Raw genomic sequence first — 57671 nt, 5'->3', positions numbered from 1 at the left:
CTCTTAAATGTTTCTTGAAGGAACGTACGTTACCAATTTTGTCTCTAACTTTTTCTTTGAACTCTTCATCACTATATTTATACAATCCTTCCCACTCCTTTCTTGACTTATAATAACTTTTAATAATGTTATTATAAGTTTAAATGATAGTTTGGTCAATAGCTTACTAGTCTGCTTTTTCATTCTATACCTTATTGTAATTAACCTTTTAGAAAAGGAGTAATTAAAATGCATAACCTAAATCTCATGAAATTCTTTGAAGGATACGTAAGAAATTATCACACTTTAAATCTAACTATTCATCACGGTAAACACTCTTTTACAATGTCTGAAATTGAATATTTTTCAAGATTAGGCTTAATGCTAGGCTATTGGTCTTACACTGAAGATACAACTAATGGAACATATAGACCTATGGATTTAACTTGGTAGGATAACTTTGACGGTCAGTATTGGCATAACTTTGTTCTACATTTAGAACGTGAAAACCTGTATGATAAAGATTTAGAAACAATTGAAAAACTCTTTACTGAAAGAGAAATTTCACCATATAATGTGATAGGTATTATGAATGTAAGAAATGAACAACGAATTAATGAGCTCATCGAAATTGCTAGTAAAATGAACACCATCGAAATTGCTTTACTAATATTTAGAACTAACTCATCAGATAATTCTAATAAGTATTTCAACATTGTTCATGCTTATCTGTTACATAAGTGCAAAGTAATAGATGTCAAATTGTCTTAATACTAAGTTAGAAACATTAAAAAGTGCCTAAAATTAGGCACTTTCTGATTTGACATATAAATACTAATAAAAAATCCTCATTTACTTATGATACGGTTCCCCCCGCACAATCCTAAACGCTCTATACACCTGCTCGACTAACACAAGCCTCATCAATTGATGTGGAAACGTCATTTTAGAAAAGGAAAGGGATTCATCCGCTCTTTTCATGACTTCATCAGCTAAGCCTAGTGATCCTCCAATGATAAAAGCGATCTTGCTTTTTCCGTACGTAGCGAGCTTGTCTATGTTGTCAGCAAGCTGCTCAGAAGTGAGCATACGTCCTTCGATGGCAAGGGCAATGACATGTGCGTCAGGGTGAACTTTGGCAAGGATCCGTTCTCCTTCTTTTTGTTTGATTTGCTGCATGTCGGCATCACTGAGATTCTCGGGGGCTTTTTCATCTGGGACTTCGATGATCTCTATTTTAGCGTACGCACTGAGTCGTTTTGTATATTCCTCAATGCCTTGTTTTAAGTATTTTTCTTTTAGTTTACCTACAGTGATAATTGAGATATTCACAGTGTTGATGACTCCTTTTTAAATAATTATCCACAACACTTATCCACATACCAACATGTGGATTGCTTCTTATGCTTTTATACTGTAAAGCGCTCCGTTTTCACAGAAGCTGCACTTTGTGGATAACATTTCTTTGTCTGTTATTTTATCAATGGTTGGTGCTAGCTCTTGTTCGTCGACAACAATGTCTAGCGCCAATTCGATATGTTCTTCGCAAGCATAATACATCATTTCAACGTCCTTTCTTAGTTCGTTTTTCATTATAACATACCCATTTTCCACCCTGTGGATAAGAATAAAATTTATAAAAAATAGAGCCTCCACTTGAGACTCTATTCTACATATTTATCTTTTTCTTATGTGCTTTCCTGCTCCGTTAATTGAGCAGTCACTGTTTCTCGTTGGCCTTCACGGTAAAGCGTGACTTTAATTTCATCACCAATTTCGTGCTCGGTATAAAGGTATTTACGCAGGTCGTGTCCGTCATTGATTTCTTGATCATCAATGGAAACAATCACATCGTATTCCTTAAGACCAGCTCGTTCTGCTGGGGACATTGGTGCAATACTTGTGATCACTACTCCCGCCTTTACATCCTGCGGTAATTTCAATGTTTCTTGCCAATGATGGCTTGGAATTTCACTTAGAGATCTAATCCCTACCCCTAATTGTGGACGTTGAACTTCCCCGAAACGTTCCAAGTCTTCGATAACAGGAATAGCAATTTGAGTTGGGATGGCAAAACCAATTCCTTCAACCGCGCTTTGCGCAATTTTCATCGAGTTAATTCCGATTATTTGTCCTTCAATATTAACAAGTGCCCCGCCACTATTTCCAGGGTTAATCGCTGCATCAGTTTGAAGTACTTCGGCATGCCAATCAACTGAACCATCACCATCTAAATCAACAGGTATACTACGTTTGGTTGCACTTATAATGCCTTGTGTCACTGAACTTGAAAACCGCAAGCCTAGTGGATTTCCAATCGCAATCGCTGGTTCACCAACACGCAATAAATCAGAGTTTCCGAATTCAGCAACGGTTTCGATATTGCTACCGTCAATTTCTAACACGGCAAGATCCGTAATGATATCTGTGCCAAGTAATTTTGCTGGTAAACGAGTCCCATCTGCTAAGCTTACCTCAATTTGATTGGCCCGATCGATCACATGATGATTTGTCACAACAAATGCTTTATCCCCGTCCTTCTTATAAATCACTCCAGAGCCCGTTCCTTCAGCACCTTCTTGAGAGAAGATATTCGACTGTTGCATGTTAATGACACCGACAACCGCATCCGATACGTTTTCAACAGCTTGAATGACATCAGAGTTTACATCTACATTAACCGTTTGGCTAAGTCCTTCCTGTGGTTCTGATTCAAAGATTCCTGACTCAACATTATTAGACGAATCATTATATGGTAAGAGTCCTAGGTTTGTTAGAACAGGTACTGAAAATAAGACGACCAATCCACCAATTAGTGCTCCTACAAACGCCGATAAGCCAGAGAAACGTTTAGATTCTTTTTGTCTTGTTTTTTGACTTTCATGTTCATCATAATAGCCCATGACGTTAACACCATCCTTTATTTAATTATTTATTAATCGTTGTTGCCACTTATTATAATCTCTTAACAATAAAATGCTATAAACTAGCTTACTTTTCATTTATTTTTGATACTTCTTTTATAATTCCCAACAACATTGACGTATAATCATGTAACAGATCCCAGGAGAAATGAACCAGTGTCATCAGCCCATAACAAGCGCTGGACGTTTCTCACTATCAAAAAACCTCAGCAAAATATAGCTGAGGTTAAGTCATTATGAGACAACAGCAAGTGCTGTTGGAGTATGAGGATCAGTATCGTATAGTTCAAATTGCTCTCCTATTGCCTGTCCTTCTTCCTTCAGAACTTGTTCAACAGAAAGACGAGCGAGTTCTTTCATATTATTATCAAGACTAAGGTGAGCTAAATAAATACGGCTTGTGTTATCACCAATGACTTCTGATAAGGCAAGAGCTGCATCTTCATTTGAGACATGTCCAACATCGCTCAAGATACGGCGTTTAACATTCCAAGGGTAGCGCCCCATACGCAGCATGTTTAAATCATGGTTTGATTCAAAAATAAACATATCAGCGCCTTTAATCGTACCTTTGATTCGTTCACTTACGTACCCCATATCAGTAGCCAGAACTAGCTTCTTTCCTTCATGATGAAAGGTGAAAAACATCGGTTCAGCAGCATCATGTGAAACACCAAATGACTCAACATCAAGATCGCCAAAGGTCTTCACTGCCCCAGTAGCAAAGACAAATTTCTGTTCTGTCGGTATTGTGCCAAGATGTCCGTCCATCGCTGCCCATGTCTTCTCGTTCGCATAAATGGGTAGCTTATGCTTTCTTGCAAAAACACCGACCCCCTTTATATGATCACTGTGCTCATGACTAACAAGAATGCCATCTAATTCTTTAGGATCACGGTTAATATAGGCAAACAACTCGTCCATTTTCTTTCCGCTTAAGCCAGCATCAATCAGCAACCGCTTCTGCCCTGTTTCGACGTAAATGGCATTGCCTGTACTGCCACTAGCAAGCACACTAAAGCGTAATGTCATCTAAACACCCTTTCTAACTTAGCTGTTGTACAGCCCCTTCAATCGCATTGACAAGAAAGGTTTCATTATCTACACTTACTCTCCACATCGGAGCAAAGACTTGAACATTTCCTTGTGGACTAAAAAAGCTGTAATATCCAAACTCAACATTTGTGATCGTATCATTCATACCAATTAATTGATCATTAAGTAACACTTCAATCGCTTTCAAGCTAGATAAAATTTCGCGTTCCCGTCCCTGCAGCTCTTCAAATTCAAAATAGCTTTGTTTATAGCTTATAATTTGTTGTTGATCGTCTAGCTGTAAAACTAGGGGCGGCTCATCATCTAATGTATAAGCTATTTTATCCTCAAACGTTTGATAGAGAAAAATTCGCCTCTCTAACTCATCATAATGGCCATAGCGATATTCCTCTCCTTCAAACACATACGTTGATAAAAAAGTCGACAACTGCACGAAAAAATTGTCCTGACTAATCTGAAATGGTTCATCTAGTACAACTTCAATAAACTGGTCATCATCAGAGGCTACTTCCTGAATTCCAAGGAAAGGTATAGCTTCATCTGTTAATGGTACGTTCTTTCCCATAATGTGCAAGCCTGTTACGTCCTCTTTAGGCAGTTCAACATCAATCGTAATATTATATTGGTTTAAAGTCTCTTGGGTGGTCGCCTCTGCAATCATACTTAGTTTATTAGCATTATTGGTTTCAATTAACTGCCAGGTCAAAAAAATATTTAGCATGAGAAATGTGACAATGAAGATTGTTTTCGTTCTACTCCAATCCATTAGAGCCTCCCCCTTCATTCGAATCAAACGTCACCTTTCGCCAACTGTTATCATAAAGGAAAAACCAATGAGGTTCCACTGTCACAAAGGACGGATTCGGCATAATCATTTCATATCCAACAGCAACCTTCTGTAACCGTTCAATATGAAAGAATTCAAGTTGCTTCAGTCGATTGAGTACATCCTCTCCAGATGGTAATTTGACTTCTTCTCTTGCATCTATTGGTTGATTGTCTAAATCAAAAAGCGGACGAAAGTATGTCTCAGTTTGATTCCCTGACCTACTCGTTTGTAAAACCATATGATCCTGCCCTTGAAAGCTCAGGACAGGAAGATCATTTACTTGAAGTCTATACTCAGCTTCATCACGCAAATCGTTTGAATTCCAATCAGAGAGGATGTATTTATCTGTCCAGCCCCCATGGCCATTAATAAACTCATAGCTACTCTGAACAACATGTTTACTGCTTCGTTCGTGAGTCCCTGAAAAAATAGGATTCCTGTATTCCATGAACAGCCCATTATTGCGGATATTTATCATTCTGTTTCCATCTGTAAAAGATTCTACACTACCAGACTGTCTATAATGTTTAACGGAGTCTGGGTCTGAGAAAAGAGCTTGTCTAAAGAATGTTCCAGGTATTGGCGAAGCCGTGAAAGAAAGTCTTTCAGCCGTAACGGGCCCCAGTGGAATATAAATATGTTCACTAAGCTCTCTAGTAGAAGAACGATTGTTAGCTTGGAATACTTCCACATATTCATTAAACGGTCTCAAGAAATTCCGTTCAAAATCTCCTACTGAAAAATTCGTTTCCACTTCAACCACTTGCGTATCTTTACTTGAAAGCATCTGCATATGAACCTGTTCATCTTGCGCATCTACATACATATACAAACGGTTAATTGTACTTAAAGGAAGATTAAATTCTTCCTGGTCTACTTGAAAAAGACTAAGAAAAATATCCACTGGAATCGAGGTTGGGAAGATTAATTCAATTCCGCCATTTTGAACCTGCTTAGGAAATGGTCCAACTGCTAACATATCACCTTCAACAAAGTTCGTTTTAAGGAGCTTTTGATAGAGTTGATCAAAACGCTCGTCATTTGTAGGAATCATCGTATGACGTCCTTGTTGATGAATGACGATTTGCTCTGGTCTGATAATTTCAGTGAGCTTCCGTTCCTCACTCATCGCTTCATTCGGGACATACCTGGCCGTATCATCAAGAAGTTCAATATTAGGCTGGAATGTCCAAAGCTGCCACGTTAAGATCATACTTAAACCAACTAAGCCTATTAACAACCCCGTTTTGATATGTTCGTAGTTCATACCTCTCCCCCCTTGAATGTGGAATAAGGTAAAGTGAAGTAGATTGTTGTTCCTTCTCCGTACTCACTTTGTACCCAAATCTCACCTCCATGTGCATGGACAAGCTCTTTTGCAATGGCAAGTCCCAAACCTGTTCCTCCAACGCTTCTTGCTCTTGCTTTATCAACACGATAAAAACGATCAAAGATTTTCGCTTGATTTTCCCGGGGAATACCCATCCCTTCGTCCGAAATACTAATGCGCACATTATGCCCTTGATGTAGCAATGTCACTATAACATTACCGCCTTCTGGTGAGTATTTCATCGCATTAGAAATAATATTATCGACTATCTGTGTCATCTTATCGCGATCAATTTCAACATACGTAGGGTGAGCTGTAATCTTTCTTGTAAATTCAATATTTTTGTCTTGAGCAATCATTTCAAATCGATCAATAATCTCATGAAGAAATTGTCCGAAATCGGCCCATTCAAATGATAGCTTATAATCGCGACTATCAATTTTAGATAATTGCAGCAAATCATTAACAAGACGAATCATTCGCTCTGTTTCATTTTGAGTGACGTTTAAGAAACGAGGGGCAATTTCAGGATCGGAAAGCGCACCATCTTCAAGCGCCTCTAGATAGCTTCTCATTGTCGTCAATGGCGTTCGTAGCTCATGTGAAACGTTTGCTACAAACTCTCTTCGGTCTTGTTCAATTTTCTCTTGTTCTGTGACATCATGAAGCACAGTTATCAGACCATTAATTGGACCGTCGTCTTCCTGAATAACAGAGAAATTAGCTTCAAGCATATACTCTCTTTCTTCTGTACTAAAATCGAGCAAGACGGAATCGGAATGATCATACAAATCATAGATTTCAAATGCTTCAGAAAGTCGAAGAACATCAGGGATTGCCTGACCAATGACTTGAGAGCTTGATACAGCCAGCAATTCTTCTGCACGCTTATTCATGAGAATAATTCGTCCTTGCGCATCTGTCGCGATCACACCATCTGTCATATGAGCTAAGACAGACTTCAGCTTCTTCTGCTCACGATCACGTGTCAATGTCGCATCCTGGAGCTTTTTCGTCAGTTCATTAAATGCCATCGCCAACTGACCTATTTCATCCGTACTATACACCGTTACCTGCCTCGAAAAGTCACCATGTCCCATTCGCATTGCTTGCTTACGCATATCAATAATTGGTGAGGTTATCGTTCTTGCAAGGAGAATAACTAGCACGGCCGAGATTACAAGAGCAATAAAAGTTCCACTCGCTAAAATACTATTAATTTGTTGCATTTGTTCATAGATTTCTTCCATTGATGCTTCAATATGCAAAGCACCGATCGTACCCTCATCTGTTCGAATAGGTATAAAAAGTACACGCATCCGATGCCCTGTAACACGATCGCGCATGACATCCCGATCTAAAGTACCAAGTAAGGCAAGAGCCACACGCGGCTCCGTACTTTGCTGACCTACAATATGTCTATTAGCCGTATTAGAGGTACTAATGACAACTCGATTAGCATCTATCACTCGAACTTCAGCATTATCAATAGAGAAAATTTCTCTTAATAGCGCATTAATATTAGTCGTTAATGTACTACGATCATCCGTCGTCTGCATTTCCTGTGAAACGTTATAAGCAAGTAAATTAGCACGTTCTTCTAGCAGCTCAAAATAGTTAGTCACTAGCTGTTCTTCTAGCTGCTTTGTAAAATAAACACCGATAATTTGCATCGCAATAAAAATAAGGAGCACATAAATAATAATTAACTTAAACTGAATCGACTTAAAGAAGCCAACTTTACGATCCATTTATCCTTGCTCCTGTTGTTCTGGTGCAGAAAGGTAGTAACCAACCCCACGTCTTGTAATAATCCAAGTTGGAAAGCTCGGGTTATCCTCTACCTTCTCTCTTAAACGCCGAACCGTTACGTCAACTGTTCTGACATCACCAAAATAATCATAGCCCCAAACTGCTTGCAAAAGGTGTTCTCTTGTCATCACTTGTCCAAGGTGTTTAGCTAAGTAATGAACCAACTCAAACTCTCTGTGCGTAAGTTCGATCGTTTCACCGCGTCTTTTAACCTGATACGCTTCTGGATAGATCGTTAAATCACCAACTGCGATTTCTTTTTGCGTATTTACTTCTTCGCCACTTACCTTATGTCTTCGTAAGTTCGCCTTTACTCTTGCTAATAATTCACGCGTACTAAATGGCTTTGTTACATAATCATCAGCACCTAATTCAAGTCCTAGTACTTTATCTATTTCTGAATCCTTTGCCGTTAACATAATAATAGGAATATCATAATTCTTGCGTACTTCTCGACAGACTTCCATGCCATCCTTATAAGGAAGCATAATATCAAGTAGAATTAAATCAGGCTGTTCTTTTTCAACTTGTTCAATTGCCTGTAAGCCATCATACGCACAAACAACGTCAAAGCCTTCCTTCTCAAGGTTAAACTTCAATATATCTGCAATCGGCCTTTCATCATCGACAACTAAAATACGTTTATCCATTACGCAGATCGCTCCCGTTCTCTATAGTCTCTTCTGACATTCTAACATATTAAACTATTTACGTTTTCAAGAACGGCGGTATGTTCCTGAAATTGTTATGTAATACATGATAAAAATCGTCCCTGCAAAAGCAGAGACGATTTATTTCCTGCTACAAGCAGGGCATTCATGGACACTTTCTTATCTATTAAAAAAATCGATAGAGTTTTTCAGTTGACCGTTTTGAGTTATCTCAAAATGAAGGTGGATACTTGTTGAGCCCATTATACCAATCTTTTGACCTTTTGCAACCGTTTGACCTACTCTAACATCAACCAAATCAATGAGCATACAATGTTTCCATTTTTATTGGTAATTGGCAAAGTTCAGCAACCTTTCCATTCTAGCATATTCTAATTTTCAAATACTTCATTCGTTTAAATTGATACTAGATTGTAATATATTTGTCATCGCCAGTCATAAATAGAATAGCCAGAAAATACAAACAATAGAACGACTACCTAACAAGAACCATGTCAGCAATTAAGCTTTACAATGCAGTAGTTCTTTCTATCCAATACAAAAAATCCACATGGAGAATCTCCAAGTGGATTTTAATAAGTGCCGGCCAGAGGACTTGAACCCCCAACCTACTGATTACAAGTCAGTTGCTCTACCAATTGAGCTAGGCCGGCATGTAAATGGTGGCTTGGGACGGAATCGAACCGCCGGCACATGGATTTTCAGTCCATTGCTCTACCGACTGAGCTACCAAGCCGTTATAAAGAAAATGGCGGTCCGGACGGGACTCGAACCCGCGACCTCCTGCGTGACAGGCAGGCATTCTAACCAACTGAACTACCGGACCAATTTCTTTTTGTTATAATGGTGACCCGTACGGGATTCGAACCCGTGTTACCGCCGTGAAAGGGCGGTGTCTTAACCGCTTGACCAACGGGCCACATTGATAAGTAATGATGAGCCATGAAGGACTCGAACCTTCGACCCTCTGATTAAAAGTCAGATGCTCTACCAACTGAGCTAATGGCTCTCGACGTTAATTCAAACTCATTTCTTTCTTGCTTAAACCATTGCCAGCTATTGTGGTAAAGGCACTGCATCTTTCATTCGCTTCATCTCTTAGCGACAAGATTTATAATATCATAAGACAAAACAGTAAGCAAGTCTCTTTTTTTAAAAAAATATTTTTTCTTTTACAAGACTATTTTCTACAGAATAACGAAAAAAGGTAAAGGATGCAAGTGCAAATTAATCTTGCATCCTTTAAATATTCTAGCGTAAGCAGCTTAATTAAGCAAAAACGCCACGAACTAAATTTGTTTGATTACGATCAGGTCCTACAGAGAAAATCGTTAAAGGAATACCTGTCAGCTGTGAAATTCGCTCAATATAATGACGAGCATTTTCAGGAAGCTCATCTAGCGACTTTACTCCTGTAATGTCTTCTTCCCAACCAGGAAGCTCCTCATATACTGGCTCACACTCTGCAAGCACCTTTAGGCTAGCAGGAAATTCTTCAATCACTTCACCACGATACTTGTAAGCTGTACAAATTTTCAACGTCTGAATACCAGTTAAAACATCAATTGAATTAAGTGATAAGTCTGTTAATCCACTTACACGACGCGCATGACGAACAACAACGCTATCGAACCAACCAACACGACGCGGACGTCCTGTCGTTGTACCATATTCATTTCCTACTTCACGAATTCGGTCACCAATTTCATTGTGTAATTCCGTTGGAAATGGACCATCACCAACACGAGTTGTATACGCTTTTGAAACACCAACTACATGATTGATCTTCGATGGACCAACACCAGATCCGATCGTAACTCCTCCTGCGATTGGGTTCGATGATGTAACGAATGGGTATGTACCTTGATCAATATCAAGCATAACCCCTTGAGCACCTTCAAAAAGAACACGACGCCCTTCATCTAACGCATCATTTAACACGACAGATGTATCGCAAACGTATTTAGCAACTTGTTGTCCGTACTCAAAGTACTCATCAAGAATCTCTTCTTTTGTAAAACCTTCAACTTCATAATATTTTTCAAATAGACGATTCTTTTCTTCTAAGTTACGCTCAAGCTTTTCCTCAAATACTTCCTTATCAAGTAAATCAGCAATTCGAATACCAATACGAGCTGCTTTGTCCATATAAGCTGGACCAATGCCTTTTTTCGTTGTACCGATTTTATTTGCACCTTTACGTTCTTCTTCCACAATATCTAATTTCAAATGATATGGAAGAATGACATGCGCACGATTACTAATTCGTAAATTACTTGTATCAACATTACGCTCATGTAAGTATGCTAACTCTTCTACAAGTGCCTTTGGATCAATAACCATTCCGTTTCCAATGACACAGCTTTTATCTTTATAAAAAATCCCTGATGGAATTAAATGAAGCTTATATTTCTCTCCACCAAATACGATGGTATGACCAGCATTATTTCCACCTTGGTAACGAGCAACGACTTCTGCCTTTTCAGAAAGATAATCGGTAATTTTTCCTTTTCCTTCATCGCCCCATTGTGTACCCACAACTACTACTGATGACATGTGATGCACCTCCGCCTTGACTATTTTTAGTCAAGTATTTTCCAAAGCCATTGTTAAGTATACCAATTTCATTTACGTGCGTCAACGCAAACACGAACATTTTAATCTATTATTAAATGGTTTGTTCGTCAAAACTCCGAATCAATAAGAAAAAGGGGCCTGTTCAATGACAAAATCGAACAGCCCCTTCTCTCTTTAAGCTCCTGGCGGCATATCTCGTTCATCATGCCTTCTCTCTAAGTTTACAAATTTATTATATTCTTTCACAAATGCTAGCTCAACTGTCCCCACTGGACCGTTACGCTGCTTGGCAATAATAATTTCAATGATGTTTTGATTTTCCGTTTCTTTATCATAATAATCATCACGATAAAGGAATGCAACGATATCAGCATCTTGCTCAATACTTCCCGATTCACGAATATCTGACATCATCGGGCGTTTATCTTGACGGGACTCAACTCCACGAGATAGCTGCGACAACGCAATAACAGGAACTTCCAACTCACGGGCAATTTGCTTTAATGTACGTGAAATTTCCGAGACTTCCTGTTGACGATTTTCCCCACTTTTTCCGTTACCTTGAATAAGCTGTAAATAATCGATCATGATCATACCTAATCCATGCTCTTGCTTCAATCTCCGGCATTTTGCTCGAATATCATTTACTTTGACTCCTGGCGTATCATCTATAAAAATACCCGCCTTCGCTAGACTTCCCATCGCCATCGTGAGCTTCTGCCAATCTTCAGAGTTAAGGGCTCCTGTTCTCATCCTTTGTGCATCAATATTCCCTTCAGCACAGAGCATACGTTGAACAAGCTGGCTCGCACCCATTTCTAAACTAAAGATAGCTACATTTTCGCCAGCTCTTGTCGCGACATTTTGTGAAATATTTAGCGCAAAGGCGGTCTTACCAACAGAAGGACGGGCAGCAACAATGATTAAATCGTTTCGCTGAAATCCAGCTGTCATCCGATCTAATTCTGTAAACCCTGTTGGAATACCTGTGATATCTCCTTTATGATTTTGAAGCATCTCGATCTTATCGTACGTCTCAATGAGAACGTCTTTAATCGATGTAAATGCGCTCGTGTTTTTGCGTTGCGAAACATCTAAAATGGTTTTCTCAGCATCAACGAGAATCGCATCTACTTCTTCTTCACTCGCATACCCTTCTGCAGCAATATTCGTTGCCACTTTTATGAGCCTGCGCAAGATCGATTTCTCTTCGACAATTTTACTATAATATTCAACATTAGCCGCTGTCGGCACAGCATTGGCTAAATCACTTAAATAAGCAACTCCCCCGATATCATCAAGCCACTTGCGATCCTGCAAGTCTGAGGTAACGGTAACCAAGTCAACCGGCTCTCCCTTTTCAGCCAATTCAAGCATAACTTGATAGATACGCTGGTGAGCCGCACGGTAGAAATCTTCAGGCATGAGGCGTTCTGAGGCGGTAACAAGAGCTTCATCAGCTAGAAAAATCGCACCTAATACTGCCTGTTCAGCTTCAATATTCTGGGGTGGAGTACGGTCTGCAAACAAATCACTCATGCTTGTTCATCCTTTCATCAGGAATTAAAAATAGGCTTTTACAACCATATCCCTGAAATAGAAAAACAAAATGGCTGATTTTTTTAATCAACCATTTGTTCATTCCTCTATTATTCTTCTACCACATGTACTTTAACTGTTGCAACTACTTCTGGATGGATTTTAATTGGTACATTTGTGTAACCCATAGTGCGAATTGGTTCATCGAGCATAATTTTACGCTTATCTACCTTTTTTTTCATTTTTGCTAGTGTTTCGGCAATTTGTTTCGTTGAAATCGCTCCAAACAAGCGACCACCTTCACCAGACTTTGCCTTAATTTCCACATTCAAAGCTTCTAGCTCTTCTTTATATGCCTTTGCTTGCTCAAGCTCTTCTTCCTTCTTCTTTTCCTCACTCTTCTTCTTAGCTTCTAAATCCTTCATATTGCCTTTTGTTGCTTCAACTGCAAGTTTATTTGGTAATAAATAATTACGTGCATATCCTTCAGATACGTTCTTTGCTTCGCCTTTTTTTCCTTTTCCTTTTACATCTTCTAAGAAAATAACTTTCATATTTATTGTCCTCCTTCTAGAAAATCATCAATCGCCTTTTGTAATTCTTCTTTCGCTTCTTCAAGACTTTCGAGTTCAAGCTGTGTCGCTGCATTTGAGAGGTGGCCACCACCGTTCAATCGTTCCATAATCAGCTGGACATTGACATCCCCTAGCGACCTAGCACTAATGCTAATCAAACCGTCTTTACGCTTTGAGATCACAAATGATGCGACAACATCCTTCATTGTCAAAAGCGTATCTGCAGCTTGTGCAATTAGAACCTGACTATATGTTTCATCTTCTTTAGCCATCGCAATCGCAAGTCCATCACGATAGTTTTCAGCGCTTTCAACTAACTTAGAACGCTTCACATATTGCTCTAGATCTTCCTTTAGTAACTTCTGGACAAGTGTCGTATCTGCACCATTTGAACGCAGAAAAGAGGCTGCATCAAATGTTCTTGCTCCTGTACGAACGGCGAAGCTCTTTGTATCGACAATAATCCCTGCTAACAATGCCGTCGCTTCAAGTCGGTCCATCTTCAATTGCTTAGGCTGATATTCTAACAGCTCTGTTACTAGCTCAGCCGTAGAAGATGCATATGGTTCCATATAGACAAGGACAGGGTCTTCAATGAACTCTTCTCCTCGTCTGTGATGATCAAGTACAACAATACGCTCAACTTGATTTAAAATCTTTGGCTCAATTAAAAGTGATGGTTTGTGGGTGTCGACGACAATTAATAACGTTTGTCGTGTCGCTTGCTCAACTGCTTCATCAGGCGTAATAAACTGCGACCACAGATGGTCATGGTTCTCGACTTCCTCCATAAGCTTCTGCACATCATGATTAATATCGCTTGGATCTAAAACAATATAGCCTTCTTTTCCATTCACTTCAGCAATCTTTTGAACACCAATCGCCGCTCCGATTGCATCCATATCAGGATTCTTATGACCCATAATCATGACTTTTTCACTTTCAAGTACGAAATCACGTAATGCATGAGAGATAACTCGCGCTCTTACACGTGTTCGCTTCTCCATCGCATTTGATTTCCCGCCATAAAAACGAACCTTACCATTCTTCTCTTTAATAGCAACCTGGTCACCACCACGACCAAGCGCTAAATCTAGACTAGACTGAGCTAGGGTACCTAACTCTCTAAGCGAATCCTCACCTGTGCCTACACCAATACTTAATGTAATAGCGACTTTTTCCTTAGCAGTAAGTTCGCGAATTTCATCAAGCACATCAAAACGATAATCCTCAACCTCATTTAAGGACTTTGCATTCATAATTGCAATAAAACGATCGGATGCCGTTCTCCGCAACAAAATTTCATGCTCATTCGCCCAGCTATTAAGTGATGATGTCACTTGACTAATAAGACGGCTTCTAACTTGATCTTCCATCCCTTGTGTGACTTCATCATAATTATCAAGATAGATGAGAGCAACCACTGTTTGCGTTTCTTCATATCGTGCTTTTGTATTTTCTTTTTCTGTTACATCGAGAAAATACATAAGTCGTTCATTTGGTTCAATTAAAACATGAAAAAAAACATCATCAATCTTAATGACTTTTTCGTTAACCCCAGCTTCTAGCATTTCGTCAATCTCTTCGTTTACATCTTCTAGATTTTCATGAATAATATCTTCTGACATAAATGATGCAATATATGGATTAACCCATTGAATGTTTCTTTCTTCATTATACAACAAAATCCCGATAGGCATCTTCGTAACGGCTTCTTCTCCCGCTTTATTCACACGGTAGGTGAGCGTCATCACATACTTTTCTAAATCACGTTGAAACGACACCCTCGCTTGTGCAAAATAAATCGCTAACACGCCCAGAACGAAAAAGCCAAATAACCCTATTTGCCATTGATACCATGACAGAATAGCCATAAATACAGTCGTAAAAGCAAACAAGGTAATGACGTGATAGCCGTGCCATCGTTTCATTAAGAACTTAGGCATAATGTCAGCTCCTATTTTTTCTGGCTTGTGATGCGCCTACGCAAATCAAAGCCCAAATCGATAATCCCTAAAATTCGAACTAGATATAATAGAGGAGAAATTACAATAGCTGCTACAACAAGAAGAATAGGTACCGCTTTTGATATGTTTTTATGGTGACAGTAGTAAAAAATAAACGCCAACCCTTGAATGGATAAGACAATTTCAAGTAGTGGGAATAGATTCCAAATGATCATATATAGCGTTGTTCCTTCTTCTGCCCCAATCAAAGCTAACACTAAAACGATTAAATAGTACCATAAAAAAGCTTTTGGAAATTGCCACTCACGAAAAGGCGGAAGGCCATTCACCTCATGGCCTAAACGGCGTAATAACAAGTAGCTGAGCATGATTGTAAATAAAGCAAGAGCAACCCCTAACCCGACAATCATCACAGGTGCTAAATAAACAATCTGATCAATCATTTCATACGTTTGCTCAAGTGCCTGCTCTTGTCCTTGACCAAAAGAGCCTAGTGTCGAATTAGCGAACTCAATTTGTTCTCGCGTTAACTCCGCAGCCATCCGCATTGGATTCTCACCTAATATCAACACGAGACCAAGAAACACGAGTAACATATTAAGAGTATATGTTAACCCAGCTCCAATCAAAACAGAGAAACCAGAGAGCTTACGACGATAGAGTTCCCCAATCACCAAGCCCGCACTTCCGAAAATGAGCGCAGCTGGAATAGAAGGAAGTCCACCTATTAAAAAGGCGAGAAAACAGGCTACTCCCCAAAGCATGAATCCTGGTTTCAATCCTCTTCGTAGCACATATAACACAAATGGCAATGGTAGTGCCCACAGCGTGACAATACCTACAAACGGCACATAAGTTGTAATTAATAAAATAATCGTAAAGACAGATGCAAGTATTGCACCTTCTGTTAACGTCCTTGTTTCTTTCACGTACCCACCTCATTTAATCTTTCAAACCCGAAATCATCAATGTTCTCACATTATTTGATAATTTCCCATATCCTTGTCTATTTTAGCGTATTCAATCAAAAAATTAAAGCATCCGCTTATGATTGTCACATCTTCGCTACCTTATCACTTTCTCTGTAGCTAAACAAAAAGAATGGACTAATCTATTTTTGATCAGACCATTCTTTGCCTATTATCCTTTTTCGATCAGTTCAACTTTCAAAATATCGTATAAAACAGTCGTTTCCATTTCCCTTACTACAGCCTCTTTTATTTCGATTCTATTCGTAAACAAAGGACCATCAATCACATATGTATGGTATTCTCCCGCTTCTCCCATAGGACAGATCGGGTAAGTCGTTGTCGCTTTTGCAAACTGCTTATCCACATTTTGCCCAAGCCACTCTTTATCCAGTAATTCAGGACGAAGCCGGCAAATAATCGCTTCATAGCCCGAGTCAACAAACTGATGTATAGCTTCTGCACTTTCCTTTTGATCCATCCATAGTGGGTAAAAGCAATCGATCCCTACCTCTTTTGCGACCTTCTCTCCCCACTCACGATGCCCTTCAAGGTACAGATCCCCAAATACAACCCCTGTTATCCCTTGCTCTTTTATTTCCTTCAGCTTGGCAACAAAGTCTTCTGTATAGCTATCATACGTACAATGAACAACATAAAGAGGTAATCCGAGCGCTTTTGCCTGTGCTTCAATCCGTTCAATAGCCAAGCCATGCCCAAAAGAAGTTCCTTGTTCCTGTGGTGCTGTAACAAGTAAACCAGCTACCTCACATCCTTGCTGCGACACTTTATCAAGGGCAAAGCAGCAATCTTTTCCCCCGCTCCATGATACAACGACACGATCCATTTATGATTCCTCCCTCTGATAATGCAGCAACGTAAGAATGCCTTCTAAGCACATCTTCTTATATATCTTGTGCAAATCATCCTCGTCCTGCATGAGCCATTGAATGAGCATTCCGTCAATGACCCCACGCATAAGCTTTGCTGTCATTTCAGTGTCCTTAACGATGAACACGCCTTCTTTTGTTCCAAGTTCCGCAATTAACTGACCGATCCCCCAACAATTTTGATAAAACTGCTGATTTACTTGCTGATACCTGACGTTCCCTTTTACTTGCGACAAAAAATCAAGGTACACACGATAAAACTGCCGATTCTCTGTGGGACTTGCAAAGACATTATCCAAATATGTCTGTAATTTAGCAAGAGCTTTCTCTTCTTTTTCAATCGAGCGCATTTCTCGCTCATATATTTTTGAAGTAAGCCATTCAAGCAAATGGGCAAATATATCTTCTTTATTTTCAAAGTAATAGTTTGTCACACCCTTGCTAACACCTGCGTAATCAGCAATATCTTGAAGAGTAACTCCCTCGTAGCCTTTGTCTACTACAGCTTGAAAGGTTGCTTTTAAAATTTGTTTCCGGCGTTCCGTTGCACGTTTTTTCACCCAAACCATCCTTCCTTGCCATCCATTATAAAACAAATACACTAGTATGAGAATTCAATTTTTATTTTGACCGGTCAGAATAATTTTAGTATAATCAAAGCAATCACAAGATAAAGGTGGGAATGTAAAATGAGTGAATTTCGTGCATTAGTTGTTGATAAAGTAGGAGAAGATACGTCTGTCGAGGTAAAAAAACTGTCTTTCGATGATTTACCAGAAGGCGATGTCACGATTCGCGTAGCCTATTCTAGTGTCAATTACAAAGATGGTCTCGCATCAATCCCAAACGGTAACATTGTCAAAAGCTATCCCTTTGTTCCAGGCATTGATTTAGCAGGAACCGTTACTTCATCTTCTGATTCTCGTTATACTGAGGGCCAGGAAGTCATCGTCACAAGCTATGATCTCGGTGTCGCGCATTTTGGTGGCTACAGCGAATATGCGCGCGTACCAGGTGACTGGGTTGTGCCACTTCCAGAAGGCTTAACATTAAAAGAAGCAATGGCCTTTGGAACAGCAGGATTCACTGCCGCTCTTTCCATCCATCGTCTTGAAGAAAATGGCGTTACTCCTGAAGGTGGAGCTGTGCTTGTGACAGGCGCAACGGGCGGGGTCGGTAGTTTGGCGGTCGCGATGCTCTCAAAGCGTGGTTACCACGTTGTTGCAAGTACAGGTAAAGAATCAGAGCATGACTATTTGTATTCACTCGGTGCGAAAGAAATCATTCACCGCGATGAACTGACACCAGAGAAAGTTCGTCCGCTAGACAAGCCACGCTGGCAAGCTGCGGTCGATGCCGTTGGTGGAAAATCGCTTGCCTATGTCTTAAGTACAATCAAGCCTCAAGGGGCTGTTGCAGTCAGTGGATTAACAGGAGGGGTACAATTACCGACAACGGTCTTCCCATTCATTCTCCGCGGTGTGAGCCTACTCGGAATTGATTCTGTTTTTTGCCCAATGGAAATTCGCAAGCCACTATGGAGTCGTCTCGGTTCAGATTTAAAACCTGATTTACTCTTAGATGAAATCGGTCAAGAAGTAACCTTAGAAGAGCTTCCTCAAACATTAGCAAAAATTTTAAAAGCTGAAGTAAGAGGACGTACAATTGTGAAGCTATAATATAACAAGGGACTGTCTCAAAAGCCCTAAATCATTAAAAATCCCTGTGGCCGCAAAAGCGGATCACAGGGATTTTTGCTTGGTATTCTTTTTTCTCTTTGTTTGATCACACTTTTAGAGCTACTCTATCGTGTTATTTATTAGTGGATTGATTTTCTTTCTTCTTGGACAACACCATTTATTTAGCAAGCTGCGTATTGTGACAACTCCCCAAAATCCCAATACTAAAAAGCAAAACTAGCTCAAAATGAACCAAAAAACCACTATGGCAATCGCAATGAGTGGAATTAGCACGATATATATAATGGAAAGATTTTTAATACTTTTGCTGCTACCATAATTCGTATCTGTTGTTTTTGTAACAGCTAATGTCACGATAAGTGCTACAACACAAACGATCAAAGCTAACGCAATTAAAAAATTCATCATCTGCTCCTTACCATTCTTTTATTAACAAGTCATCTTATATTTTAAACCAATCACAAGAAAAAACACAGTAGATTCATTTTTACTGTGTTTTGAGCGTGGCCTATTTTTTTTCCTTAAGACAGAGAAGGGATGCGCTTCATTAATCGTTTAATGGCATGATCAGCTTCGTGTAAAATCACTTCTTTCTCAAGCGTTTTCATGATTCGATTTTCCATTACAATTTTGCCGTCAATAATCGTCGTTTCTACGTCAGCTCGTGTAGCAGAATAAACGATTCTTGAAATCGGATCCATGTCAAAAGCTGGATATGTATGAAAATCATTTAAATTTAAAATAGCAAGGTCAGCTTTTTTGCCGACTTCGATACTACCAATTTCATCTGCCAGTCCAATTGCTTTTGCGCCATTGATTGTGGCCATTTGCAGAACCGTTTTAGCATCCATTACAGTTGGTCCATGAGATGGCTTTTGAATCAATGCAGCCAGTCGCATTTCATTAAACATGTCTAAGTTATTATTACACGGTGCCCCGTCAGCGCCTAAGCTTACAGAGATGCTCTGCTTAAGTAAATCTGGAACATCTGCAATACCCGATGCTAATTTTAAATTAGATCCTGGACAATGACTGACATGCACTCCTTTTTCCTTGATAATTCTCTTTTCATTTTCATCTAACCAAATACAGTGTGCGAGCATTAATCGCTCGTTCGCCAGTCCAAGTTTGTCCAAATAGGCGATGTTTCTCATCCCAGTTTCCTTTTCAACAAGCTCAATTTCAGCTCTATTTTCCGAAGCATGTGTATGAACGTAAACGTTATAAAACTGTGACAATCGACCAACTTCTTTTAATAGTTCTTCGGTACAAGACAGCACAAAGCGAGGAGAGAAAGCGTATTTGATTCTTCCGTTATCATGGTTATGCCATTTTTCAAGTAAAGCCACGCTTTTTGCAATTGATTCACTCGTTTTTTCTTGAAGCTGCGTTGGGACTTCCTCTCCTTTATCCATCATCACCTTACCTGATAAAGCACGAATCCCACTTGCTGCAATCGCTTGAAACGCATAATCCGTATGATGAACCGTTTCCATATCAACAATCGTTGTCGTCCCGCTTTGGATCAACTCACCAATCCCAAGCATGGCTGAATAATAAATCGATTCTTCATCATGCGCAGCTTCTAAAGGCCAAATACGTGTCTTTAGCCAATCCATGAGCTCAAGATCATCACCTCTCCCACGAAAAATCGTTTGGCAAAGATGAATATGCGTCTGAACAAACCCTGGAATAACAGTCCGTTTCGTCGCATCAATGATTTTTTCCTCACCTGTTTGTGCTAGATTTTGACCAATCATTTTAATCGTATTGTTTTCAATGTAAATATCCCCTGTTAAGATTTCATTATCTTGATTCATAGTAACAATTTCAGCATTTTTTATTAAAATCTTATTCATGGACGAAACACTCTCCTACCCGAATGGAAATACTACTTATATTATTTTAATACTGAATAGTGAACAAACTAGAAACACTCCTGATACGAATTAATAATCATATTATTTATAACTTTCATTTAATTTTATGCTAGTTCTTCGTTTTCAACAATAAATATGGGAGGAATTGTAACGTATTTTTAAAGCTACAGTTCCTTCGTGAAATGATCGTAATCATTTTGGCTTAATACTGTGTCTTTATGGATAAGACTTTTACTTTTTCACCATAAAAAGTTAGCTTGATATATCCCAATTCGAAAAAAACTGCACCCGAATTGTTAGGTATGTCTAACAATTCGGGTGCAGTTCATCAAAGTAGCTCTATTTCAATATCAGTTACCCTTTTTTAACACTTCTTTAAGATCATCTTGAACGGATTCCTTTGTAAGTGGTACGTTCGTACGGTATGCGGCACGGCAAATAAGATGACCTGCAACTGGGGCCGTTAAGAAAACAAAGAAGATTCCAAGAAGCAATCGTATACTAATAAAACCATCAGTCATCCAAAAATAAAGAAATGTCCCGAATAAGGTACACAGAACGCCAAGAGTAACACTTTTTGTGGCAGCATGTGATCGTGTATAGATATCAGGTAATCGAATTAAACCGAACGCACTTAACAAACTAAATATGGTTCCGACGATGATAAAAAAGCCACTGACAATTTCACTGATCGCGTTTACGTTCAATGACGACACCCCTTTCTAGAAATCTCGCAAAGGCAATTGTTCCGATGAAAGAGAGGATCCCTATTAATAGAATGACTTCTAAAAAGGCATACGTTCTAAGTAAAATCGATAAAATGGCAACTCCTGCAACGAGATTAATGCCAATTGTATCTAATGCCATAACACGATCAGGCATTGAAGGTCCCTTAATCACTCTGTACAGCGCTGCAAATATGGATAACGTCAACAAAAATAGAGACGTTATCAACACAATTTCAAACATTAACGGGTCACCTCCCTAATGGCCTTCTCAAATGAATCTTTGGCTTGCAAGACAGCATTACTTGATGCTGGTATATCCATTGCATGAATATAAAACGTTTTATTATCTGGAGAAACCTCAAGGACGACAGAACCTGGCGTTAAAGAAAGCAGTAAAGCAAGTAATGTTATTTCCCATTCCCCTTCTAATTCTGTCTTCATCGTGAAAATACCAGGTGTTATATTTAATTTTGGTCGTAGTACTTGTCGAATAACGAGTACACTTGAAGAGATTAATTCACGACTAAATACAAAGAACAGCTTTACAATTGCAAACAATGTAATGATATAAAATCTTGTCGGGAAAAATTTCCTCATACTAAGAATAACGACCAAGCCTACTAGGTAACCTGTAAATAAACTTAAAATACTCCATGCATCATTCAGAAACATCCATAAAAGAGCAATAAATATATTGATCAACAGTTGGATGGGCATCGTACCACCCCTTTCAATAGTTTCTAAGGCATTGGCTCTCCACCAAATACTGCTTCAATGTACAAGCTTGGATTTAATAAAGCTTGCGTGGCGATATCTATATATACATGAATTCCTTCAGCCCCTACTCCAAGTGCGATGGTTGCAACCGTAAGCAAGGCAATTGGGAACATTAATCCTTTTGTCGTTCCTTTTTCCATGTCCTTGCTTAATGCCGTTTCACCCCAAAATCCGTTCATAAAAATTTTCATAATGGAGTATAACACCATCAAACTTGTGATTAAGCCAATCGCACCTAACCAATAGTACCCCGCTTCAAACGTTCCTTGTGTAATATACACTTTTCCGATAAAACCACTTAGCGGTGGAATACCTCCTAATGAAAGTGCGGCAATAAAGAATATCCATCCTAAATATGGATGATTACGGATTAGACCACTCATTTCATTCAGCTTGCTCGTACCAGCAAGTGCAATCACCGTTCCCCCTAAAAGAAAAATGAGTGCTTTAATGATAATGTCATGAATCAGATAATAAATAGATCCGAGAATCGCAGCAGATGTAAAGGATGCCAAGCCAGCAATAATAAACCCTACTGCAATAATGACATTATAGGCCAGTATTTTCTTGATATCCCAATGCGCCACAGCTCCAATAGCTCCTAACACCATCGTTAATGCCCCCATGATGCCGATTAATAAATGAGTGATTTGTGGCTCATGATAAAACACGAGTGTAAACATACGGAATATCGCATAAATCCCGACTTTTGTCAGAAGGGCTGCAAAAATAGCCGCCACCGCAGTCGGTGGTGCACTGTAAGAACCAGGCAACCAAAAGAAGAGGAATAAAGCTGCTTTTAGTCCGAACACAATTAAGAACAGAATGGCCACTACAGTCAATAAACCATCTTGTCCTACCTCAGCCACCCTTACAGAAAGATGTGCGAGGTTTAATGTACCTGTCACTGCATATAAGTAGGCAATAGCGACAAGGAAGAGGAAAGATGAGATGACATTAATAAGAACATATTTAATCGACTCTCGTAGTTGAACCTTCTTTCCTCCAAGTGAAATAAGCACATATGATGCAATTAACATCACTTCAAAATTTACAAATAGATGGAATATATCACCAGTTAAAAAGGAGCCATTTATCCCAGTAAGAAGGAATAAAAACATAGGATAGAAATAAAACGATTCTCTTTCTTTCCCAATTGAGTTAAAGGCGAAAAATAAACATGCGAACGCCACAATACTCGACGTTAAAATCAACAAGGCAGAAAACATATCTGCAACCATACTAATTCCAAAAGGCGCCTGCCATCCTCCTAATTGAAGGGTTTGTATACCTTCACTTCTAATCTGATTCATTAAAAGCACAGCAACAAAACCAATGGCTACTACTCCAAAGACACTAAGCCACCTTTGAACTTGAATATTGTTCCTAAAGATGACCATAACAAGCCCAACAATAAACGGTATAAGAATCGGAAATACAACAATATTATTCATCTTCCGTGCCCCTTAATTGATCCATATCATCAGTCCCTAATACTTGATAAGCACGATACGCTAGCACTAAGAAAAGAGCCGTAACAGCAAAATTAATAACGATCGCTGTTAAAATAAGTGCTTGTGGCAACGCATCCGTGAAAGTTGTATGGCCCGCATCGAGTAATGGAGGCATGCCTTTCTTCAGTCCGCCCATTGTTAAAATAAGCAGATGAACCCCATGACCGATAACGGCTGTTCCTAAGATAATTCTTAATAAGCTTTTCGTCAAAACTAAATATGTCCCAATCGTAAACAATATCCCGACAAGGACAGACATTAATGTTTCCATACTTATCCATCCTCACTTATACTTAGAATAATTGTGACAGCTGTCCCGATGACAGCAAGTGCAACTCCCACATCAAAAAGAACCGAAGTAGCAAGCTCCGTCTCCCCAAAAATAGGAAGATCAAAATAATCAAAGGTATGACTTAAAAACGGCGAACCGAAAATAAACGATCCCACTCCTGTCAGCACAGCAATCAATACCCCTACTGCAGCTACCGCTTTAAAATCCACTGGGAGGTTTTTACGAACTGTTTCAACATCAAAAGCAAGATAGAGGAGAACGAGCACTGAAGCGAGTACCAGGCCTCCTATAAAGCCACCGCCGGGATTATGATGTCCAGCGAAAAAGAGGTATATCCCAAATGTCAGAATGATAAAGGTCGAGATCTTTGTCACTGCATGTAAAATAACGTCATTCGGCTTCATTCATTATCCCTCCCAGCTAATCGTAGCTTTATTAATGTGTATACACCTAAACCAGCAATACATAGAACAAGTATTTCTAAGAGCGTATCCATCCCTCGGAAATCGACAAGAATGGCATTAACCATGTTTCTCGCCCCAGCAAGCTCATAAGAATCCTGAAAATAAGTTGAAATCGGTTCAAACAGACGATTTCCGTTTGCAAGTAATGCAATCGTCGTTACAGTCGCACCTACCCCTAAAGAAATAATTAGATTTGTGAGACGAAACCGTACTCGACTGAATTCTTTCTTATACTCTGGCAAATGATAGAAACATAACAGGAATAATGCTACTGTCACCGTTTCAACGACCAACTGCGTAAGAGCTAAATCTGGTGCACGGAATATAACAAATAAGATCGCAACCAGGTAACCTATTGCCCCCACAGCAACGATTGCTGTCATACGTGAGCTTGAGAACAGAACTGCTAATGCAGCGATAACCATCGCAATGACTAATCCAGCTTCATATATACTAATTGGTGCGTTTGTAACCCTATTGATTGATACATCATCTAAAAGCCAAAGAGCACCACCAAGGACAATAATAAAAAAGGCGAAAATATACACTAAATAATCACGGATAAACCCTGTCATATAACGTTTCGTTAATCCTAATGAAAGAGATTCCATTTTTTCAATGCCTTGATTATAGGCGTTATTTAGTGTCAAAAATTCAGGAACCAAGCTATAAATCCATGACCATTTTTTCAAGTACATGTACAGCAGTGCACCAAACCCTACCACACCAATTGTCATAAATAATTCAGTGTTAAACCCATGCCAAGCTGTAATGTGTATATTCGTACCGCCAGTTGCAGCATAGCTTGGCAAAATATTGATTAAAGCAGGTTCAAGTAAGGCACGTGAAAGAACATTTGGGAAAAAGAAAATGACAAGCACGAGCGACGCTAAAATAATAGGTGGTATTAACATCCCAATCGGCGCTTCATGCGCTTCCTTTTCCAACTTTTCAGGTTGATGCTTACCAGTGAACGTCTTAAAGACGAGAATCATACAATAAATAAACGTAAAGACACTAGCTACCCAAGCAATGATTGGGAAGATGATTCCAAAGGTTTGCATTCCAAATATAGGTAGTTCCGAAGCATTTAACACTCCAGTAAAGAACATTTCTTTACTTAAGAATCCATTAAACGGTGGCAAACCTGCCATAGCGAAACTTCCAATAACAGCTATCGTAAATGAAATTGGCATAAGACTCATTAAACCGCCTAATTTCCGAATATCACGAGTCCCTGTTTCATGGTCAACAATTCCGACGACCATAAACAAGCTTCCTTTAAACGTTGAGTGATTGATTAAATGAAACATAGCAGCCAATACAGCAACTGCATACATAGTCGACTCGTCGCCGACATCAAAATACATGGCCGCAGACCCTAAACCGAGCAAACTCATAATCAAACCTAATTGACTGATCGTTGAGTATGCGAGTAATGCTTTTAAATCTGTTTGCCTCACAGCAGTAATCGAACCGTATATTAAGGTAATAATCCCTACTCCCGAAACAAGCCAAAACCATTCAAAGCTTCCGCCAAAAATAGGCGTAAATCGTGCGACTAAATAAATCCCAGCTTTAACCATTGTTGCTGAATGTAAATAGGCACTGACTGGAGTTGGTGCTTCCATTGCATCAGGTAACCAAATACTAAAAGGAAATTGAGCCGATTTTGTAAAAGCTCCTAACAGAATCAAGATCATCGCAGGAAGAAATAATGTATGTGTAGAAATGACATCTATTTCGCTAATCATTTCACGTATGCTATAGGTATTTGTCATCATGGAAAGCATAATGAATCCTGCTAGCATGGCTAATCCACCAAAGATTGTAATGAGCATTGATTTTTGAGCACCATAACGAGATTTTTTACGTTGGTACCAATACGCAATTAATAAAAATGAGGATATACTAGTCAATTCCCAAAACACATATAGCACTAGTATATTATCAGAGAAGACAAGACCAAGCATGGCCCCCATAAATAATAGTAAATAAACATAGAAATTATGAAGTGCTTCCCGGTGTTTCGACATGTAATAAATAGAATAAAGAACAACGAGTGCTCCTACTCCTGTAATGAGAAGGCCAAAAATGAGCCCTAAACCGTCAATATAGGTCGTATAGTTAATCCCTAAAGACGGGATCCAAGGAACCGAGTGGTATACATTATCCCCATTCGAAACGATGGGAATATACCTTAACAAATAGAGAAAGATTCCAAACGGCACAGCCAATACAAACCACCCCGTATGAATACGCGGTAAAGTAAACCTATAGATCAGTGGAACGAATATGGCGAATATAAATGGGATTAATATAAAAACATGTAACCAAGTCAATGATATACCCTCCTTACACTTTTCAAATAAAAAGATTTATTTTAATGATGGTTACTCCATTTCTAATTTACAATTTTTGATTGACTCATGGAGACGCATAAGCTATAGTCATAAATAGTTTAGCAGACCAACGCTCTGTTTACCCTTATCTATACGAGGTGAAAGCAATATGAAAAAAGTAAAAGGACGTATGGACGAAAGCATCCTTGTCTGCGTATATTATGGACCAAATGGTGAACGCCTCATACAACGCGGCTGTAAGATTGCCAACATGCTTGATTGTCCACTCTACATTTTAACAATTGATCCAAAGCCATTTGATGAATTAGACGCGGAAAAATCAGATTACATTTCACGTTGGCAGGAACTGGCTGAAAAGCACAATGCCGATGCCTTTATTTTGAAAGATAATGAAAAAAGACCTGTCACAAAAGTTATTGCTGAAGTAGCTCGTGAAAAACATACTACCCAGATTATCCTTGGCCAAACGGCTCAAAGTCGTTGGGAAGAAATTACAAAAGGTTCAATTATTAATGTCTTACTTCGCGAGATCCCATTTATTGATCTTCATCTCATTTCAGTTGCCCGTTCCCTTAAAGAAGAGCACGAAGGTCATTTTGAAAAAGGAGTTCGTGCATACTTGATTAAAGAAGAGGACAAGTATCGTCTTAGCTTTAACCATACAAAAGATGTTGAGTATGAAGGAATTTTCTTTAAAGAACTTGGGACAGATTTCAATAATGGTGTCTTTAAATTCATGAAGTCGCAAGAAACATTACAAGTTCATGTTACTGAAGATTACGTGACCGAATTGAAAAATGTAAGAATGACTCCATCTCTTGACACTGATGAGGATGATTCCCAATATTAAAAGGCTTATCCCTCCACTTGTAGTAGTAAGTGGAGGATTTTTTTGTTTTTACAATCATTTGTGATTAAGCAATTCCTTTAACGCCTGTTTACTTTCTCGTGAAACGAGGATATATAAGATGTCTCCAATTTTAATTTTCGTCTCACCATACGGCGTAATTAATTGATCATCTCGTATAACGGCATTAATTAACACATCTTTTGGAAAATCCATTTCTGCTAACGTCTTATTCGTGATGATTGTCTCCTCACTAACTTCAAATTCAATAATTTCAGCATTTGCTTTCCCAATTGAGACAAGCTCCAGAGAATGAGGAGGTTCGACTTCCTTCGGTCCAGTTAACGCAAGCTTCTTTGCAAACAGCATAATTGTTGAACCTTGAACGAGTGCTGACGTTAAAACAACGAAGAAGACGACATTAAAGAACAACTGACTGTTTTCGATACCAGCAATCATTGGAAACGTTGCAAGTACAATCGGAACGGCACCTCTTAACCCTGCCCAAGATAAGAATATCTTTTCTTTAAAATCGTATCCCATCTTGATTGTTGAAAGAAACACAGCTAACGGCCTTGCAATAAATACCAGAATAGCTGACAATAATAACCCATTTACAATAATTTCAAAGGAAATTAACTGAGTCGGAAACACCAATAAACCTAAGATCGTAAACATAAGGATTTGAGCCATCCATGCAAACCCTTCATTAAATCTAAAGATTGATTGACGGTAGGTTAGCTCAGAGTTACCAATTACTAGTGCCGCAACATATACAGCGAGTAACCCACTTGCTCCAATGATATCGGTGGCACTAAATGTTAATAAGGCAAAGGCTAGTGCAAAGACTGGATACAATCCACTAGAATCTAAGTTAATTCGATTAATAGCAAAGGTTGCAAGCTTTCCTAATGCCAGACCCATTATTAATCCAATTCCCATTTGCCAAAAGAATGATCCAATTAATAAAAAGTACGATGTTTCCTCTACTACGATTAATTCAATCACAGAAATCGTTAAAAACATTGCCATCGGGTCATTCGAACCTGATTCAGCTTCTAGAGTAGCTCCTAGTCTCTCTTTAATGTTCTGACCTTTTAAAACCGCAAAAACGGCTGCAGCATCCGTAGAGCCAACAATAGCTCCAAAAAGGAACCCTTCTAACCACGATACTCCAAAAATTAATTTCGCAGCTACTGCTACTACTACGGTTGTAAGAATAACACCAACTGTGGCAAGAGATAAGGCAGGCTTTGTAACAGATTTAACAGTAGACCATTTTGTTTGAAGGCCACCTTCAAACAAAATAATGATTAAAGCCATTATACCAATAAGTTGAGCCATATTAGCATTATTAAAGTGAATTAACCCTAAACCGTCACTTCCCGCAATCATTCCGATAAGAACGAAAAGAATAAGTGCAGGTACACCAAGACGAGAGGAAAATTTCGTTGTTAATACACCAATAATTAATAGGAGCGCACTAAGTAAAATGAAATAATCATTAAATTCTAGATCTAACATGTATATAGGTGTACTCCTCTCTTTTATTAAACGTCTATAAATTTACATCTACTTTAATATAGTGATCTTCATTTTTATCAATTCCGATATACCGCAATGTTTCAGATGGCGTCGTATGGTTATAGATTTTCTTTAAAATGGAGATCGCAATCCCTTTTCGATAAGCATGGTATCCAAACGTTTTTCTAAGCGTATGTGTGCCAATCTTTTCTGTCATCCCGACTTCTCTGGCAGCCTTATTAATAATGCGATATGCCTGCTGGCGTGTTATTGGTTGATCATGCTTTTTTGATTTAAAAAGATAATCACTACTCTTAAAGTCTATATAGTTTAAATAGTCTTTTAGAGCACTTTGGACTTTATAATTCAGATAAAATACTTTCATACCATAGCTTTGGGTTTCACCAACATATACAAATTCTTTTATACCTGTTTCCTCCCAAACATCACATACTTTAAGTGTCAGTAAATCACTCACTCTTATTCCTGTATTAATACCAAATACAAATAATAATAAATCCCTCTTTGATTGTTTTTTTAATTTTTTCTTGATAGCAATGATTTTCTGAATATCTCTTATAGGATCAACATACTCCATAGGATCCCCCTTTACTATCTAACGTTACATAATTATAATTCTATCATAATATAAGTAACATTAACTTGTCAAAATTAAAGAAATTTTTAATTTAAATATGTGTGTTTTTTTTGTTAAATTTAACACTTACTATTTAAAAATTTAAATATCAATAGACACGATCTACATAAGTAAATTTGATCAGTACTTAGAAGACTTATATCACAATGTTAAAAATGATTTGTCTTCATAATTCATATACCCTTTATGTTACCCATTTTATTAACCCTTTATTTTTCAATCTCTGCTTCTGGTGTAAAAAACGTTTCAGAAATAAAAAAAGGCTGTTGAGAACAGATTCTCAACAGCCTAATAGTGAATTGCTTCACCAACATTTAATTAGTTAGCCTCATTAACATAAGGCAATAAAGCGATTTGACGAGAACGCTTGATTGCAATTGTTAATTGACGTTGATACTTCGCAGATGTTCCAGTTACACGACGAGGTAAAATTTTACCACGCTCAGAAATGAAACGCTTAAGAAGATCAGTGTCTTTATAATCGATTTTCGTAATTTTGTTTACTGTGAAGAAACAAACTTTACGACGCTTTGGACGACCACGACGAGCCATTTGACAGCACTCCTTTCAAATAAATTTTATCTAGCAATCATTGTTGTTGTAAAAAATTAAGAGAGTACGTTAGAACGGCAAATCATCATCGGAAATATCAATCGGCTTTCCATCGTTCGCAAATGGATCATTGTTAAAATTACCAGATGAACGATTTTGATTTGTGTTCTGTTGCTTCCCATAATCGTTGTCACTCATTGAGCCGTATCCCCCAAATTGTTCATTTCCTTGACCTTGGTTTGCACCACGCGGTTCAAGAAATTGAACACTTTCAGCCACAACTTCTGTGACAAAGACACGTCGACCTTCATTGTTGTCATAGCTTCTTGTTTGGATTCGGCCATCCACACCAGCCAAGCTACCTTTTTTTAAATAGTTGGCCACATTTTCAGCAGGTTTTTGCCAGACAACACAGTTAATGAAGTCTGCTTCTCGTTCCCCTTGCTTATTCGAAAATGTTCGGTTTACTGCGAGCGTAAAGTTCGCTACTGCTACTCCATTTGGCGTATAACGCAACTCTGGGTCACGCGTTAAGCGTCCAACAAGCACGACACGGTTAAGCATCCGTACCCCTCCCACATATCAATTATTATTCTTCGTCTTTTGTAATAAGAACACGAATAACGTTATCGTTAATCTTGATCAGACGGTTAAATTCGTCAATCGCTGCTGAGTTAGCTTGTACGTTTAATAACACGTAGAAACCTTCACGAAAATCGTTGATTTCATATGCTAAACGACGCTTACCCATCTCTTCCACCTTTTCGATTTCAGCACCATTTGTTGTTAGAACGTCATTAAAACGTGCAATAACTTCTTTTGTTGCTGCCTCTTCTAGGTTTGGAGCGATGATGTACATAATTTCGTACTTACGCATTCCGGTCACCTCCTTTTGGTCTAACGGCTCCACTTGGGAGCAAGGAGCAAAACTCATCTAATGAGTCATTTCACTCGCATTTATAGATTGTATCAGAATGAAACTTGCACTGCAAGCTTTTTTGACATTGACTTTCCTTACTTAACAACGTTAAAAAGACAAGCAGAATAGCTTATAGCCATCCACTTGTCTTTCTTGATCTCTTTTTACACATTGAAACGGAAATGAACGACATCCCCGTCTTGCATAACGTATTCTTTACCTTCAAGGCGTACTTTTCCTTTTTCTTTAGCAATATTCATTGAACCAGCATCGACTAAATCTTCATATGATACCACTTCAGCACGAATAAAGCCTCGTTCGAAATCAGTATGGATGATTCCAGCTGCTTGTGGAGCCTTAGTCCCTTTTTTGAACGTCCACGCTCGTACTTCTTGAACACCTGCAGTAAAGTATGTTTGCAATCCTAACAAATCATAAGCCGCACGAATCAATTGATCAAGACCTGACTCTTTGATGCCTAGTTCTTCAAGGAACATTTGTTTTTCCTCGCCTTCAAGCTCAGCAATCTCTTCTTCAATTTTTGCACAAACGACGATTACTTCACTATTTTCAGCACGTGCGAATTCTTTCACCTGCTTGACATACTCATTATCTTCAGGTGATAGTAAGTCTTCTTCACTTACATTTGCTGCGTAAAGAACAGGCTTACTCGTTAAGAGATGAAGCTGCTTGACAATTTTTTGTTGTTCCTCAGTGAAATTAATACTACGTGCCGGCTTTTCTTCTTCAAATGCATCACGCAGAAGTTCAAGTACTTCAAGCTCTGCTACGGCATCTTTATCTTTTGTTTTCGCTAGCTTCGCTGTACGAGTGATTCTTTTTTCGATCGATTCAAAGTCTGCCAGTATTAATTCTAGATTAATAACTTGAATATCGTTTAGCGGATTGACACGTCCAGATACGTGCGTAATATTTTCATCTGCAAAACAACGAACAACATGCGAAATAGCATCCACCTGACGAATATGAGAAAGAAACTTGTTTCCTAGTCCTTCTCCTTTACTAGCACCTTCCACAATCCCAGCAATATCAGTAAATTCAAAAGCAGTCGGTATTGTTTTCTTTGGATCTACTAGCTCTGTTAACTTTTGCAAACGATAATCAGGCACTTCAACAATCCCAACATTTGGATCAATTGTACAGAAAGGGTAGTTAGCTGATTCTGCTCCAGCTTGTGTAATTGCATTAAATAATGTCGACTTCCCTACGTTCGGTAGCCCGACGATTCCAGTTGTTAACGCCATTTGTGGCTCACTTCCTTCATTCTATTTTAAAGTAACATCAACGTCTCAATAGGATTATAACCATTCCAATTATAGTGATTCTACCTACAAAAGACAAGGCAATGAAGGACAAGACCTGGTCTCTTCATTGCCTAATTTCAATTATTCCGATGCATGCTCCAGTACTTTTTTCATTTTCTTCGTAAATTCCTTACGAGGTAGCATGACACTATGCTGACATCCGAGGCATTTGATCCGAACATCCATTCCCATCCGAATGATTTTCCAACGATTTTCACCACAAGGATGTTGTTTCTTCATCTCAACCACATCGTGTAATTCATACTCCTTATCTGCCATGCAACGTGTCCCCTCCTCTCAATAGCTTATTTGCTTGTATTATACACGAAATGAGAGCGGATATAAAAGCAAACTGTCCGATCTCAAAACGAGCGATGATAAAGAATCGGATAAAGTAAAATAGCTGCAAATACATATAAATTTAAAACTCCATATAAAGGATAAAGAACAGAGATCAGTGTAGAAAAGCCAAACGTTGTTAAAGGAGTCATCGTCGCAATAAAGAAAAGAGCAACCATCCAAGCAGGACCCTTTAACCATTCTCTTGTACGCGCTATTAACCCAAATATTCCCGCCGTTGCAGTCGTATAAATGGCTAACCATAATAAAGCCGACATAACGAGCATCATATAGTATGGATAGTGCTTCAATATAGCGAATAATGGAATTTCATAAAGCATAATATCACCTGCTACTTGAAGCAACGACTCATTATAAAGAAAAGAGATTCCTCCTAATATCAATCCACTGCCAACGCTCGCAATCCACATTTCTCCTTTATGCTTAATTTCGTCTCCAATTGCAGCTAAAACGGCAATTAAAGGCAAGATGTTAAGAGCTGTAAAGGTCAATGCTGCTGGCCAATTATGCTGCTCGGCAAATGGAAAGCGTATAGGAAAACCTTTCAACGATTGAAAAGCTAGTAAAATGCCTACTAGAAATACAATGAGAATTGGAATAATAAATGCATTCACAGCTGTCATTCCTTTTGTATCCCAAACAAATAAAAACACAACAAGACCACCAATAATGACAATTCCCAGCCAATACGGCAAATGAAGAACCTCAAGTGTGGCCCCACCTCCTGCAAGCATAATTACCGTCGTTGAAAACAAATAAAGGATGATCATTACATCATATAGCTTGGAGAGGCGTTTTCCCATTAAAACGTGAAGTACTGGCATATAGTGCTTTGACTGATAAGTGCGGCTAATGGACATAATGACACCGCAGCAGACCGTAAACAATATCGTAAACAAAATAATTGCTAGTCCACTTTCTGCACCAAAAAACTCCCATAGTTCTCGTCCTGATGCATAACCAGCTCCGATCATCGTACCAATAATGAGGAACATCCACTTTAATCCGTTCACCCACATGCCAACCCTCTCCTTATCGGTTCATTTCCATATTATTCACTCTCTATGTATAGAAAGGAAAAAACTTCCGTATACTGTTACTACTATGGTAAAGGAGGCGATGATATGAGTACAAACCATCGTCTATTTGGAAAAAAACAAACTCCCCTTCGTGTTCATATGGATGAAGATGAGGCAGTTGACCAGTTAGCTGCACAATTGAAGTCCATGACTGAAGCGTATGTCAGACGTGACCTTGTGATCGTATGCATTGGGACTGACCGTTCTACTGGTGATGCGCTAGGACCTTTAACGGGAACCCTGCTCGAACAACAGCACTTGCGCCGCTTTCATGTCTATGGAACATTAGAAAATCCTGTCCATGCCGTTAATCTAGAAGAACGTCTAGATACAATTAGAACCAATCATCCACGTTCCTTCATTCTCGCTATTGATGCTTGTCTCGGTCGGTTAGCGAGTGTCGGCAAGATATCATTAGCAGAAGGCCCTGTTATGCCAGGTGCTGCTGTACAGAAAAAGCTACCTGCTATTGGTGATATTCACATAACAGGTATCGTGAACATTGGAGGAATGATGGAATACTTTGTCTTACAAAACACACGTCTCTATACGGTTATGCAAATGGCAAAAACCATTGCCTCCTCTATCACTAAAGCAGATGAATGTCTCCCTGAGAAAATAACATCACCTTCTCTTTTTCATTCTCTTAGGTCAAAATCGCCACAAATCCTTGCCCAATCAAAAAAAGAAACGCCTATGTAACCTAAACATATGCGTTTCTTTTAGTTGTAATCGGTTATATGAGATAAGCAGCTATGACTATGACTGCTACGACCACTATACTAGGTAGTAGATTTGCAACACGAATATGAAGAAGTCCTAAAATATTTAAACCAATGGCGATAATCAACACACCGCCCGTTGCTGTCATTTCAACAATAAAAGCTTCCATAATTGCTGCTGGTACGTATTGATTAATTTGTGTAGCAAGTAAAGCAATACTACCTTGATAGAGAATGACAGGGATAGCTGAGAAGATCACTCCAATCCCTAATGTCGACGTAAAAATAATCGCTGAAAATCCATCAAGCATCGCTTTTGTATATAAAATAGAGTGATCGCCACGCAATCCACTATCGAGTGCACCAAGTACAGCCATTGCCCCAACAACATAAATTAATGTGGTTGTGACAAAAGCTTTCGCAATCGCTCCATCTTCATTTGACCCAACTTTCGTTTCAATCCAAGCTCCTAAGCGGTTCAATCTACCTTCAATATCGATTTTTTCGCCAATGATCCCACCAATGACAAGACTACCGATTACAATAAGGAATTGCTCGCTTTTGAGACCCATTCCAATCCCAAGAACGATGACAGCAAGAGCAATGCCTTGCATAATCGTCGTTTTCATTTGCTCGGGTATATTTCGTACTAGCAAACCAATGATTGAAGCGATCACAATCGCTAAACCATTAACAAGCATCCCCGTTAAGACCATTCTCTTTTATCTCCCTTACTTATTCAAATGCTTGCTGAATCTCCTTCAAGGCTTGTACAAGACTCTTCACTTCTTCAGTTGTATTAAAAGGCCCGAAGCTCACTCGAACAAGACCTGTATCACTCGTATTTAAAGATTGATGCGTTTTCGGTGCACAATGAAGACCTGCTCGCACAGCAATTTGATAATGCTCATCCAAAATAATCGCAAGCTCATGACTCCCAATTCCCGATAATTGAAATGGCACAACAGCAACTCTTTTTGAAAGATCTTTTGGTCCGTAGCAAGTTAATCCTTCAATCGATTTTACTTCCTCAAGAAACAATGTCATCAATTGTTGTTCATGTGTATAAATCGTTTCTACTCCCATTGCTACGACTTCATCTATTCCAGCAGAAAGTCCAGCAATCCCTGGTGTATTTAATGTTCCTGCTTCATATCGATCGGGCCAAACAGTTGGTTGATGAGGTAATTCTGAATAGCTACCAGTTCCTCCAACAAGTAAAGGAATGAGTTGATAATCATTTTGACTAATTAACACACCCGTTCCCTGTGGTCCAAGTAATGATTTATGTCCAGCAAAAGCAAGTAGATCAATTCCATCTGTCTCCATATGAATAGGAAGTGTGCCTGCCGTTTGCGAGGCATCAAGCAAAACGACAATACCTTTCTGTTTGGCAATCTGCGTAAGCTCACGAATTGGGGCAACTACACCTGTTACATTAGAAGCATGTGTAACAGCAAACATTCTCGTTTTCTCTGTGCAAGCAGCCTCAAATGATTCTGCAGTCATGACTCCTTCTTTATTCGGTTGCACATAAGTGATCCTTATTCCTTTTTCTTCTCTAAGCTTCTCAAGCGGACGTAAAATTGAATTGTGTTCAACCATCGTCGTCACAACATGGTCGTTTGTTTCAAATGGAAAGCCGAGGAGTGCTTGATTCAATGCCATTGTCGCATTTTGATAAAACCAAACATGCTTACTACCAGGGGCACCAAATACTTCTGCAATTTTCTTCCTTGTTTCTTCCACAACAGTCCGAGCACGTTCAGCTAAAGCATGACCACCTCGCCCAGGGTTAGCACCGTAGCTATTGACCGCTTCAATCATTGCCTCTCCCACTGCTTTAGGCTTTGGGAACGAGGATGCTGCATGGTCAAAATAGATCATGAATCTTCCTTCCTCTCTAGAAAAATTTTATCTATTCCTTCTGTTCACTTAATATAAACTGGCAGAGGCTAACACCTAAAAGAGTGCAAGCGCCAGAAGACTACCAATAAATTTCCATTTTTAGATAACTGTTTTTAAACGAAAGCAACCTCGAGCAGCTAGACATCATCAAATTTTATTCTAAAAAAAACTGGCTCAACATGTCTGCCCTAGTATAACAATAGATGATACTGCTGTTTCACTGAACAATATCATCTATATAGGTCAGAACATCGTTTTTGAGCCAGCCTTCTTCATTTTAATTTGTTTCATCTGAGTTAAGCAATTGAACAATTCGTTCTAAATCTTCTTCTGAGAAATAGTCGATCTCAATTTTTCCTTTTCGCTTGCCTGGTTTAATCGCAACAGACGTTCCAAGTCGTGTTCGAAGCGCGTCTTGTCTCGTTTGTAAAAAAGGCGATAAATGAACTTTTTTACGTTTTGTTTCACGTGGAACATGCTCATTTAATTGGTTTACTAATGCCTCAACTTCACGCACGCTGAGTTTTTCTTGCAACACTTTCTCAAGAAGCGTTGATAGTTTTTGTTTATCTTTTAAACCAAGTAAAGCTCGACCATGCCCCATTGAAAGCTTGCCATCAGATATAAATTGCTGCACAACAGCAGGAAGCTGTAATAAGCGCAAATGATTCGCAATGTGCGGTCGACTCTTCCCAACTCGCTTAGCTAGCTGCTCTTGTGTCAAAGAGAGATGCTCCATTAACTTTTCATATGCTATTGCTTCTTCAATTGGATTTAAGTCTTCGCGTTGTATATTTTCTATTAAGGCTAACTCCATCATTTTCTGTTCATCAAAATCTCTTAAAACAACTGGTACTTTTTTCAGCCCAGCCTTTTTTGCCGCCCGAAAACGACGTTCCCCTACGACAATTTCGTAGCCTTTTATACTTTTTCTAGCCATAATTGGCTGAAGAATACCATGCTCGGAAATAGAATCAGCAAGCTCAGCAATGGCTTCTTCAGAGAATGATTTACGTGGTTGATAAGGATTAGAACGTAAATCTTTAATCGAAACTTGCTCCACCTTATCTTCCTTATCATCTAATTGGTCAGGGAAAAACGCCTGTAATCCTTTACCTAACCCTTTCGACACTCTCCACCACTTCCTTTGCTAAATCTACATATACTTCTGCCCCACGGGATTTGGCATCATAAATAATAATAGGTTTACCGTGGCTCGGTGCTTCGCCTAACCGAACATTCCGAGGAATAATCGTATTAAATACCTTCTCACGGAAATACTTTTTCACTTCCTCAATTACTTGAATGCCTAGGTTTGTACGTGCATCAAGCATTGTAAGTAACACGCCTTCAATTTCAAGATCTGTGTTTAAATGTTTTTGGACAAGACGTACTGTATTTAATAGCTGACTTAATCCTTCAAGTGCATAATACTCGCACTGTACTGGAATTAGGACTGAATCTGAAGCTGTTAGTGCATTAATCGTTAATAATCCTAGTGACGGTGGGCAATCAATAAAAATAAAGTCATAATTCGCTGAAACACTGTCCAGAGCTCTCTTCAAACGAACTTCACGAGAAATCGTTGGAACAAGCTCAATCTCTGCTCCAGATAACTGTATGGTTGAAGGCAAAACATCTAAACGTTCAACTGAAGTTGACCTAATAACTTGCGTGGCTTCAACATCCTCGACAAGAATGTCATAAATACATTCATCAACATCGCCTTTTTCCACACCAACTCCACTTGTTGCATTCCCTTGTGGGTCAATATCAACAAGTAAAACTTTTTTCCCGATATGTGCTAAACAAGCACTTAGATTAACAGCCGTCGTCGTTTTCCCGACGCCGCCTTTCTGATTTGCTACAGCAATGATTTTTGCCACGCTGTCACCTACTTTCCGTCCAAACTACAATTTCCCTTTTATTCTATCACAAATTTTGTCATTCGTTTTTAGAAAGTTATGTGAGAAAGAAAATAATTTGTCCTATAAAAAACGAATGATAAATGCGTTCATTTACTGCTTCTGTCAGTTGTTTCAAACCAAAAAAAAAATAACCTAAACAACTAGTAGGTTATTTTTTCGGAATTCGAATTGTAAACTGATAAAATTCTTCATGCTCTTCTTCATCTGTATCAACATGTAATCCGCTCTTTAAAACCATATCTACAGATTGACGAATCGTATTCATCGCAATACGCATATCTTTAGAATATGATTTTTGGATTGGTTTTTTCTTTTGATTCTGGGGCTGTCCTTCAAGAATTTGCTTGATTCGCTCTTCCGTTTGCTTCACATTTAAATGTTTTTCAATAATTTCTTCAAGTAACTTTGTTTGAAGGTCCTTATCCTTAAGTGCTAATAAAGCCCGTGCATGGCGTTCTGATATTTGACGTTCCAAAATCGCATGTTGAACATTTGAAGGTAAATGTAAAAGACGTAGCTTGTTCGCAACCGTGGATTGTCCTTTCCCTAATCGTTGAGCTAAACTTTCCTGTGTTAATCCATGAATTTCAATGAGCTTTGCGTAAGCAGCAGCCTCTTCAATGGCTGTTAGCCCCTCTCGTTGAAGGTTTTCAATCAAGGCAATGGAAGCAGTTTGCGAATCATTAAATTCCTTCACAAGTGCAGGAATGGTTTCCCAGCCGAGTGACGTGACTGCGCGCCACCTTCTCTCACCCGCAATGATTTCAAACTTGCCTTCACGCTCTCGGACAACAATTGGCTGAATGACTCCGTGTGTACGAATGGTTTGAGCCAATTCATCTATTCGTTCTTGATCAAATACCGTCCGCGGCTGAAATCGATTTGGTACTATATCTTTCAATGCAATTTGTTTCACTTCTTCGTTTCCGCTCACTTCAACCTCTGCTTGCTTATCACCAAAGCCAAAAAGGCGTGAAAACGGTTGCTTCATCGCCTGACACCACCTTCTGATAGTAACCGTCTTTCTAGATTCGACATCCGTTGTTTTGATCCTGCTTATATTCCTAGTTCTTTTATATCCCGTGTATCAAACACCGTCAAGTAAAATATTTCCCAACTGAGCCAAAAAGCAAGTCATGTTCCACGTGAAACATGACTATAACGGGGTCTTATTCGGTGTTCCTGGTTTTCTTGGGTATTTTTTCGGTGTTGCTTTTACTTTGCGAATATGAACGATGTGACGTTCACTTTTTTCGATTGGTAACGTAAACGCTTCATCTAAAATAATCGATCCACCAAGCAATGCAATCGCCTTTTGGGCATCATTTAATTCATCTGATGTTCCTGCGCCCTTCATTGCAATAAAGTCACCATTTATCTTTGCTAATGGCAAACATAACTCTGCTAAAACGGACATCCTTGCAACAGCACGTGCCGTTACAATGTCATACTGCTGACGATGCTGCACATTTTGACCGAATGTTTCGGCTCGATCATGATAAAATGAAACACCCTCCAACCCAAGCTCTGTAGCAAGATGCTCAAGAAAAGTGATTCGTTTATTTAACGAATCAACAATACTAACATGCAGCTCAGGAAATAAGATTTTCAATGGAATACTTGGAAATCCAGCGCCTGCTCCCACATCAATTAAACGTTGGCCAGGCTGAAAATCATAATAAAAGCTAGCTGAAAGCGAATCATAAAAATGCTTTAAATAAACCTCATCTTCGTCTGTGATCGCTGTAAGGTTCATTTTTTCATTCCATTCAACAAGAATACGGTAATACGTATCAAATTGTTGTTCTTGTTTTTCGGTAAGGGTTATCCCTCTTTCTTTCAAAAGAGGGATAAATTGTTTTTTACTCATGCCCACTCTCCATTTTTTCTTATTGGATTTTCGCTAGTCTTCCCTGCTCTAAATAGACTAAGAGGATCGAAATATCCGCTGGGTTTACTCCTGATACACGCGAAGCTTGACCGACTGATAGTGGACGAACTTGATTTAACTTCTGCTTTGCTTCAGTTGCCAAACCATTAATCGCAAAGTAATCAAGATCTTCAGGAATCTTTTTATTTTCCATTTTCTTCGAGCGTTCTACTTGTTGCAGCTGCTTTTCGATATACCCTTCATACTTCACTTGAATTTCAACTTGTTCAGTGATGTCTTCATTCAACTCTTCGACAGGTGCTTCAATAACCTTAGCAACATCGTTATACGTTAATTCTGGGCGCTTCAATAGCATTGTTGCTCGCACAGCCTCTTGTAAAGGTGCAGATCCAGCTTCAACTAACAGTTGTGCTAACGGTTCAGATGGTTTGATAATAATGCCTTCAAGACGCTTCTTCTCCTGTGCAATGAGTTCTTTTTTACGAAGGAAACGCATGTAGCGATCTTCTTTGATAAGACCAATTCGGTGACCCACCTCTGTTAAACGTAAGTCCGCATTGTCATGACGCAAAAGAAGACGGTACTCAGCACGTGATGTTAATAAACGATATGGCTCGTTTGTCCCTTTTGTGACTAGATCATCAATTAAAACACCGATGTATGCTTCTGAGCGATCAAGAATTAAACCTTCTTTTCCTTGAGCTTTAAGTGCAGCATTAATACCAGCCATAATGCCTTGACCTGCTGCTTCTTCATAACCTGATGTTCCATTAATTTGACCTGCTGTAAAAAGTCCTGGGACTTTTTTTGTTTCAAGTGTTGGCCAAAGCTGTGTTGGAACAATCGCATCATACTCAATCGCATATCCAGGACGCATCATACGAACATTTTGCAAGCCTGGAATCGACTTTAAAATATCTAACTGCACGTCTTCAGGTAAGCTTGTTGATAAACCCTGCACATAGACCTCAGACGTATTTCTTCCCTCTGGCTCAAGAAAAATTTGATGACGTGGTTTATCATTAAAGCGAACAATTTTATCCTCAATGGATGGACAATAACGCGGTCCTGTCCCTTCAATCATACCAGAGTACATCGGAGAACGACCCAAGTTGTTGTTAATAATTTGGTGCGTTTCTTCTGCTGTATATGTTAACCAACAAGGTAGTTGATCAGTAATATACTTTGTTGTCTCATATGAAAAAGCACGTGGCTTGTCATCCCCTGGCTGAATTTCAGTTTGTGAATAATCAATCGTGCTTCCATTCACACGAGGAGGTGTTCCAGTCTTGAAACGGACCATGTCAAATCCTAATTCTTGAAGATGGTAAGATAACTGTACAGATGGCTGCATGTTATTTGGACCACTTTCATACGCTAACTCACCGATAATGATCTTTCCTCTTAAATAAGTTCCCGTTGTAATAACGACAGCCTTTGCACGATAAGTTGCACCTGTATTGGTTTCTACCCCTGTACAAACGCCGTCCTCGATAAGCAGGCGTTCAACCATGCCTTGACGAAGTAACAAATTTTCTTGTTCTTCAATCGTTTTCTTCATTTCATGCTGATAATGGAATTTATCTGCTTGCGCGCGCAGTGCCCGTACAGCAGGCCCCTTTCCTGTATTTAACATGCGCATTTGAATATGCGTTTTATCAATATTGCGCCCCATTTCTCCACCAAGCGCATCAATTTCACGAACGACAATTCCCTTTGCAGGACCACCTACAGAAGGATTACATGGCATAAAGGCAACAGCATCTAAATTTAATGTCAGCATTAACGTTTTTGCACCCATACGAGCAGCTGCAAGACCTGCTTCTACACCTGCATGACCAGCACCAACGATAATGACATCAAAATCACCACCATGATAACTCATGTTCATAACCTCCTTATTTATTTATGTTCTATCTATTTATTTACCGAGACAAAACTGTGCAAATAATTGATCAATCAAGCTCTCCTGAATACTTTCTCCAATAATTTCGCCAAGTAATTCCCATGTCCTAGTGATATCAATCTGAACAAGATCAATCGGCACATCCATATCAATTGCAGCCACTGCATCTTGAATGGTGGCTTTTGCTTGTTCAAGTAAGGCGATATGACGAGTATTAGAAACATACGTGACATCCGCACCTTCAAGTTCCCCTTCAAAGAACAGTTCAGAGATGGCTTGCTCTAACTGCTCAACTCCTTCATCACGAAGAAGAGACGTTGTTACTAAAGGTCGTTTATCAGCTAGTTGCTTCACACGCTCTAAGTCGATTTTTTGTTCAATATCGGTTTTATTAACGATCACAATCACGTTCATATTCTCGACAGCTTCGAATAATGCCTCGTCCTCAGGAGAAAGTTCCTCTCCGTAATTGAGTACAAGTAAAATCAAATCGGCTTCTTTCAATACTTGCCTTGATCGTTCAACACCAATTCTTTCGACAATATCCTCTGTTTCTCGAATTCCAGCTGTATCAACTAATCTTAACGGAACACCACGAACATTGACATACTCCTCAATCACATCACGTGTCGTTCCAGGAACATCTGTCACAATCGCTTTATTTTCATGGACAAGGCTGTTAAGTAGCGATGATTTCCCAACATTCGGACGTCCAATAATGACGGTTGAGAGGCCCTCACGTAAAATTTTCCCTTGAGAAGCAGTAGAAAGTAACTTATCAATTTCACCAATGACGAACCCTGCTTTTTCTCGCAAAAGCTCATGTGTCATCGTTTCTGCGTCATATTCAGGATAATCAATATTCACCTCTACATGAGCGACTGTCTCAAGCAGGGCTTGACGCAAAATCCCCACTCTTTTTGATAGCTTTCCTTCTACTTGATTTAGGGCAACATTCATCGCCCGATCCGTTTTGGCGCGAATTAAATCCATGACTCCTTCAGCTTGAGAAAGATCTATTCTTCCATTAAGAAACGCTCTCTTTGTGAACTCCCCAGGCTCTGCAAGACGCGCTCCATATTTCAAAGCAAGTCCAAGTACGCGATTTACTGATACGACTCCACCGTGACAGTTAATTTCAACAACGTGTTCACGAGTAAACGTCTTTGGCTCACGCATAACCGAAACCATCGCTTCCTCAACTCGCTCATTGGTGGCTGGATCAACAATATAACCATACACAATCGTATGAGATAGCACCTCAGAAAGAGGACTCTTCCCTTGATAAAATCTATCAGCAATCGCTATCGCATCATCCCCACTAAGGCGAACAATCCCAATTGCCCCTTCACCAAGTGCTGTGGATATCGCTGCTATTGTATCAAATTCCATGTCCATTCACCTCCCTATCTATTTCTAACCAATTTCCATGTGAATACATTCATGAAAACACTTTATTTTAATAAGTAGTTATTCTAGTATCGACGATATTTATTTTCTATATAAATGAAAAATCACTCTTATCCCTAAAAGATAAGAATAGCATAGCAGCAGTCGAAATACCATGAAGCAACTCAACCAAATTTACTACAGGATGTAGGTACTTGGTGTTACGAACACGACGTGAGTGAACTTAGCGAAATTTTATTGTTATATGGACGTAAGTAACCTTAATCAAGTTTCCATACAAACAAAATCCTCTATCTTATGTTGATAGAGGATTTTTCAGAAGCGGGATGTGGCATTACGATGATATGTCGTTTTGCTCCCTTCCCTTCAGACACTGTCTCTACTCCAGAGATGTGTTGGAGGGCCGTATGAATAATTTTACGCTCAAGTGCATTCATCGGCTCTAAAGGAACAGGTTCTCGCGTCTTGCTTACTTTATCAGCAACTCGCAAAGCTAATTGTTCTAACGTTTGCTTCCTGCGTTCACGATAATTTTCAGCATCAAGCTCAATTCGCGTGTACGCTCCGTCTTGACGATTAGCAATAAGATTCGTCAAATATTCAAGAGACTCAAGCGTTTGTCCTCTTTTACCAATTAGACGACCTAATTCTTGTTCACTAGAAAAATCAAAGAGAGTATGCTGACGTTGTTCTTTTTTCGTAATGGTCGCATGAATCCCCATTAACGAAACCATTTCATTCAAAAAGTTGTAAGCTAATTCAACTGGATCAGGTAAAACATGAGCTTCAATCATTGCAGGCTTTGAACCAAGAATACCTAGGAACCCTTTTTGGGGCTCCTGAACAACACGATAGGAAAGTCTTTCTTTTGTTGTTTGTAATTCGTTGACTGCTTTTGCAACTGCCTCGTCAATCGTTTTTCCTGACACGGTCAAATGAGTCACTTCTTTTTGCCTCCCTTATTAGCACCAACCTCAGTCGTTGTCTCTTTTCCGACATTCGGTCCTGTAATGAAATAAGTCTGCACAATCATAAAGATATTACCGACTACCCAGTAAAGCGTAAGAGCTGCTGGGAAAAAGATTGCAAAAGCAAAGATCATAATTGGCATCATGTACAGTAAAATCTTCATTTGAGGATTATCTGTTACCATCATCATCTTCTGCTGAATGAACGTTGTAATACCAGCTATAATAGGAAGTAAGAAGATCGGGTCAGGTGCATCTAGTGCAAACCATAAGAAGTCATGCCCTCCAATTTCCTCTGTTCTCATAATGGCATGATAAAACGCTAAAAGAATTGGCATTTGAATAACTAACGGCAAACAACCCGCTAAAGGATTCACACCTTTTTCTTGGAACATCGCCATCATTTCCTGTTGAAGCTTCTGCTGTGTCTTCTGATCCTTCGCACTATACTTTTCACGAAGCTTTTGCATTTCTGGTTGGATCGCTTGCATCGCTTTGGCACTCTTCGTCTGTTTAATCATTAAAGGTAAGATTAAAATACGAAGTAGAATCGTAACAACAACGATCGACAAACCAAAATTATCATTAAATAGATCTGCAAAATAAATAATTACCCACGATAACGGGTAAACGAGATAGGCATCCCAAAAACCTTCACTATTTTCATTGATCGGTGCCTCAATGTTAAAACAACCTGTCATGACAACAAGAAGCCCCACCATCATGGCAGCTAAGCCAAATTTTCTGAGCACACGTTCTCCTCCTTGTCCCTCTTTCATCTCATATATATATGAAAGCTCTATCCAGAAAGGACAGACCTTCTTCTACTCATTTAGCCTTGCTTCTTCTTACTAAATTGTGCTTTTTTATTCAATATACGAGCTTTCCTCATCACATGAAGCAAGCTTTGCTCTACTTCTAATAAACTCATGTCACTAGCTGGCTTTCTCGCAATCACCACGTAGTCGACATTTGCTGCAAGTAGATCTTTTTGGGACTGGAACACTTCGCGAATGTAACGTTTTATCCGATTCCTTGTCACAGCATTTCCTACTTTTTTACTTACAGATAACCCAAGTCGAAAAGCTACTTGTCCCTCTTTTGGCAATACATAAAGAACGAACTGTCGATTCGCAACGGAATGACCTTGCTTAAACACTCTTGAAAATTCTTCATTCTTTTTTATCCGTTGCTCTTTTTTCAACATCTACACTCCCTAACAAGCCAATTACGATCCAGTGCTTCTTTTTACTCTTTTCTCTTCTATCCTTTTATAATTTATACTTTTTCATCATTTATAGAAGAAAAAGACCACTGACATTCAGTGGCCTATGCAGATAATACTTTTCTTCCTTTGCGGCGACGACGAGCTAATACTTGACGGCCGTTTTTAGTGCTCATACGTGCACGGAAACCGTGTTTCTTTTTACGTTTACGATTATTCGGTTGGAATGTTGGTTTTCCCATTTATTACACCTCCCTGAGGATATACTATTCGAAAGACATTCTTGTAAATTATAAGGAACATAAGGGGCAGTTGTCAAGAAACCTTTTTAAAGAGTTTCTATCACCCTTAAATTTTCCCCTCTTTATCTTTTAACAACCATTTAACGATCTCCCTTTTTTATTCTTTTTCACCTGTGGATAATTAATACTTGACACTTTTCGACTCTTCCCCAGCTTTATCGACAACTTGTTCACATATCTTGTGTTGTGGATAAAATCTAGACACAAGATAATGTGTCGTGTGGATAAATACAACAAACCGTTGCGACTCAAGTCTTTTTTTGCTATGATTAAATTGTTTTCACTCGTGGACAAGTAAAATACACATTACTTTGTCCACAGTCTGTGGGTAACATTGTGGACATCCCGCAGACTGTTGTGCGTTTATTTCTCCACAGCTTGTTTAGAATTGCTTATTTGACGTTTTTCTACTATATTATATTTTCTGCACAACCTATGTGTATATGTATATTTATACGTAAGCATCCGAGGGGGTATACAAAGGTTTTACATGATATTTTTTATTATTACTTCCGCTTGCTACATTTAGTGGAAGCACTCTGTTCTGACCTTTGTCGTGTTTTGGATGCCTATTTGGTATTGAAAAGAAAAAAAGATTTGCATCCTAGCCTAATGCGCTGTAAATCAACCAAATAAACGTATACTTTCTTATAATCTTTTAAAAAAGGAGGCGAAACTTTTGGAGAACATTCATGATTTATGGAGCCAGGCGCTTGCTGAAATCGAGAAAAAAGTAAGTAAGCCTAGTTTTGAGACATGGTTAAAAGCCACTAAGGCCAACGATATACAAAATGATGTCATCATTATTACAGCACCAAATGAATTTGCCCGTGATTGGCTTGAAGATCATTATGCTGAGTTAACATCTGACACAATTGAACAGTTAACCGGTACGCGACTAAAGCCGAAGTTTGTGATACCTCAACATGAAATGGAAGAAGATATTATTCCAGAACCACTTCCAAAAAAGCGATTGGAACAAGAAGGTGGACAAACTAATCAAGTAACAAAAACAATGTTAAATGATAAATACACATTTGATACATTTGTTATTGGATCAGGAAATCGATTTGCGCATGCTGCCTCTTTAGCCGTTGCCGAAGCACCCGCTAAAGCTTATAATCCACTTTTTATTTATGGTGGTGTTGGATTAGGGAAGACGCACTTAATGCATGCAATTGGACATTATGTCATTGATCATAACCCTAATGCCAAAGTCGTTTATTTGTCTTCCGAAAAATTTACGAATGAATTTATTAATGCTATACGCGATAATAAAGCCGTTCATTTTCGTAATAAATACCGAAATGTTGATGTACTTCTTATTGATGATATTCAATTTTTGGCTGGGAAAGAACAAACCCAAGAGGAATTTTTCCATACATTCAATGCGCTTCATGAGGAATCAAAGCAAATAGTCATCTCAAGTGATCGTCCTCCAAAAGAAATTCCGACGCTTGAAGATCGTTTGCGTTCACGTTTTGAGTGGGGATTAATTACAGATATTACCCCACCTGATTTGGAAACTAGAATTGCGATTTTGCGTAAGAAGGCTAAAGCTGAGAACCTTGATATTCCAAATGAAGTGATGCTCTATATTGCCAATCAAATAGATACGAATATTCGTGAGTTAGAAGGGGCATTAATTCGTGTAGTTGCTTATTCATCATTAATTAACCAAGATATGAATGCTGATTTAGCAGCTGAAGCATTAAAGGATATTATCCCTAATTCAAAGCCAAAAGTTTTAACCATCACTGATATTCAGAAGCTAATAGGTGCACATTATCATGTGAAGCTCGAAGACTTTAAAGCAAAGAAGCGAACTAAATCAGTCGCATTCCCTAGACAAATTGCGATGTATTTATCAAGAGAATTGACTGATGCTTCACTACCAAAAATCGGTAGTGAGTTTGGCGGAAGAGATCACACGACCGTTATCCATGCTCATGAAAAAATTTCTACTTTGCTTGCTAATGATCAAGAATTTCAAGAAAAAATTCAAGAGCTTATGGATCAACTACGGAGCTCTTAATAAGAAAGTGCAAGTGCATTGGTCAAACGCAACAAGTGCTGAAACTTGTCAATGTGTAGCCCGGATTTTAGTCAACCACCTGCGGGCTGCGCTAGACATCATCGAATTTTACACTTTCTTAATTCTTTTTATAAAAAGTTATTCATATCTCCTGTGTGCATTGTGCATAACAAGAACAAGCCTATCAACACGTTACCCACATGTGGATAGGCTACTCTTTTTACTCTTTCCCTTAGTTATCCACAAATTCACAAGCCCTATTACTATTACTACTATATTTTTAAAACATAAATAATAATATTTAAGGAGTTTTGACGAATGCGATTTTCAATTAACCGTGACCGATTTGTTCATGATGTTCAGCATGTAGCAAAAGCTGTATCTTCAAGAACAACCGTTCCTATTTTGACAGGAATTAAAATTGTTGCTGATCATGAAGGTATTACCCTAACAGGTAGTGATTCTGATGTTTCTATTGAAACATTTATTCCCAAAGAAGAGGATGATAGAGAAGTCGTGACGATTGAAGAAACAGGCAGTATTATTCTTCAAGCACGTTTTTTTGCCGAAATCGTCAAAAAATTGCCTGGACAAGAAATTGAATTAATAGTCCAAGATCAGTTCGCGACGACGATTCGTTCTGGTTCTTCTGTCTTTAATCTCAATGGACTTGATCCAGAGGAATATCCTCGTTTACCAGAGCTTGAAGAGAATTTATTGTTCCGTCTTCCGCAAGACATGCTAAAAAATATGATCCGTCAGACTGTTTTCGCAGTGTCCACTCAGGAAACACGCCCGGTGTTAACAGGTGTAAACTTAGAATCCGAAGATGGTGAATTAATCTGTACTGCAACAGATAGCCATAGGTTAGCAATGAGAAAGGCAACGATTGAAAGGAATGATGAATCGTTATCATTTTCTAATGTTGTCATTCCTGGAAAAAGCCTCAATGAATTGAGTAAAATTATAGAAGATACAAATGATTTGATTGATGTTGTCGTGACAGAAAATCAAATATTATTCAAAATGAAAAATCTTTTATTCTTTTCACGGTTGCTTGAAGGCAAATATCCCGTGACAAAAAGTATGATTCCTACTCAATCAAAAACGTCCTTTAAGTTGAAAACAAAACCTTTCTTACACACGCTTGAACGTGCTTTGCTTCTTTCGAGAGAAGGAAAGAACAATGTTATTAACTTAAAAACATTAGAAGATAGTCGAATTGAAGTTACCTCGATTTCCCCTGAGGTCGGTAAGGTAACCGAACATATTGATACGGTTGATATGCAAGGGGAGGACATGAGAATTTCCTTTAATGGTAAAAATGTCATTGATGCCTTAAAAGTTATCGATAGTGAAGAAATTCATATTGTTTTCACTGGTGCAATGAGTCCATTTGTCATTCGTCCAGTTGATCATGACAACTATTTGCACCTTTTCTCACCGGTTCGTACGTATTAATCTTAGTGAGGTGTGACAATAGGGCTTGGCTAGTTAGCGCTCGTTTAGTACAATGAATAGTAGGATAATCAAATGACGTAAGAAGAGGAGACAGCAAATCATACAGGTGAGTTGCTGTCTTCCCTTTGATACGCAAGGGATTAAAAAGAAAGAGTGATGGAATTGAAACAAATCGTCATTTCGACAGCTTACATAACACTAGGGCAAGTATTAAAAGAAGTTGGCATCATTGATACAGGTGGCATGGCTAAATGGTATCTTGCTGAACATACCGTTTACGTAAATGGAGAAGATGAAAATCGCAGAGGAAAGAAACTTGTAGCAGGCGATGTTCTGACGACGGCGGATGGGACCGAATATGAAATTGTGGCGAACTAGGGGGAATCCCTTTTGTATTTAAAACAGCTGAACGTGCGACAATTCCGCAATTACAAGACGGCGGAATTGTCGTTTGACCATTATGTCAATGTCTTTCTTGGAGAAAATGCGCAAGGGAAGACGAATGTCCTTGAAGCGATCTATGTGCTTGCTTTGGCAAAATCTCATCGTACGTCAAAAGACAAGGAACTTATTGGATGGGGAGAAGAGTTTGCTCGTATTCAAGGTCAATTCACTAAGAATTCGGGTCAACTTGAAATGGAGCTCATTCTTTCTGTGAAAGGCAAGAAGGGGAAAGTGAACGGGCTAGAACAGAAGAAGCTGAGTGAATATGTCGGCGCTGCAAATGTTGTCATGTTTGCACCTGAAGATTTGAACCTTGTTAAGGGAAGTCCGCAAGTTCGAAGACGGTTCTTAGATATGGAGCTCGGTCAGATTAGTCGTGTCTATTTACATCATTTGGGGCTCTATCATAAAGTGCTTATTCAACGAAATCATCTTCTCAAAGATCTCCAAATGGGAAAGGGCTCGTCTGATATGCTTGATATTTTGACGGACCAACTAATTGTGTTAGCTGCAGAAGTGACGAGCCGACGATTTGCGTTTGTCAAACGGCTCCAAAAATGGGCGAGAGAGATTCATTATGAGATTAGCAGAGGGAAAGAAGAGCTTGAGATCCGCTATTTACCTTCTGCTGAGGTATTAGAAGAGATGGATTTGTCGAAAATAAAGGATGAATTCTATCAAGTTTATTCGAAGAAACGTGCTAGAGAAATCCAACGCGGAGTCACACTGTTTGGCCCGCAAAGAGATGACCTTGGTTTTATTGTCAATGGGCGTGATGTACAAACGTATGGATCGCAAGGGCAGCAACGTACGACTGCACTTGCTGTTAAATTAGCTGAGATCGAATTAATTTACTCAGAGATTGGGGAATATCCAATTCTCTTATTAGACGATGTTTTATCAGAGCTAGATGATTATCGTCAATCACATCTTCTTCATACCATTCAAAACCGAGTTCAAACGTTTGTGACGACGACAAGTGTGGAAGGGATTGATCATAAAACACTTGAACACGCTGCTATTTTTGATGTAACAGAAGGAACGATTAAGAAGAAATAGGTCAGGCGGTGAACGATTTGTTTATTCATTTAGGTGGAGATGTCATTATCCGTTCAAAAGATATTATTACGATTTTAAATCGTGATGCGCAAGAGCTATCATCTGTAACCAATCTTTTTTTAAAAGCAGAGGAGAAGAGAAAGGCTAAGAAGGTTATTTCTGCAGATTACATTAAGTCCATCGTCGTGACGAATGATGAAATCTACTATTCGCCTGTTTCATCCTTAACGCTAAATCGACGGGCTCAAGGCAGATCATTAATAGAACAGTCATTAGACAAAGAAGAGGATATCGATCTTTAAGAGTAATGAAAGCTAAGGCTGATCATAGAAAAAGCATTTTATGAATGTCATGATAGATAAATGAGAATGAAGGTGAACAAAGTGACGAATGAACAACATTCCGAACAACAGTCCTATGATGAGAGTCAAATTCAAGTCTTAGAGGGGTTAGAAGCTGTAAGGAAACGTCCTGGTATGTACATTGGATCAACCAGTGCGCGAGGATTACATCATCTTGTCTGGGAAATTGTTGATAATAGTATTGATGAAGCGATGGCTGGATACTGCGATACAATCCAAGTAACGATCGAAGAGGATAATAGTATTAGAGTTGAGGATAACGGGCGCGGTGTTCCTGTTGGGATTCATGAAAAAATGGGTCGTCCTGCTGTAGAAGTTATTATGACAGTCCTTCACGCAGGTGGTAAGTTTGGCGGTGGCGGTTATAAGGTTTCAGGTGGATTGCATGGTGTAGGAGCGTCGGTTGTAAATGCTCTTTCTTCTATATTGGAAATTGAGGTTCACCGTGAACAAAAAATTCATTATCAGAAATACCATTTTGGTGCACCTGATGCTGATTTAGAAGTTATTGGTGAAACGGATAAGACAGGAACGATTATCCACTTCAAGCCAGATCCTCAAATTTTCACTGAAACGACGGTGTATGATTATGACACGTTAGCAAAGCGCCTTCGTGAATTGGCGTTTTTAAATAAAGGGTTAACGATTATGATTACCGACAAGCGTGAAGGTGGCAAAGAAGCAAAATTCCATTATGAAGGAGGTATTGCTTCTTTCGTTGAGCATCTGAACAGAACAAAAGAGGTGCTTCATGAAGAGCCTATTCATATTGAGGGTGAAAAAGATGGCTTAACTGTAGAAGTAGCTGTTCAATATAACGATAGCTATATTAGCAATATTTATTCATTTGCGAATAATATTAATACGCATGAAGGCGGTACGCATGAGTCTGGCTTCAAAACCGGCTTAACACGTGTGATTAATGACTATGCGAGAAAAAATGGTTTGTTTAAGGATAATGATCCTAATTTGACGGGGGAAGATGTCAGAGAAGGGTTGACTGCGATTATCTCTGTAAAAATCCCTGATCCTCAATTTGAGGGGCAGACGAAAACGAAATTAGGAAACAGTGAAGCAAGAACGATTACAGATTCACTTTTTAGTGAATATTTTTCACGTTTCTTAAGTGAAAACCCTCAAGTTGCTAGGAAGATTATCGATAAAGGTTTAATGGCTTCTCGTGCACGTGAGGCGGCTAAGAAAGCACGTGAGCTAACACGAAGAAAAAGTGCGCTTGAAGTAAGCTCACTTCCAGGTAAATTGGCTGATTGCTCATCGAAAGATGCATCCATCAGTGAAGTATATATTGTTGAGGGTGATTCCGCTGGTGGATCAGCTAAGCAAGGAAGAGATCGTCATTTCCAAGCTATCCTTCCATTACGAGGCAAGATTATTAATGTCGAAAAAGCTAGATTGGATAAGATTCTAGCTAATAATGAAATACGAGCAATTATTACCGCACTCGGAACAGGTATTGCTGATGATTTTGATATCGCGAAAGCACGTTATCATAAAATTATCATTATGACCGATGCGGATGTCGATGGTGCCCATATTCGGACACTTATTCTGACATTCTTCTACCGTTACATGCGTCCTCTTATTGAGAGTGGTTATGTGTATATTGCGCAACCGCCGCTCTATAAGTTAACGCAAGGGCGTGAGGTAAACTATGTCTATACGGATAAACAATTAGAAGAAGCATTAAAGGATATAGCTGATCGAAGTAAGTTAGGTATTCAACGCTATAAGGGTCTTGGTGAAATGAATCCAACCCAACTATGGGAAACAACAATGGATCCAGAGTATCGAACGCTTCTTCAAGTGACATTAGAAGATGCGATGAAGGCTGATGAAATATTTGAAATATTGATGGGTGACCGAGTAGAGCCACGCCGTGATTTCATTCAAGAGAATGCGCAATATGTTAAGAATCTTGATATCTAGGCTTGGAGATGGAGGTTTATAATTAATGGCTGAGCAAGATCAATCTAGAGTTAAAGAAATAAATATTAGTCAAGAAATGCAATCTTCATTCATGGACTATGCGATGAGTGTTATCGTGAGTCGTGCTCTTCCTGATGTGAGAGATGGCTTGAAGCCTGTGCACCGTCGTATTTTATATGCGATGAATGAATTAGGAATGACGCCAGATAAAGCGTATAAAAAGTCCGCACGTATTGTTGGAGAGGTCATCGGGAAGTATCACCCGCACGGTGATTCAGCTGTTTATGAAACGATGGTCCGTATGGCACAAGATTTTAGTTTCCGCTATATGCTTATTGATGGACACGGTAATTTTGGTTCGGTGGATGGAGACGCAGCGGCAGCAATGCGTTATACCGAAGCGAAAATGTCTAAAATTTCAATGGAGCTTGTTCGTGATATTAACAAGGATACTATTGATTATCAAGATAATTATGATGGATCTGAATCTGAGCCAATTGTTCTTCCTGCAAGATTTCCGAATCTCCTTGTAAACGGGGCATCAGGTATTGCGGTTGGAATGGCCACGAATATTCCTCCCCATCAATTAGGAGAAATTATTGATGGTGTTCTGGCGCTATCTCAAAACCCTGAAATATCGATTCCAGAATTAATGGAATATATTCCAGGTCCTGATTTTCCAACTGGTGCAGAAATACTTGGTCGTTCTGGTATTCGTAAGGCTTACCAAACAGGTCGTGGTTCTATTACACTTAGAGCGAAGACTACGATCGAAGAACACAACGGAAAAACACGTATTCTTGTGAATGAGCTTCCTTACCAAGTGAACAAAGCAAGATTAATTGAGAAGATTGCTGAGTTAGTTAGAGATAAGAAAATCGATGGAATTACTGATTTACGTGATGAATCAGATCGTACGGGTATGCGAATTGTTATTGAGTTAAGACGTGATGCGAATGCCAATGTTCTTCTTAATAATCTCTATAAGCAAACAGCCCTTCAATCGAGCTTCGGGATTAATTTATTAGCACTCGTTGGTGGTCAACCAAAGGTGTTAACATTGAAAGAATGTCTTGAGCATTATCTTGATCATCAAGTAGAAGTGATTCGTCGTAGAACGGCTTTTGAGCTTCGGAAGGCAGAGGCTCGTGCTCATATTCTCGAAGGTTTGCGAATCGCGCTTGATCACTTGGATGAAGTAATCAGTCTAATTCGTGCTTCACAAACGACTGAAATAGCTCGAAACGGTTTAATGGAGCGTTTTGAACTTAGCTATGAGCAAGCACAGGCTATTTTAGATATGCGTTTGCAACGTCTGACAGGTTTAGAGCGCGATAAGATTGAAAATGAATATAATGAGTTGATGGCGAGAATTGCCGAATTAAAGGCAATTTTAGCTGATGGTGAGAAGGTTCTTGAAATCATTCGTGAAGAGCTAACGGAGATTAAGGCGAAATTTAATGATCAACGTCGTACAGAAATCTCAATGAGTGAGGAGCATCTTGAAGATGAGGATTTGATCCCTCGCCAAAATATTGCCATAACGATTACACATCATGGTTATATTAAGAGACTACCTATTTCTACTTATCGTAATCAAAAGCGTGGTGGTAAGGGAATTCAAGGGATGGGAACGAATGATAATGACTTTGTTCAACATCTATTTACAACGAATTCTCATCACACGATTCTTTTCTTTACAAATAAGGGAAAGGTTTATCGATTGAAAGGCTATGAGATTCCTGATCTAGGAAGAACAGCGAAAGGTATTCCGATTATTAATCTTTTGCAAATTGAACCTGGCGAATATATTAGTACGGTCATTCCAATTGAGGAATTTAGAGATGACGCTTATTTATTCTTCTTAACGAAGTACGGGGTGGCCAAACGAACAGAACTTTCTTCGTTTGCTAACATTCGTCGTGGGGGATTATTTGCGATTACTCTTCGTGATGAGGATGAACTTCATGGTGTTCGTCTCACGGATGGAAACCAAGAGCTAATAATTGGTACGAAACAAGGTATGTCTATTCGCTTCCATGAAAACGATGTTCGGTTAATGGGTAGAACGGCAGCGGGGGTAAAAGGGATTTCACTCTCAGAAGATGACTGTGTAGTTGGGATGGACATGATTGTTGAAGGTCAAGATGTCTTAATTGTCACAGAAAAAGGATATGGTAAGCGAACGCCAATCGAAGAATACCGTATTCAAAATCGTGGTGGTAAAGGGATTAAGACATGTAATATTACGGAAAAGAATGGACCACTTGTTTCCTTAAAAGTCGTGTCAGCTGAGCATGATATTATGATTATTACAGCGAGTGGTGTCATTATTCGGACCCAGGTCGAAGGAATATCAACGACAGGTCGTAATACCCAAGGGGTTACTCTTATTCGTGTGAACGAAGGAGAAGAAGTGGCTACTGTTGCGAGAGTTGATATTGAAGACGAAGAAGATGTCGATGGTGAGCACGAAGAAGTTGATGATGTAAATGAGAATGAGACTGCAGATCAAGAACCTGAATTAGATCCAGAAGAAGAAGAACAAGAAGAATAAAATGATGCTAGGAAGAGAAGGGAATTGCTTTCTCTTCCTTTTTTACATATTTTATAAGTTTCTTCTATCGTTTATAGGTAGAGATAATTTTTAGCGGTACGTTTTTTAAATATGAAGCTTTCCTTTGAGTATTTCGATGGGGGTTCTTTATTTGCTTAAATGGCTAGCGTATAATGAATAATAATAGATTGCTGATATGGAGATTAGAGAAAGAGGGATGGTAGATGAAAGTAAAACCAACGCAACTTCAAAATGGGTGTATTACAGCTGAAGATGTGCAAAATTTAACTGATTTTCCAATTATTAAAGAAAATACAATCCTTAATGAAGAGCACTTGGCTATTTTACAAGCATTCCTTATCAAGTCTGTTGATGTTAAACCTATTTTAGCGAATGGAGAAAAATTCGAGCCATTTGAAATAATAGAAGAAGAGCAAGAACAAAATGAGAAAGATGAAGCTGAAGTTAAAACGCCAGAATTTATTTATGAGTATCTTGAGGCTGTTAAACAGTATAAGAAGCTTTTCCAATCATGGCAAGCTGGCAATCCAATCGAAATGTTTGCTGTTCGCAAGATTTTCATTCCGTTATTTGAGCGAATTGTTCAGGATTCAAATGATCTATTACATCTTCATCACTATAGTAATAAAGAAGATTATTTGTTCCATCATTCTGTCTATGTCAGCATTTTATCGGCTTATCTTGGAAAAAAGCTACAATATTCTAAGGGTGATTGGTACCAAATTGGCTTCAGTGGTGCATTAGCAGACGCGGGTATGGCGAAATTATCGCCCACTATCATAAAAAAGAACGGACCACTAACAGCAACTGAATACGAGGATGTGAAGAAGCATCCAATACATAGCTATAAGATGTTAAAAGGTGTTACAGGTGTTACTGATTCTGTCCTAATTGCAGTTCTTCAACATCATGAACGTTATGATGGAAGTGGTTATCCACTGGGAGCAGACGCTCAAAAAATCCACTTGTTTAGCCAAGTTGTTGCCGTGGCTGATGTTTATCATGCTATGACATCTGAACGTTATTATCGTGCAAAGCATTCTCCTTATCGAGTGCTTGAGGAAATATCAAAAGAGCAATTCGGAAAGTTTGATTTGAAAGTGGTTGAGGCACTTATGCAAAGTCTTATTCAAATGTCTGTTGGTAGCCGAGTACGATTAACGTCGGGTGAAGAGGCTGAAATTATTTTCTTTGACCAACAAACACCAACGAGACCGATGGTTAAATTAATATCTAAAGGTGATATTATTCAACTAAAACAAGAACCAACTCTTCACATTGAAGAAATTCTATAATTTTTTTAAAAAAGGGTTGCGTTGATAATAGAAAGCATGTTATATTATTTCTTGTCGCCACGGACGACAGAAACATTCTTGAAAAAAGATGTTGACTTCGTTAAGGTGATTTGATAGAATAATAAAGTCGC

57 protein-coding genes and 5 tRNA genes (1 of these 62 running past the window's edge) are annotated in these 57671 nt (G+C 38.9%); 11 read left to right on the top strand and 51 right to left on the bottom strand.

What is annotated here, in order from left to right; genetic code table 11:
* The 22 genes from IQ10_RS00310 to IQ10_RS00205 all read right to left on the bottom strand — a co-directional run.
* Nucleotides 1-85 carry the beginning of a hypothetical protein gene (locus tag IQ10_RS00310; RefSeq protein WP_144448490.1) on the bottom strand. 263 nt of this gene lie to the left of the window's left edge, so the window shows 85 of its 348 coding nt (coding positions 1-85); its start codon is at nt 83-85; the stop codon falls past the left edge of the window.
* Nucleotides 86-831: 746 nt separating this feature from the next.
* Nucleotides 832-1311, bottom strand: a complete 480-nt coding sequence (gene rlmH / locus IQ10_RS00305) for a 23S rRNA (pseudouridine(1915)-N(3))-methyltransferase RlmH (protein ID WP_144448489.1) — start codon at nt 1309-1311, stop codon at nt 832-834.
* Between the two features lie 69 nt (nt 1312-1380).
* Entirely contained in the window at nt 1381-1572 is a 192-nt protein-coding gene (locus tag IQ10_RS00300) for a CxxH/CxxC protein (RefSeq protein WP_367613642.1), read from the bottom strand.
* Between the two features lie 95 nt (nt 1573-1667).
* Entirely contained in the window at nt 1668-2882 is a 1215-nt protein-coding gene (locus tag IQ10_RS00295) for a S1C family serine protease (RefSeq protein WP_144448488.1), read from the bottom strand.
* 255 nt (nt 2883-3137) lie between these two features.
* Nucleotides 3138-3935, bottom strand: coding sequence for an MBL fold metallo-hydrolase (locus IQ10_RS00290; protein WP_144448487.1), 798 nt, complete (start codon nt 3933-3935; stop codon nt 3138-3140).
* A gap of 13 nt (nt 3936-3948) precedes the next feature.
* The gene (locus IQ10_RS00285; RefSeq protein WP_144448486.1) at nt 3949-4725 is read right to left on the bottom strand and encodes a two-component system regulatory protein YycI; all 777 of its coding nucleotides are present in this window, start codon (nt 4723-4725) and stop codon (nt 3949-3951) included.
* On the bottom strand, nt 4712-6055 hold the full coding sequence (locus tag IQ10_RS00280; protein ID WP_144448485.1) for a YycH family regulatory protein: 1344 nt from the start codon (nt 6053-6055) through the stop codon (nt 4712-4714). The genes IQ10_RS00285 and IQ10_RS00280 overlap by 14 nt, the downstream gene beginning before the upstream one ends.
* Entirely contained in the window at nt 6052-7869 is a 1818-nt protein-coding gene (gene walK / locus IQ10_RS00275) for a cell wall metabolism sensor histidine kinase WalK (protein ID WP_144448484.1), read from the bottom strand. Before walK ends, IQ10_RS00280 begins: the two co-directional genes overlap by 4 nt.
* A complete protein-coding gene (yycF, locus tag IQ10_RS00270) occupies nt 7870-8580 on the bottom strand; it encodes a response regulator YycF (protein WP_144448483.1) in 711 nt (236 codons plus the stop codon). It abuts the gene before it with no gap.
* A 180-nt stretch (nt 8581-8760) separates the two neighbouring features.
* The gene (locus IQ10_RS00265; RefSeq protein WP_242009649.1) at nt 8761-8910 is read right to left on the bottom strand and encodes a M23 family metallopeptidase; all 150 of its coding nucleotides are present in this window, start codon (nt 8908-8910) and stop codon (nt 8761-8763) included.
* Between the two features lie 271 nt (nt 8911-9181).
* Nucleotides 9182-9254 (bottom strand) — tRNA-Thr (locus IQ10_RS00260).
* A gap of 7 nt (nt 9255-9261) precedes the next feature.
* Nucleotides 9262-9337, bottom strand: a tRNA-Phe gene (locus tag IQ10_RS00255).
* 13 nt (nt 9338-9350) lie between these two features.
* Nucleotides 9351-9427 (bottom strand) — tRNA-Asp (locus tag IQ10_RS00250).
* 18 nt (nt 9428-9445) lie between these two features.
* A tRNA-Glu gene (locus IQ10_RS00245) sits at nt 9446-9520 on the bottom strand.
* Between the two features lie 17 nt (nt 9521-9537).
* A tRNA-Lys gene (locus tag IQ10_RS00240) sits at nt 9538-9610 on the bottom strand.
* A gap of 260 nt (nt 9611-9870) precedes the next feature.
* Complete coding sequence (locus IQ10_RS00235) at nt 9871-11157, bottom strand: adenylosuccinate synthase (protein WP_144448482.1); 1287 nt, start codon at nt 11155-11157, stop codon at nt 9871-9873.
* 195 nt (nt 11158-11352) lie between these two features.
* A complete protein-coding gene (gene dnaB / locus IQ10_RS00230; protein WP_144448481.1) occupies nt 11353-12717 on the bottom strand; it encodes a replicative DNA helicase in 1365 nt (454 codons plus the stop codon).
* A gap of 110 nt (nt 12718-12827) precedes the next feature.
* On the bottom strand, nt 12828-13271 hold the full coding sequence (gene rplI, locus IQ10_RS00225) for a 50S ribosomal protein L9 (protein ID WP_144448480.1): 444 nt from the start codon (nt 13269-13271) through the stop codon (nt 12828-12830).
* A gap of 2 nt (nt 13272-13273) precedes the next feature.
* On the bottom strand, nt 13274-15238 hold the full coding sequence (locus tag IQ10_RS00220) for a DHH family phosphoesterase (RefSeq protein ID WP_144448479.1): 1965 nt from the start codon (nt 15236-15238) through the stop codon (nt 13274-13276).
* Nucleotides 15239-15249: 11 nt separating this feature from the next.
* Nucleotides 15250-16188 (bottom strand): YybS family protein, encoded by a 939-nt coding sequence (locus tag IQ10_RS00215; protein WP_144448478.1) that lies wholly within the window; start codon nt 16186-16188, stop codon nt 15250-15252.
* 211 nt (nt 16189-16399) lie between these two features.
* Nucleotides 16400-17074 carry a Dph6-related ATP pyrophosphatase gene (locus IQ10_RS00210; protein ID WP_144448477.1) on the bottom strand — a complete coding sequence of 225 codons (675 nt, stop codon included), beginning with the start codon at nt 17072-17074 and terminating at the stop codon, nt 16400-16402.
* Nucleotides 17075-17677, bottom strand: coding sequence for a TetR/AcrR family transcriptional regulator (locus tag IQ10_RS00205; protein ID WP_144448476.1), 603 nt, complete (start codon nt 17675-17677; stop codon nt 17075-17077).
* A 129-nt stretch (nt 17678-17806) separates the two neighbouring features.
* Between IQ10_RS00205 and IQ10_RS00200 the strand changes: the two genes are divergently transcribed.
* The gene (locus tag IQ10_RS00200) at nt 17807-18796 is read left to right on the top strand and encodes an NADPH:quinone oxidoreductase family protein (protein ID WP_144448475.1); all 990 of its coding nucleotides are present in this window, start codon (nt 17807-17809) and stop codon (nt 18794-18796) included.
* 237 nt (nt 18797-19033) lie between these two features.
* Here IQ10_RS00200 and IQ10_RS00195 read toward each other — a convergent pair whose 3' ends face one another.
* The 9 genes from IQ10_RS00195 to IQ10_RS00155 all read right to left on the bottom strand — a co-directional run bounded on the left by IQ10_RS00195 (nt 19034) and on the right by IQ10_RS00155 (nt 26814).
* Nucleotides 19034-19225 carry a BshB3 potential contributor to bacillithiol synthesis gene (locus IQ10_RS00195; RefSeq protein WP_242009648.1) on the bottom strand — a complete coding sequence of 64 codons (192 nt, stop codon included), beginning with the start codon at nt 19223-19225 and terminating at the stop codon, nt 19034-19036.
* Between the two features lie 113 nt (nt 19226-19338).
* On the bottom strand, nt 19339-20676 hold the full coding sequence (locus IQ10_RS00190; RefSeq protein WP_144448474.1) for a 5'-deoxyadenosine deaminase: 1338 nt from the start codon (nt 20674-20676) through the stop codon (nt 19339-19341).
* Between the two features lie 371 nt (nt 20677-21047).
* Nucleotides 21048-21404: a Na+/H+ antiporter subunit G gene (locus tag IQ10_RS00185; protein ID WP_144448473.1), complete on the bottom strand. Its 357-nt coding sequence runs from the start codon at nt 21402-21404 to the stop codon at nt 21048-21050.
* The gene (locus IQ10_RS00180; protein WP_144448472.1) at nt 21382-21666 is read right to left on the bottom strand and encodes a Na(+)/H(+) antiporter subunit F1; all 285 of its coding nucleotides are present in this window, start codon (nt 21664-21666) and stop codon (nt 21382-21384) included. The genes IQ10_RS00185 and IQ10_RS00180 overlap by 23 nt, the downstream gene beginning before the upstream one ends.
* Entirely contained in the window at nt 21666-22142 is a 477-nt protein-coding gene (locus tag IQ10_RS00175; RefSeq protein ID WP_144448471.1) for a Na+/H+ antiporter subunit E, read from the bottom strand. Before IQ10_RS00175 ends, IQ10_RS00180 begins: the two co-directional genes overlap by 1 nt.
* Nucleotides 22143-22165: 23 nt before the next feature.
* Nucleotides 22166-23656 carry a Na+/H+ antiporter subunit D gene (locus tag IQ10_RS00170; RefSeq protein WP_144448470.1) on the bottom strand — a complete coding sequence of 497 codons (1491 nt, stop codon included), beginning with the start codon at nt 23654-23656 and terminating at the stop codon, nt 22166-22168.
* Nucleotides 23649-23987: a Na(+)/H(+) antiporter subunit C gene (locus IQ10_RS00165; RefSeq protein WP_144448469.1), complete on the bottom strand. Its 339-nt coding sequence runs from the start codon at nt 23985-23987 to the stop codon at nt 23649-23651. Before IQ10_RS00165 ends, IQ10_RS00170 begins: the two co-directional genes overlap by 8 nt.
* 2 nt (nt 23988-23989) lie before the next feature.
* Entirely contained in the window at nt 23990-24412 is a 423-nt protein-coding gene (locus tag IQ10_RS00160; protein WP_144448468.1) for a Na(+)/H(+) antiporter subunit B, read from the bottom strand.
* Nucleotides 24409-26814: a Na+/H+ antiporter subunit A gene (locus tag IQ10_RS00155; RefSeq protein WP_144448467.1), complete on the bottom strand. Its 2406-nt coding sequence runs from the start codon at nt 26812-26814 to the stop codon at nt 24409-24411. The genes IQ10_RS00160 and IQ10_RS00155 overlap by 4 nt, the downstream gene beginning before the upstream one ends.
* A gap of 169 nt (nt 26815-26983) precedes the next feature.
* Between IQ10_RS00155 and IQ10_RS00150 the strand changes: the two genes are divergently transcribed.
* Nucleotides 26984-27685, top strand: coding sequence for an adenine nucleotide alpha hydrolase family protein (locus IQ10_RS00150; RefSeq protein WP_144448466.1), 702 nt, complete (start codon nt 26984-26986; stop codon nt 27683-27685).
* A 54-nt stretch (nt 27686-27739) separates the two neighbouring features.
* Here the strand turns inward: IQ10_RS00150 and IQ10_RS00145 are convergent, their stop codons facing one another.
* From IQ10_RS00145 to IQ10_RS00110, 8 genes are all read right to left on the bottom strand, one after another.
* Nucleotides 27740-29206: a potassium/proton antiporter gene (locus IQ10_RS00145; RefSeq protein WP_144448465.1), complete on the bottom strand. Its 1467-nt coding sequence runs from the start codon at nt 29204-29206 to the stop codon at nt 27740-27742.
* A 34-nt stretch (nt 29207-29240) separates the two neighbouring features.
* A complete protein-coding gene (locus IQ10_RS00140; RefSeq protein ID WP_144448464.1) occupies nt 29241-29804 on the bottom strand; it encodes a tyrosine-type recombinase/integrase in 564 nt (187 codons plus the stop codon).
* A 378-nt stretch (nt 29805-30182) separates the two neighbouring features.
* Entirely contained in the window at nt 30183-30416 is a 234-nt protein-coding gene (gene rpsR / locus IQ10_RS00135) for a 30S ribosomal protein S18 (RefSeq protein WP_144448463.1), read from the bottom strand.
* Between the two features lie 69 nt (nt 30417-30485).
* Entirely contained in the window at nt 30486-30980 is a 495-nt protein-coding gene (gene ssb / locus IQ10_RS00130; protein WP_144448462.1) for a single-stranded DNA-binding protein, read from the bottom strand.
* 25 nt (nt 30981-31005) lie between these two features.
* Entirely contained in the window at nt 31006-31293 is a 288-nt protein-coding gene (rpsF, locus tag IQ10_RS00125) for a 30S ribosomal protein S6 (protein ID WP_144448461.1), read from the bottom strand.
* Between the two features lie 206 nt (nt 31294-31499).
* Complete coding sequence (ychF, locus tag IQ10_RS00120) at nt 31500-32600, bottom strand: redox-regulated ATPase YchF (RefSeq protein ID WP_144448460.1); 1101 nt, start codon at nt 32598-32600, stop codon at nt 31500-31502.
* Nucleotides 32601-32741: 141 nt separating this feature from the next.
* On the bottom strand, nt 32742-32939 hold the full coding sequence (locus tag IQ10_RS00115) for a DUF951 domain-containing protein (RefSeq protein ID WP_144448459.1): 198 nt from the start codon (nt 32937-32939) through the stop codon (nt 32742-32744).
* Nucleotides 32940-33022: 83 nt separating this feature from the next.
* Complete coding sequence (locus IQ10_RS00110) at nt 33023-34039, bottom strand: YkvI family membrane protein (protein WP_144448458.1); 1017 nt, start codon at nt 34037-34039, stop codon at nt 33023-33025.
* Nucleotides 34040-34144: 105 nt separating this feature from the next.
* Between IQ10_RS00110 and yyaC the strand changes: the two genes are divergently transcribed.
* Nucleotides 34145-34801, top strand: coding sequence for a spore protease YyaC (gene yyaC / locus IQ10_RS00105; RefSeq protein ID WP_144448457.1), 657 nt, complete (start codon nt 34145-34147; stop codon nt 34799-34801).
* 34 nt (nt 34802-34835) lie between these two features.
* Here yyaC and IQ10_RS00100 read toward each other — a convergent pair whose 3' ends face one another.
* From IQ10_RS00100 to rpmH, 12 genes are all read right to left on the bottom strand, one after another.
* On the bottom strand, nt 34836-35537 hold the full coding sequence (locus IQ10_RS00100) for a DUF554 domain-containing protein (RefSeq protein WP_144448456.1): 702 nt from the start codon (nt 35535-35537) through the stop codon (nt 34836-34838).
* 19 nt (nt 35538-35556) lie between these two features.
* A complete protein-coding gene (locus IQ10_RS00095) occupies nt 35557-36708 on the bottom strand; it encodes an aminotransferase class V-fold PLP-dependent enzyme (RefSeq protein WP_144448455.1) in 1152 nt (383 codons plus the stop codon).
* Between the two features lie 298 nt (nt 36709-37006).
* Entirely contained in the window at nt 37007-37861 is an 855-nt protein-coding gene (locus IQ10_RS00090) for a ParB/RepB/Spo0J family partition protein (protein ID WP_144448454.1), read from the bottom strand.
* A complete protein-coding gene (locus IQ10_RS00085; RefSeq protein ID WP_144448453.1) occupies nt 37842-38615 on the bottom strand; it encodes a ParA family protein in 774 nt (257 codons plus the stop codon). Before IQ10_RS00085 ends, IQ10_RS00090 begins: the two co-directional genes overlap by 20 nt.
* 190 nt (nt 38616-38805) lie before the next feature.
* Nucleotides 38806-39648: a nucleoid occlusion protein gene (noc, locus tag IQ10_RS00080; RefSeq protein WP_144448452.1), complete on the bottom strand. Its 843-nt coding sequence runs from the start codon at nt 39646-39648 to the stop codon at nt 38806-38808.
* Between the two features lie 165 nt (nt 39649-39813).
* The gene (gene rsmG / locus IQ10_RS00075) at nt 39814-40527 is read right to left on the bottom strand and encodes a 16S rRNA (guanine(527)-N(7))-methyltransferase RsmG (RefSeq protein ID WP_144448451.1); all 714 of its coding nucleotides are present in this window, start codon (nt 40525-40527) and stop codon (nt 39814-39816) included.
* 19 nt (nt 40528-40546) lie between these two features.
* Nucleotides 40547-42433 (bottom strand): tRNA uridine-5-carboxymethylaminomethyl(34) synthesis enzyme MnmG, encoded by a 1887-nt coding sequence (gene mnmG, locus IQ10_RS00070; RefSeq protein ID WP_144448450.1) that lies wholly within the window; start codon nt 42431-42433, stop codon nt 40547-40549.
* A gap of 36 nt (nt 42434-42469) precedes the next feature.
* A complete protein-coding gene (gene mnmE / locus IQ10_RS00065; RefSeq protein ID WP_144448449.1) occupies nt 42470-43846 on the bottom strand; it encodes a tRNA uridine-5-carboxymethylaminomethyl(34) synthesis GTPase MnmE in 1377 nt (458 codons plus the stop codon).
* A gap of 308 nt (nt 43847-44154) precedes the next feature.
* Nucleotides 44155-44808, bottom strand: coding sequence for an RNA-binding cell elongation regulator Jag/EloR (jag, locus tag IQ10_RS00060; RefSeq protein WP_144448448.1), 654 nt, complete (start codon nt 44806-44808; stop codon nt 44155-44157).
* On the bottom strand, nt 44805-45584 hold the full coding sequence (gene spoIIIJ / locus IQ10_RS00055; protein ID WP_242009647.1) for a YidC family membrane integrase SpoIIIJ: 780 nt from the start codon (nt 45582-45584) through the stop codon (nt 44805-44807). Before spoIIIJ ends, jag begins: the two co-directional genes overlap by 4 nt.
* A gap of 80 nt (nt 45585-45664) precedes the next feature.
* Complete coding sequence (gene rnpA / locus IQ10_RS00050; protein WP_144448446.1) at nt 45665-46036, bottom strand: ribonuclease P protein component; 372 nt, start codon at nt 46034-46036, stop codon at nt 45665-45667.
* A gap of 125 nt (nt 46037-46161) precedes the next feature.
* Nucleotides 46162-46299 carry a 50S ribosomal protein L34 gene (gene rpmH / locus IQ10_RS00045; protein ID WP_144448445.1) on the bottom strand — a complete coding sequence of 46 codons (138 nt, stop codon included), beginning with the start codon at nt 46297-46299 and terminating at the stop codon, nt 46162-46164.
* A 739-nt stretch (nt 46300-47038) separates the two neighbouring features.
* Here rpmH and dnaA point away from each other — a divergent pair.
* The 8 genes from dnaA to IQ10_RS00005 all read left to right on the top strand — a co-directional run bounded on the left by dnaA (nt 47039) and on the right by IQ10_RS00005 (nt 57540).
* On the top strand, nt 47039-48394 hold the full coding sequence (gene dnaA, locus IQ10_RS00040; protein WP_144448444.1) for a chromosomal replication initiator protein DnaA: 1356 nt from the start codon (nt 47039-47041) through the stop codon (nt 48392-48394).
* Nucleotides 48395-48712: 318 nt separating this feature from the next.
* Nucleotides 48713-49855, top strand: coding sequence for a DNA polymerase III subunit beta (gene dnaN, locus IQ10_RS00035; RefSeq protein ID WP_144448443.1), 1143 nt, complete (start codon nt 48713-48715; stop codon nt 49853-49855).
* 156 nt (nt 49856-50011) lie between these two features.
* Nucleotides 50012-50233: a S4 domain-containing protein YaaA gene (gene yaaA / locus IQ10_RS00030; protein ID WP_144448442.1), complete on the top strand. Its 222-nt coding sequence runs from the start codon at nt 50012-50014 to the stop codon at nt 50231-50233.
* Between the two features lie 12 nt (nt 50234-50245).
* Nucleotides 50246-51358, top strand: a complete 1113-nt coding sequence (gene recF, locus IQ10_RS00025) for a DNA replication/repair protein RecF (RefSeq protein WP_144448441.1) — start codon at nt 50246-50248, stop codon at nt 51356-51358.
* 8 nt (nt 51359-51366) lie between these two features.
* Nucleotides 51367-51660, top strand: coding sequence for an extracellular matrix regulator RemB (gene remB / locus IQ10_RS00020; RefSeq protein ID WP_277877910.1), 294 nt, complete (start codon nt 51367-51369; stop codon nt 51658-51660).
* A gap of 66 nt (nt 51661-51726) precedes the next feature.
* Nucleotides 51727-53667, top strand: coding sequence for a DNA topoisomerase (ATP-hydrolyzing) subunit B (gene gyrB / locus IQ10_RS00015; protein ID WP_144448439.1), 1941 nt, complete (start codon nt 51727-51729; stop codon nt 53665-53667).
* A gap of 25 nt (nt 53668-53692) precedes the next feature.
* Nucleotides 53693-56224, top strand: a complete 2532-nt coding sequence (gyrA, locus tag IQ10_RS00010) for a DNA gyrase subunit A (RefSeq protein ID WP_144448438.1) — start codon at nt 53693-53695, stop codon at nt 56222-56224.
* Between the two features lie 224 nt (nt 56225-56448).
* On the top strand, nt 56449-57540 hold the full coding sequence (locus IQ10_RS00005; protein ID WP_144448437.1) for an HD-GYP domain-containing protein: 1092 nt from the start codon (nt 56449-56451) through the stop codon (nt 57538-57540).
* Nucleotides 57541-57671 lie beyond the last annotated feature (131 nt).

It is taken from the genome of Halalkalibacter nanhaiisediminis (genome assembly GCF_007830185.1).
GTDB lineage: Bacteria > Bacillota > Bacilli > Bacillales > Bacillaceae_D > Halalkalibacter > Halalkalibacter nanhaiisediminis.
Note: the sequence above shows the minus strand (reverse complement) of the source record. Positions and strands in the feature narration are given on the sequence as shown.

What these genes read in the sequence shown, in the direction of transcription:
- IQ10_RS00280 (WP_144448485.1), bottom strand. Translation starts at nt 6,055, where the DNA reads ATGAACTACGAACATATCAAAACGGGGTTGTTAATAGGCTTAGTTGGT.
- IQ10_RS00165 (WP_144448469.1), bottom strand. Translation starts at nt 23,987, where the DNA reads ATGGAAACATTAATGTCTGTCCTTGTCGGGATATTGTTTACGATTGGG.
- IQ10_RS00295 (WP_144448488.1), bottom strand. Translation starts at nt 2,882, where the DNA reads ATGGGCTATTATGATGAACATGAAAGTCAAAAAACAAGACAAAAAGAA.
- mnmG (WP_144448450.1), bottom strand. Translation starts at nt 42,433, where the DNA reads ATGAGTTATCATGGTGGTGATTTTGATGTCATTATCGTTGGTGCTGGT.
- yyaC (WP_144448457.1), top strand. Translation starts at nt 34,145, where the DNA reads ATGAGTACAAACCATCGTCTATTTGGAAAAAAACAAACTCCCCTTCGT.
- IQ10_RS00265 (WP_242009649.1), bottom strand. Translation starts at nt 8,910, where the DNA reads ATGCTCATTGATTTGGTTGATGTTAGAGTAGGTCAAACGGTTGCAAAA.
- ychF (WP_144448460.1), bottom strand. Translation starts at nt 32,600, where the DNA reads ATGGCGTTAACAACTGGAATCGTCGGGCTACCGAACGTAGGGAAGTCG.
- IQ10_RS00220 (WP_144448479.1), bottom strand. Translation starts at nt 15,238, where the DNA reads ATGCCTAAGTTCTTAATGAAACGATGGCACGGCTATCACGTCATTACC.
- rsmG (WP_144448451.1), bottom strand. Translation starts at nt 40,527, where the DNA reads ATGAGTAAAAAACAATTTATCCCTCTTTTGAAAGAAAGAGGGATAACC.
- IQ10_RS00115 (WP_144448459.1), bottom strand. Translation starts at nt 32,939, where the DNA reads ATGGCAGATAAGGAGTATGAATTACACGATGTGGTTGAGATGAAGAAA.
- walK (WP_144448484.1), bottom strand. Translation starts at nt 7,869, where the DNA reads ATGGATCGTAAAGTTGGCTTCTTTAAGTCGATTCAGTTTAAGTTAATT.
- IQ10_RS00110 (WP_144448458.1), bottom strand. Translation starts at nt 34,039, where the DNA reads ATGTGGGTGAACGGATTAAAGTGGATGTTCCTCATTATTGGTACGATG.
- IQ10_RS00195 (WP_242009648.1), bottom strand. Translation starts at nt 19,225, where the DNA reads ATGATGAATTTTTTAATTGCGTTAGCTTTGATCGTTTGTGTTGTAGCA.
- IQ10_RS00190 (WP_144448474.1), bottom strand. Translation starts at nt 20,676, where the DNA reads ATGAATAAGATTTTAATAAAAAATGCTGAAATTGTTACTATGAATCAA.
- IQ10_RS00210 (WP_144448477.1), bottom strand. Translation starts at nt 17,074, where the DNA reads ATGGATCGTGTCGTTGTATCATGGAGCGGGGGAAAAGATTGCTGCTTT.
- IQ10_RS00145 (WP_144448465.1), bottom strand. Translation starts at nt 29,206, where the DNA reads ATGTTAGATCTAGAATTTAATGATTATTTCATTTTACTTAGTGCGCTC.
- IQ10_RS00150 (WP_144448466.1), top strand. Translation starts at nt 26,984, where the DNA reads ATGAAAAAAGTAAAAGGACGTATGGACGAAAGCATCCTTGTCTGCGTA.
- noc (WP_144448452.1), bottom strand. Translation starts at nt 39,648, where the DNA reads ATGAAGCAACCGTTTTCACGCCTTTTTGGCTTTGGTGATAAGCAAGCA.
- ssb (WP_144448462.1), bottom strand. Translation starts at nt 30,980, where the DNA reads ATGCTTAACCGTGTCGTGCTTGTTGGACGCTTAACGCGTGACCCAGAG.
- yycF (WP_144448483.1), bottom strand. Translation starts at nt 8,580, where the DNA reads ATGGATAAACGTATTTTAGTTGTCGATGATGAAAGGCCGATTGCAGAT.
- IQ10_RS00290 (WP_144448487.1), bottom strand. Translation starts at nt 3,935, where the DNA reads ATGACATTACGCTTTAGTGTGCTTGCTAGTGGCAGTACAGGCAATGCC.
- yaaA (WP_144448442.1), top strand. Translation starts at nt 50,012, where the DNA reads ATGGAATTGAAACAAATCGTCATTTCGACAGCTTACATAACACTAGGG.
- IQ10_RS00175 (WP_144448471.1), bottom strand. Translation starts at nt 22,142, where the DNA reads ATGCCCATCCAACTGTTGATCAATATATTTATTGCTCTTTTATGGATG.
- rpmH (WP_144448445.1), bottom strand. Translation starts at nt 46,299, where the DNA reads ATGGGAAAACCAACATTCCAACCGAATAATCGTAAACGTAAAAAGAAA.
- IQ10_RS00300 (WP_367613642.1), bottom strand. Translation starts at nt 1,572, where the DNA reads ATGAAAAACGAACTAAGAAAGGACGTTGAAATGATGTATTATGCTTGC.
- IQ10_RS00170 (WP_144448470.1), bottom strand. Translation starts at nt 23,656, where the DNA reads ATGAATAATATTGTTGTATTTCCGATTCTTATACCGTTTATTGTTGGG.
- IQ10_RS00235 (WP_144448482.1), bottom strand. Translation starts at nt 11,157, where the DNA reads ATGTCATCAGTAGTAGTTGTGGGTACACAATGGGGCGATGAAGGAAAA.
- IQ10_RS00095 (WP_144448455.1), bottom strand. Translation starts at nt 36,708, where the DNA reads ATGATCTATTTTGACCATGCAGCATCCTCGTTCCCAAAGCCTAAAGCA.
- gyrB (WP_144448439.1), top strand. Translation starts at nt 51,727, where the DNA reads ATGAAGGTGAACAAAGTGACGAATGAACAACATTCCGAACAACAGTCC.
- dnaN (WP_144448443.1), top strand. Translation starts at nt 48,713, where the DNA reads ATGCGATTTTCAATTAACCGTGACCGATTTGTTCATGATGTTCAGCAT.
- IQ10_RS00005 (WP_144448437.1), top strand. Translation starts at nt 56,449, where the DNA reads ATGAAAGTAAAACCAACGCAACTTCAAAATGGGTGTATTACAGCTGAA.
- mnmE (WP_144448449.1), bottom strand. Translation starts at nt 43,846, where the DNA reads ATGGAATTTGATACAATAGCAGCGATATCCACAGCACTTGGTGAAGGG.
- rplI (WP_144448480.1), bottom strand. Translation starts at nt 13,271, where the DNA reads ATGAAAGTTATTTTCTTAGAAGATGTAAAAGGAAAAGGAAAAAAAGGC.
- IQ10_RS00100 (WP_144448456.1), bottom strand. Translation starts at nt 35,537, where the DNA reads ATGGTCTTAACGGGGATGCTTGTTAATGGTTTAGCGATTGTGATCGCT.
- IQ10_RS00200 (WP_144448475.1), top strand. Translation starts at nt 17,807, where the DNA reads ATGAGTGAATTTCGTGCATTAGTTGTTGATAAAGTAGGAGAAGATACG.
- IQ10_RS00180 (WP_144448472.1), bottom strand. Translation starts at nt 21,666, where the DNA reads ATGTTTGAAATTGTGTTGATAACGTCTCTATTTTTGTTGACGTTATCC.
- gyrA (WP_144448438.1), top strand. Translation starts at nt 53,693, where the DNA reads ATGGCTGAGCAAGATCAATCTAGAGTTAAAGAAATAAATATTAGTCAA.
- rpsR (WP_144448463.1), bottom strand. Translation starts at nt 30,416, where the DNA reads ATGGCTCGTCGTGGTCGTCCAAAGCGTCGTAAAGTTTGTTTCTTCACA.
- IQ10_RS00285 (WP_144448486.1), bottom strand. Translation starts at nt 4,725, where the DNA reads ATGGATTGGAGTAGAACGAAAACAATCTTCATTGTCACATTTCTCATG.
- rpsF (WP_144448461.1), bottom strand. Translation starts at nt 31,293, where the DNA reads ATGCGTAAGTACGAAATTATGTACATCATCGCTCCAAACCTAGAAGAG.
- IQ10_RS00160 (WP_144448468.1), bottom strand. Translation starts at nt 24,412, where the DNA reads ATGAAGCCGAATGACGTTATTTTACATGCAGTGACAAAGATCTCGACC.
- dnaB (WP_144448481.1), bottom strand. Translation starts at nt 12,717, where the DNA reads ATGAGTGATTTGTTTGCAGACCGTACTCCACCCCAGAATATTGAAGCT.
- IQ10_RS00140 (WP_144448464.1), bottom strand. Translation starts at nt 29,804, where the DNA reads ATGGAGTATGTTGATCCTATAAGAGATATTCAGAAAATCATTGCTATC.